The organism is Pseudoduganella lurida (genome assembly GCF_007830455.1).
GTDB classification, from domain to species: domain Bacteria; phylum Pseudomonadota; class Gammaproteobacteria; order Burkholderiales; family Burkholderiaceae_D; genus Rugamonas; species Rugamonas lurida.
In genome coordinates, this window is the sequence record NZ_VLLB01000011.1 from 1 (window position 1) to 57,346 (window position 57,346).

The following is a 57,346-nucleotide window of genomic DNA, read 5'->3' on the forward strand; positions in this document are numbered from 1 at the left end:
GTGTGGAAGTGCAGTAATGCATTAAGCTAACTGATACTAATTGCCCGTAAGGCTTGTCCCTATAACCTTGACGGTTATAGTCAACAACAAGCATTTACCTGTGTTTGAGATACCCCACTTTACTTCTTCCAGATTCAGCAGTCGCGTTGCCCTATCGGGAACGAGACTGTGTACAAGTCATGCCTGATGACCATAGCAAGTCGGTCCCACCCCTTCCCATCCCGAACAGGACCGTGAAACGACTTTGCGCCGATGATAGTGCTGCAACCAGTGTGAAAGTAGGTTATCGTCAGGCTGTTATATAGAGAAACCCCCGTCAGTGATCTGGCGGGGGTTTTTCGCATTCTACGTGGATAATTTGCACTGCAAACCGCGCTTCTTGTTTTCGATCATGCAGCCCCCGGGGTTTTTATTTATCCTTCGGCGTTGGCGAACCGCCGCGTTTCTCTCCAAATTTCTTTCCAGTCGGTTTTCTCCCGGTAACAGCAAGTTATACTGTTCGCAGTATTTCATCGTGAGACAGAATGCTTCCGATTTTGAATCCCGCCTCCAATGTCGGTGTCGCAATGACAGCCCTGTATGGCTTGCTGGGACTGACTTCATTGCTGGTGCAGCGTCTCGCAAGGCCCACCGGAACGCTCCGGTCGCAGGTCAATGCCTGGTGGCGCATCTTCCCCTTCGTCACCATCGCACTGCTGCTGTATCCGCTTGGTCCGCTCATGCTGGGCTGCCTGATTTATGCGCTGGCCGTCAGTGAACTGATGCCGCATGCCGGCATGCCCGCCTGGCGAATGACAACGCATGCGATGCTCCTTGCGGCTTCGGTTGCAGTGCTGGAGTGGCAGCTACCAGCCACGGCCACTTTCCTCGTGCCGCTCTCGATTGCAGCAGCATTCTGTTATTTCCAGCAGTTCGCAGGCCGGACTCCATTGATCCACCTGCTGCTATTGCTGACGGCCTCCGTGGGCTGGATCCTCGCCCGCTTCAGTACCCTGTCATTCGGCACCGACGGCAACCTCGCGTGGCTGTTCTACCTGTTCATCGTCACTGCGCTCAACGATATCGGCCAGTTCGTTGCGGGCAAACTGTTCGGCAACCGCAGGATCGCACCGACCATCAGTCCGAACAAGACGTGGCAGGGCCTGGCCGGTGGCCTGGTCGTCTCGCAACTGGTCACGCTCATCCTGGGCACTTATCTGCAGCTTGGCGATGCCGGAACCCTGGCTCTCTACGCCGTGCTGCTGTCGCTGGGAGGCTTTGCCGGCGACCTGCTGTTTTCCGCGGCCAAGCGCTACCTTGGCATCAAGGATTTTTCGCAGCTGATTCCCGGCCACGGCGGGATTCTGGACCGGGTCGACAGCCTGGTCGTCACCGCGCCGCTGCTGTACTGCCTGCTGCTCAACCACCACTGAGGATCGCACGATGAAGCAAGAGAATCCCGCTGCCTGGGTCATGTCCGAAGCCGGTTTCGATGCCAACGACGGCACCCGCCTGTTCTACCGCACCTGGGCGCCCAGGGCACCCCGCACCGACGCACCGCAGCGCGCCCTGGTGTTCCTGCACCGCGGTCACGAACACTCGGGCCGCATCGCGCAGCTGGTGGAACGCTTCGCCTGCCAGCAGGACTGGGCCTTTGCCTTCGATGCGCGCGGCCATGGCCATTCGCCCGGCGAGCGCGGTGCGGCACCCGGTTTCGCCACGATGGTGGACGATCTCGATGCCTTCGTGCGCCACATCGCGCAGCTGCATGGCATCGCCGTCGAAGACATGCTGGTGGTGGCGAACAGCGTTGGCGCCGTCGTTGCCGCCACGTGGGTGCACGATTACGCGCCTCGCATTCGTGGCCTCATCATGGCTGCCGCCGCGTTCAGCATCAAGCTGTACGTGCCGCTGGCAAAGCCGGGACTGCGATTCGCCCGCAAGTTCAAGCCGAACCTGTTCGTCACCAGCTACATCCGTCCCGGCATGCTCACGCATTCGCCCGAAGAGGCGCAGGCGTATGCCAGCGATCCGCTGATCGCCAAGAGCATCTCCGCGCAGATACTGCTGGAGCTGGCCGATACCGCGGAGCGCATCGTGCAGGATGCGGCCGCGATCGACGTACCCGTGCTGATGCTCGTGGCGGACAAGGATTACGTGGTCCATGAAGCGCCGCAGAAGCTGTTCTTCGAGCGGCTATCGTCGCCGCTCAAGCGCTACGTGCGACTGCGCGACTGCTACCACGCCGTGTTCTACGAGCGCGACACCTCCGTCGCCATGCAGGCCAGCCGCGAGTTCGTCGAGGCCTGCTACGCCACGCAGCCGCTGCCGGCGGCGCACTACGCCGATGCCGACCGCACCAGTGCCAGCGCGCGTGCCTATGCGGCGCTGGAGCGCAACGAATACGGCACCGCCTTCACCCGCGCGTCGCATGCCATGCAGCGTTCGATGCTGAAGGCCCTGGGCCCGCTCAGCAACGGCATGCGCATCGGCCTCACGCACGGCTTCGACTCCGGCGAATCGCTCGACTACGTGTACCGCAACCAGGCCGGTGGCCGCCTGTTCGGCGCCTTCATGGACCGCGGTTACCTGGACGCCGTCGGCTGGCGCGGCATCCGCGTGCGCAAGGTGCAGCTGCAGGCACTGCTGGCGGACTGCATTGCCGCGCATGATGGCAGGACGCCGCTGCGCATCCTTGATATCGCCGCCGGTTCCGCGCGCTACATGCTGGAGACGGTGAAGCGCTTCCAGGAGCGCGACATCGAAGTGACGCTGTGCGACTATGCGCAGCACAACGTGGACCGCGCGCGCCAGCTGGCGGCGGACCTGCAGCTGCGCGCGAAAGTCGACTGTCGCCTGCGTGATGCGTTCGATCCGGCCAGCTATGCAGGCGAAGAAGGCCGCTACGACATCGTCGTCGTCTCCGGCCTGTTCGAACTGTTCACGGAAAATGCACCGGTGCTGACGGCACTGCAGGGCGTGGTGCGGAGCCTGAAGCCGGGCGGCTGCGTGATCTACACGGCGCAGCCCTGGCACCCGCAGGTGGAAATGATCGCCGGCACGCTGACCAACCACCGCGGCGTGCCGTGGCGGATGCGCCCGCGCCCGCAGGTGGAGATGGATGCGCTGGTGCGGCTGGCCGGCGCCGCCAAGGAACGTACCCTGATCGGCGTCGACGGCATCTTCACGGTGTCGGTGGCGCGCAAAGCCGCAGCGCCTGGCGCAGCCGGTTGAACGCGGTCAGCACGCACAGCACCAGCACCACCCACAGCAGGCCGTTGCTCCACACCGGCGCGACGCCTGCGCCGACCAGCAGGGCGATCACACCGAAGGCGAACGCCCGGTCGCTCTTGCCCATCGGGCCGTCGAAGCGGCGGCCCGCGCCCACGCCCTGCGCCAGCACGCCGGCAAATTCGGCCAGCAGGGCCAGCACCACGCCGGCCACAACGAGCGGCGCGGAAATCCCCGCAGCGAACGCAAACGGCAGGTACAGCGCCGCATCGGACACCTGGTCGCACATCTCGTTGAGCAGCGCGCCCAGCACCGTCTTGTTGCCCGTGGCATTGGCCAGCATGCCGTCGATCGCGTTCAGTGCCATGCGCAGCAGCAGGAAGGCCGGCAGGCCGTACCACAGGCCACTGCGTTCCGGCGCCCAGGCCAGCGCCGCACCGTAGGCGCAGGACAGGCACATCGCCACCAGCGTCACCTGGTTGGGCGTGATGCCGGCCCGTGCGAGAGCGGACAGGGTGGGGCGCAGCAGCTGCTGGAAGCGCGGTTTCAGCTGGTAGATCGAGAACGACACGGGCGAAGGCTCCTTGCATAGAGGCGGGCGATGAAACGGCTGCGGCTGTACCCCATGGCACAGTGCAGGAAGATCTGGTGGCCCTGGCGATGCTGCGCCGCCATCAGCGCCAGGATGGCACGCAATTGCGACGGGCGGGGCGCCTGCAGGTCCAGCAGCGGGAGGTGACGATACCATCCGCGGCGCAGTGCCGGCGTTTCCGGCAGCTCCGCGCACAGGTCGATCACGTGGCAGTCGGGCGGCAGCAGGCGGGCTTCCGCGTCGGCGAGGCGCCGGCCGATGAACAGGCCTGGCCCGGCAAGTTCGAACGGTGCACGATGCCGCTCGCGCCAGCGCACCAGCAGCCAGGTGAGCCGGTAGCCGGCGAGATAAGGCCAGTACAGAAGCCAGCTCGCAATGGTGTGGCGACCGTTGCGCTTGCGCGTGAAATGCGGATCGCGGCGCGCGTAGGCCAGCGCCACCAGCGCCAGGCAGGCCGCCCCGTACACGGCCAGCCAGTACCCGAGCAGGAACCAGCCGATGTGCAGCGTCACGCCCGCCATGAGCGCGTAGTAAAACGCGACAGTCGTCTGTCGCGTCGTGCCGGGCCGTACCAGCAGCGCCGCGGCCAGGCCCAGAAGCAGGCCGCCGGCGACGTCCAGCACATGATGCTGCCACGTGGTCAGGGTGCTGAGGGCCACCAGCGCGAGCCAGCCGCCCAGCACCGCGCGCCGCCAGCCGCCTAGCAGAGGATGCAACGCCAGCCAGAACACCACGCAGTACGCCACGTGCAGCGACGGCAGCTGGTTGAACGGCCGGTCGACGGCGTCCAGCAGGCGGTACGCGGCGCCCAGGAAAACGTCATCGAGGACGGGGCGGGACCAGGTAAACCGCGCCGGATACAGCGCAAAGACCAGCGCCGCGGCCACGGTGCAGAACAGCATGCGCCGGCTGACGACGCGCAGCGCCTCGGCGTGCGGCGCCGCCAGGAACACCAGTGTGAAGAAGATGCCGGACGTGGCATAGAACACGATCGTCCACGGCCAGAACGGCAGCCCGTGATCGGCTGCCAGCGCCACGCTATGCTGCGCCGGCAGCCGCGCCGCCATGTGCGCGCTGGCCTGGTAGCACAGGCCGAACACGAGCCAGTTGAGCAGCAGGTGCCCGGCGCGCAGGCGCCAGCCGAACGGCGGCGCGCGCGACGGCAATTGTGGAAGAGGCGGCATTTGTGCATTATGCATGGCATGCAATCAGCCCATCAATATGACAGCTGCCTGGTGCTGGCCGGCGGCGGTTTCCGCTTCGGCTACTACCTGGGCGTGCATGCCGCCGCAGAGGATTCCGGCCACGCGCCGGACGTGCTGCTGGCCAGCTGTGGCGGTGCGCTGGCCGCGGCGGCAATCGCGCGCCTGCCCGATGCGGCGGCGCGCAAGGCCTGGCTGCAGTCGCCCGAACTGTTCGCCTTCCTGGCGCGGCTCGGCTCCACGGCCCGCGCGGCGCCGCTGTCGGTGCTCGCTGCCGCGGCATGGCGCTGGCTGGACCGGTCGGCCGTCCCGCGCGTGCCGGACCTGTTCGACGATTACCTGTTCGAGCTGTCGTCGCCCTTGCCACTGCCGCCGCCGGGCACCAGCGACACGGTGGCCGTGGCCATCGTCGGCGGCCGGCTGCTGTTCGAACCCGGTGACGTGGGCCGGCCGCGCGGCGATCGCGCCCTGTTTGCCGAGACGGTATTTGGCAATGAGCGCGTGGCAGCGCTGCTGGATGACATGGAAGCCCCGGCCGCCGATTCGCGCTGGAGCAGCGGCGCCGTTGCCGCGCAACTGGAAACGGACAGCACCATGCCGCTGGAAGACGCGGTGCGCATCTCGCTGGCGGACATGGTCTACTTCCGCTGCCATACGTATGACAGCCGCCATTACACGGGCGGCGTGATCGACCTGTTCCCGGTGGAGATCGCGCAGCGGCTGGCGCGGCGGGTGGCAATGGAGCGCAAGCCGCCACTCAACCCCTGGCTGATGGCGCCGGCCTGGCGCCGCGTGCTGGGCATCGACGGGCCCGCGCGCCTGCGCCACGTGCATGCGCAGCCGTTGGATGCGTGGATCGACACGAGTGACGTCGGCCAGGCGCTGCGCGAACACGGCATGCGCAAGGCCATCTTCTGGCGGGACAACCGCGTCCGCCTGGTGGCGCCGGCCAGCTACGGGGCGTACCGCGTCCAGACGGAGGCGCAATGGCAATACGGGTACCAGCGCGCGCTGGCCGCCTTTCACCAGGAGGATCGTCCATGCGCATCATGATCATCGGCGGCACGCGGGGCATCGGCCTGGCCCTGGCCGAGCATTACAGCAAACAGGGCGCCACGCTGGCCCTGTGCGGACGCGACCCCGCGCGCCTCGCCGGGCATCCGCTGGCAAACGACCCGCACGTCACGCTGCATGCGGTGGAAATCACCGACCGGGCATCGGCCGAACGGGCGATGGACAGCTTCGGTCCGCTGGACCTGCTGATCGTGACTGCCGGCGCCTACACGGATGCGGCGGCCATCGCGGCAGACAAGGAAGCGACCTTGCCGGTACTGCACACGAACGTGGTCGGCCTGTGTCACGCGTTCGACGCGGCATCGGCCCGCATGCGCCGGCAGGGCCACGGCCAGCTGGTGGTGCTGGCATCGATCGCCGGCCTGCTGAAGGACTATCCGGGCGCCTCGCTGTACAGCGCCAGCAAGCGCGCCGCGCTGGCCATCTGCGACACCTACCGCAAGGCGCTGGCACCGTTCGGCATTGCCGTCACGGCCATCGTGCCCGGCTATGTCGATACGGCGCGCCTGCGCGAACTGAACGACGGCGATGCCGGCCGCAAGCCCTTCCTGCAGACGGAGGCGCAGGCTGTGCGGCATATCGTGGGCGCGATCGCGCGGCGCGAGGCCCGTTACGTGTTCCCGTGGCAGCTGCACGTACTGGTACGGCTGTTCAACCTGCTGCCACGGCCGCTGCAGGCGTTCCGCAAAAAATAAGAGCCCGCACGCGGCGGGCCCTCGATCAGCAACGAAACAATCAGAAGCGGTAAGCCAGCTTCACGACGCCGTAATCCACGCCGCTGTTCGGCTTCTTGATGCTGCCGTTCGAGAAGTGCTGGAACTTCACCGCCACTTCCCAGTTCTTGTTGAACACATAGCCAACGCCGATGTGGTCACCGAACTGGAACGCCGTCGACAGGCCGTCGTCGTTGTTGTCGTAGTGGTGCGACATCACGTGGGCGCCGATGCCCAGTTCCGCGTAGGCGCCCAGCTTGTTGGTGTTCTCGAAGCGGAACACGGGGGTGAAGCCGATATCGACGATGTGCGACTTGTCGCCGGGGACGTTCCTGTATTGGCGCAGCTGCCAGTAGCCGATGCTGGCGTCCCAGTAACCCGTCAGGTGGGTGCCGTTCGAATCGAACCAGCTCCAGCTCGGGTCCCAGTTCTTCGTCGCGCCGGCGCGGGCCATGCGCACCTTCGATGCGGTACCGAATTCGCCGTAGACGCCTTCCACCAGCGGACCTTCGGCGGCAAAAGCGGCATTTGCCGCCATCAATGCGGCCAGGGCCGCGATCATTTTCTTCATGTGCTGTGCTCTCAAAGTGACATGCTGTATGCGTAACGATACGGCAATCCGGATATTGTACCCATCTTCGCGAAAACGGGCCGGACGCACCCGATTTGCTAGAATCGCCGCCATTTCCGCACGTTCCGGGCTCAAAACATGGCATTTTCCACGCGAATCGCATTTCTCGGTATCGGCTTGATGGGGGAGCCGATGGTGCGCCGGCTGCTCGGGGCGGGCTTTCCGGTCACGGCCTGGAACCGCACCGCCAGCAAGGCCGCGGCGCTGGTGGACGCCGGCGCGATCGCGGTGCCGCTGCTGGTCGATGCGGTGCGCGACGCGGACATCGTCCTCTCCATGCTCGAAGCGGGACCGGTGGTCGGCGCCGTCATCGCGGCGGCCTTGCCGGCCCTGCGCCCGGGCACGCTGTGGATCGACATGAGCTCCACGCGCCAGTCCGAAGCCCACGATTTTCATGCCGCGCTCGCGGAAGCGGGCTGCCGCTTCGTCGATGCGCCCGTGTCCGGCGGCGTGGGCGGTGCGGGGGCGGGCACGCTGGCCATCATGGCAGGTGGGACGCCGGAAGACATCGACGAGGCCCGTCCCGTATTTGAAGCGATGGGCAAGGTCACGCGCGTGGGGCCGGCCGGCGCGGGGCAGGTGGCCAAGCTGTGCAACCAGCTGATCGTGGGCGGCACGCTCAACATCGTGGCGGAGGCGCTGCTGCTGGCGCATGCGGCCGGTGCGGATCCGGCGTCCGTGCGGGACGCGATCCGCGGCGGCTTTGCCGAAAGCCGCATCCTCGACGTGCATGGCCAGCGCATGCTGGAGCGCAATTTCATGCCGGGAGGGCAGGTGACGACGCAGCTGAAGGACCTGCACAACATCCTTGCCGCGGCGGCGGCGGCCGGTGTCGCGCTGCCTGTCACCAGCCTGGTGACGGAGCGCTACGAGTCGATCCGCGAGGTGTATCCGCAGGCCGACCATTCGGCGGCGCTGCTGGCGCTGGAGCGCCTGAATCCCGGCCAGCGCGTGGGCGGGGCGCCCGACCAGCTGCCTGCAGAGTAACGCAGCCGATAACGCAGCAAATTAACGCAGCGGCAGCGCCGTCTCCCAAAGCCGCACCCGAAACAATCGTCCATTCTGGCGGCACCTTCGCGCCGGGCGGGCGAACCGGGCTACCGCAGCGGCAGCGCCGCCTCCAGCCGCACCTGGAAGGAATCGCTCGTTCTGGAGGCACCTTCGCGCCGGGCGGGCAAACCGGTCTATCGCAGCGGCAGCGCCGTCTCCACCAGCCGCACCCAGAAGCTGGCGCCCACCGGCAGCAGGTTGTCGTTGAAGTCGTAGCTGCCGTTGTGCAGCACGCACGGGCCCAGGCCATGGCCGCCTTCGCGGTGATCTCCTTCACCGTTGCCGATGAAGATGTAGCAGCCCGGCTTCTCCTGCAGGAAGAAGGCGAAGTCCTCGGCGCCCATCGTCGGCTCCACGTTCGTGTTCACCTTGTCTTCGCCGACGACGGCCTTCATCACCCCGGCGGCAAAGCGCGTTTCGTTCGCGTGGTTGATCAGTGGCGGGTAGTTGCGCTTGAACTGGAAGTCCACTTCGGCGTCGAAGCTGGCGGCGATGCCTTCGGCCAGCGCGCGCATGCGGCGCTCGATCAGGTCCAGCACGGGCGTTGTGAAGGTGCGCACGGTGCCCACCAGCTGCGCCGTGTCGGGAATCACGTTCGTCGCACTGCCGGCATGGATCTGCGTGATCGACAGTACGGCCGTGTCCAATGGGCTCTTGTTGCGGGTGATGATCGTCTGCCAGGCCTGGGCGATGTGCACGGCAATCATCACGGGATCGATGCCGTTGTGCGGCTGGGCCGCATGGGCGCCCTTGCCCCTGACCGTCACGTGGAATTCGTTCGACGAGGCCATCATCGGCCCCTCGCACACATTCATCGTGCCGGCCGCATAGCCGGGCCAGTTGTGCATGCCATAGATGGCTTCCATCGGGAAGCGCTCGAACAGGCCGTCCTCGATCATCTTGCGCGCGCCGGCGCCGCCTTCCTCGGCCGGCTGGAACACCAGGTAGACGGTGCCGTCGAAGTCGCGCTGCCGGGCCAGGTGGTAGGCGGCGCCCAGCAGCATGGCCGTGTGGCCGTCATGGCCGCAGGCGTGCATCTTGCCGGGGTGGCGCGAGGCGTGCGCGAAGGTATTCACTTCCTGCATCGGCAGCGCGTCCATGTCGGCGCGCAGGCCGATCGCACGGGGCGAGGTGCCATTCTTGATGATGCCCACCAGGCCCGTGATGCCGATGTTGCGGACGACGGGAATGCCCCATTCCGCCAGCTTGGCGGCCACGGCATCGGAGGTGCGCACTTCTTCGTAGGACAGTTCGGGATGCGCATGCAGGTCGCGGCGGATCTGCTGCAGCGCGGATTGAAACGCAATGATGGGTTCGACGAGTTTCATCTGGCTCTCCAGGTGAGGTCTGTCGCGCAGACGGAGCCGGCTGCGCGCTGTGTGGGCCATAGTAGCGATCGGATCATTGTAGCCCTTATAACACTCGCCCGGCCACCCCCTCGGCCCGAGCATTTGCCGGCGCGATCGTTTACCATGGTGGATTGCTTTCCACTGCCCGACCGGATTCACATGACTACCACCCAGGTGCGCGCGACCTGCCCGCACGACTGCCCCGACACCTGCGCCATCCTCGTGACCGTCGAAGACGGCGTGGCCACCGAGATCAAGGGCGACCCCGACCATCCCACCACCGCCGGCGTGCTGTGCACGAAGGTGGCCCGCTATGCCGAGCGCACCTATTCGCCGGACCGGCTGCTGTACCCGCTGCGCCGCGTCGGCAGGAAGGGCGAGGGCCGGTTCGAGCGCATCAGCTGGGACGAGGCGCTCGACGAGATCGCCGCGCGCCTGAAGCCGCTGGCCGCCACGGCGCCGGAAGCGATCCTGCCGTACAGCTACTGCGGCACGATGGGCCTGCTGCAGGGCGAATCGATGTCGCTGCGCTTCTTCCACAAGCTGGGCGCCTCGCTGCTGGACCGCACCATCTGCGCGATGGCCGGGTTCACCGGCTACAAGTACACGATCGGCGGCTCGATCGGCACGGACCTGGAACAGTTCCAGGACGCGAAAGTGATCCTGATCTGGGGCGGCAATCCGATCGCCTCCAACCTGCACTTCTGGATGCGCGCCCAGGAAGCCAAGCGGCGCGGCGCCACGCTGGTGGCCATCGACCCGTACCGCTCGCTCACGGCCGAGAAGTGCCACCTGCACGTCGCACCGATGCCGGGCACCGATGCGGCGCTGGCGCTGGGCATGATGCACGTGCTGATCGCCGAGAACCTGGTCGACGAGGACTACATCATCCAGTACACGCTGGGCTACGGGCAGCTGAAGGAGCGCGTGGCGGAATGGACGCCGGCGCGTACGGCCGCGACCTGCGGCATCCCGGAAGAGCAGGTGCTGCAGCTGGCGCGCCTGTACGGGCAGGCGGCGAAGGAGGGCGATCCGGTGGCGATCCGCGTCAACTACGGCGTGCAGCGCGTGCGCGGCGGCGGCATGGCGGTGCGCAACATCGCCTGCCTGCCGGCGCTGGTCGGCGCCTGGCGCCATGCGGCGGGCGGCATCCAGCTGTCCACCTCCGGTTCCTTCCCCACCAACAAGCCGGCGCTGCAGCGTCCCGACCTGCTGCCGGACCTGGCGAAGCTGCCGCGCACCATCAACATGACGACGATCGGCGACGATCTGCTGCGCCCCGCCTCGCCCGAATTCGGTCCGCGCGTGGATGCCGTCATCGTCTACAACTCGAACCCCGTGGCCGTGGCACCGGATTCGTCGAAGGTGCAGGCCGGCTTTGCCCGCGAGGACCTGTTCACGGTGGTGCTGGAACAGTTCCCCACCGATACGGTGGACTACGCCGACATCGTGCTGCCGGCCACCACGCAGCTGGAACACACGGATGCGCACCTGGCCTACGGCCACCTGTACATGATGGCCAACAACCCGGCCATCGCGCCGATGGGCGAGGCCAAGCCGAACACGGAGATCTTCCGCCTGCTGGCCGCGCGCATGGGCTTCACGGACGACTGCTTCCGCGAATCCGATGACGAGATGGCGGCCAGCGCCTTCCGCAAGGACGACGCCCGTGCCATCCACTTCGACTGGGATTCGCTCAGGCAGAAGGGCTGGCAGAAGCTGGCCATGCCGGATGCCCCGTTCGCGCACGGCAGATTCCCCACACCGTCCGGCAAATGCGAGTTCTTTTCGGCGAGCATGGCGGCGGACGGTCTCGATCCGCTGCCGGCCTACATCGCCAACTACGAATCGGTGGCATCGACGCCACAGCTGGCAGAAAAATACCCGCTGGCAATGATCTCCCCGCCGGCGCGCAATTTCCTCAATTCCACGTTCGTGAACGTGCAGAGCCTGCGCGCCACGGAGGGCGAACCGCGCCTCGACATCCATCCTGACGATGCGACAACACGTGCCATCAACCACGGCGATATGGTGCGGATCTTCAACGATCGGGGGGCGTTCGTGTGCAAGGCGCGGGTCACGGACAAGGCCCGCAAGGGGCTCGTGGTGGGGCTGTCGATCTGGTGGAAGAAGCTGGCCGGCGATGGCAAGAACGTCAATGAAGTCACCAGCCAGCGCCTGACCGACATGGGCCGCGCGCCAACGTTTTACGATACACTGGTGCAGGTCGAACGTGTCTCATGAGTAGGAACCATGCGGAAGATTGCCCGCACCTTCATCCCCGCCAGCAAACGTGCCAGGTACCTGCTGGCCGGGCTTTCCTGCGCGGCGATGCTGGCCGGTTGCGCGCAGGTGAAGTACTACGTGCAGGCGGCGCAGGGCCAGTATTCGCTGTGGTCCGATTCGCGTCCCGTCGATGACTGGCTGGGCGATCCGAACACCGAACCGAAGCTGCGCGCCCGCCTCGAGAAATCCGTCGTCATCCGCAAGTTCGCGGTCCAGCAACTGGGCCTGCCGGACAACGCCAGCTACAAGCAGTACGCGGCACTGAACCGTCCCTTCGTGCTGTGGAACGTGGTTGCCACGCCCGAGCTGTCGCTGCGCCCGATCCAGTGGTGCTTCCCGATCGCCGGCTGCGTGGCCTACCGCGGCTACTACAACAAGGAAGACGCCATGGCCTATGCGGCGGAGCTGCGCGCCGAGGGCGACGACGTGCAGGTGGGCGGCGTGCCGGCCTACTCCACGCTGGGCTGGTTCAGCGATCCGCTGCTGTCCACCTTCATCAACTACTCCGATGCCGAGCTGGCGCGCATGGTGTTCCACGAGCTGGCGCACCAGGTGGTGTACATCCCCGGCGATTCGCGCTTCAACGAGGCGTTTGCTTCGGCAGTCGAGGAGGCCGGTGTCGACCGCTGGCTGGACCTGTACGGCAACGAGGCGATGCGCGAGGCCTACCTGCGCTACAGCACGCGCCGCAAGGAATTCCTCAACCTGCTGGTGAAGCACAGGCAGCGGCTCAGCGACCTGTATGCGGGCAAGGCCAGCACGAAGAAGAAGCGCGAGGAAAAGGCGCGCATCTTCGCGTCGCTGCAGTCCGAATACGCCGTGCTGAAAGCCAGCTGGGGCGGCTACGCGGGCTACGACCGCTTCTTTGCCGAAAAGCTCACCAATGCCCACCTCGCCGCCGTCGCCACCTATAATGACCTGCTGCCCGGCTTCAAGGCCCTGCTGGCCCAGGAAAAGACGTTTCCGCGCTTCTATGCGGCAGTGCAGCGCATGAGCAACCTGCCTTCCGTGGAGCGCAACGAGCGCCTGGCGCAGCTGGCCCAGGCTGCCATGCCCGCCCCGGTGAGCACGGTGGCGGACAATACCCTGCAGCGGCCGGGCGAACGCGTCGGCGGCCACTGACTGCGTCCTGGCACGGCCCGGGCGAAACAAAAAGCGCTTGCATACGGTCGTGCCTGCCGATAGCATCTGGTGTCGTGGATAGCACGAGCGTTCGTTTTTTTGGGACGGCTCCGGCACTGTGCGCCGGCCACGGTATAAAAACACGGAGACAAGAGGCACAGCATGGATAAAACCTGGTTGACATCGTACCCGCCCGGCGTTCCCGCCGAGATCGATACGCACCAGTACCGCTCGCTGGTACACCTGCTGGAAGAATCCTTCCAAAAATACGCGCAGCGCAAGGCCTACGTGTGCATGGACAAGTCCATCACCTACGCGGAGCTCGATGCCTATTCGAAGCGCATCGGCGCCTGGCTGCAGAGCCGCGGCATGAAGAAGGGCGCGCGCGTGGCGCTGATGATGCCGAACGTGCTGCAGTACCCGATCGCGATCGCCGCCGTGCTGCGCGCCGGCTACACCGTCGTCAACGTCAATCCGCTGTACACGCCGCGCGAGCTGGAACACCAGCTGGTCGATTCGGGCGCGGAAGCCATCATCATCCTGGAGAACTTCGCCGCCACGCTGGAAGGGGTGCTCGGTCGCACGGCCGTGAAGCACATCATCGTGGCCAGCATGGGCGAGCTGCTGGGCGTGGCGAAGGGCCTGATCGTCAACTTCGTGGTGCGCAGCGTGAAGAAGCTGGTGCCCGCATATTCGCTGCCGAACGCGGTGCGCTTCAAGGAGGCGCTGTCGCATGCGGGCAGCATGAAGCTCGTCCCGGTCGACCTGCACCACGAGGATGTCGCCTTCCTGCAGTACACGGGCGGCACCACGGGCGTGTCGAAAGGCGCCACGCTCACGCACCGGAACGTGATCGCCAACGTGCTGCAGACCGAAGTCTGGCTGCAGCCGGGCATGGCGAAGGCGCCGCAGGTGGAGGAGGTGTCGATCGTCTGCGCGCTGCCGCTGTACCACATCTTCGCGCTGACGGCCTGCGCGATGCTGGGCATGCGCATCGGCGCGCTGAACATCCTGATCCCGAACCCGCGCGACATCGGCGGCTTCATCCGCGAGCTGGCCAAGTACAAGTTCAACATGCTGCCGGCCGTGAACACGCTGTACAACGCGCTGGTGAACCATCCGGATTTCCAGCACCTCGATTTCTCCGGCCTGAAGATCGCCAACGGCGGCGGCATGGCCGTGCAGCAGGCCGTCAACGACAAGTGGCTCAAGGCCACCGGCGTGGCCATCATCGAGGGCTACGGCCTGTCCGAGACGGCACCCGTCGCCACCTGCAACCGCGCCGACAGCACGGCGTTTTCCGGCACCATCGGCCTGCCGATTCCGTCCACCGAAGTGCGCATCCTCGATGACGAGGGCAACGAGGTGGCGCTCGGCCAGCCGGGCGAGATCGCCATCCGCGGCCCGCAGGTGATGACGGGCTACTGGAACCGGCCGGACGAAACGGCCAAGGTGATGACCCCCGATGGCTTCTTCAAGTCGGGCGACGTGGGCGTGATGGACGAGCGGGGCTACGTGAAGATCGTCGACCGCAAGAAGGACATGATCCTGGTCTCCGGCTTCAATGTGTACCCGAATGAGCTGGAGGCGGTGGTGTCGGCCCATCCGGGCGTGCTGGAAGTGGCGTGCATCGGCGTGCCGGACGCGCATTCCGGCGAGGCCGTGAAGCTGTACGTGGTGCGCAAGGATCCGGCGCTCACGGCCGACACATTGATGGCCTATTGCCGCGAAAACCTGACGGGCTACAAGCGGCCGAAGCACATCGAATTCCGCGACGAGCTGCCGAAGACGAACGTGGGCAAGATCCTGCGCCGCGTGCTGCGCGACGAGGTGACGGACACGGCGGCCGACAAGGCCGACAGCAAGGCCACGGCGGCATGATGGCCGTGCCGCAGGCCGGCGCGGCCACGAGCCGCGCCGCAGGCTGAGACAAGCAAAACAAGACAAGAAAGAAGAGGCAACGATGGAAAAAATCTGGCTGGCATCCTATCCCGACGGCGTCCCTGCGGACATCGACGTGGGGCAGTACACCTCGGTGACGCACCTGCTGGAGGAATCGTTCCGCAAGTATGCCAACGAGAAGGCCTACGTCTGCATGGACAGGTTCCTCACCTATGCGGAAGTCGACCAGATGTCGCGCAAGTTCGGCGCCTGGCTGCAGGCGAAGGGCCTGGCGCCCGGTGCGCGCGTGGCGATCATGCTGCCGAACGTGCTGCAGTATCCGGTGGCGCTGGCGGGCATCCTGCGCGCCGGCTACACGGTGGTCAACGTGAATCCGCTGTACACGCCGCGCGAACTGGAGCACCAGCTGAAGGATTCCGGCGCCGAGGCCATCATCGTGCTGGAGAATTTCGCGCACACGGTGCAGGCCGTGCTGCAGGAAACCCCGGTCAAGCACGTGATCGTGGCCACGATGGGCGACCTGATGGGCACCGTCAAGGGCGCCATCGTCAACCTGGTGGTGCGCCACGTGAAGAAGATGGTGCCGGCGTTCTCGCTGCCGCGCGCCGTGCCGTTCAGGCAGGTGCTGGCCGAAGGGGGGCGCCTCACGCTGAACCCGGTGCAGCTCGGCCATGACGACATCGCCTTCCTGCAGTACACGGGCGGCACCACGGGCGTCTCGAAAGGCGCCGTGCTGCTGCACCGGAACGTGATCGCCAACGTGCTGCAGAACGAGGCGTGGCTGAACATGGCGCCGCAGAAGGAGCAGATCGTGTTCGTCTGTGCGCTGCCGCTGTACCACATCTATTCGCTGACGGTCAGCGCGCTGATGGGCATGCGCCTGGGCGGCCTGAACCTGCTGGTGCCGAACCCGCGCGACATTCCCGGCTTCGTCAAGGAGCTGGCCAAGTACCGCGTCACGGTCGTGCCGGCCGTGAACACGCTGTACAACGCGCTGCTGAACAATCCCGATTTCGCCAAGCTCGATTTCTCCAGCTACAAGGTATGCAACGGCGGCGGCATGGCCGTGCAGCAGGCCGTGGCGGACAAGTGGCTCAAGCTGACCGGCACGCCGATCATCGAGGGCTACGGGCTGTCCGAAACGTCGCCGGTGGCCACCGCCAACCGCGTCGACATCAAGGAGTTCACCGGCACGATCGGCCTGCCGATCCCGTCGACCGAAGTGGCGATCCTGGACGACGACGGCGTCGAGGTGCCGCTGGGCCAGCCGGGCGAGATCGCCATCCGCGGCCCGCAGGTGATGGCCGGCTACTGGCAGCGTCCCGACGAGACGGCGAAGTCGATGACGCCGGACGGCTTCTTCAAGACGGGCGACATCGGCATCATGGATGCGCGCGGCTACACGAAGATCGTCGACCGCAAGAAGGACATGATCATCGTCTCCGGCTTCAATGTCTATCCGAACGAAGTGGAAGGCGTGGTGGCCGCGCATCCGGGCGTGCTGGAATGCGCCTGCATCGGCGTGCCGGACAAGAACTCCGGCGAGGCGGTCAAGCTGTTCGTGGTGCGCAAGGATCCGAACCTGACGGCGGATGAGCTGCTGGCCTTCTGCAAGCACGAACTGACGGCGTACAAGAAGCCGAAGTACATCGAGTTCCGCGACGACCTGCCGAAGACGAACGTGGGCAAGATCCTGCGGCGGCAATTAAGGGATGAAAAGCCGGCCACCGAAAAGCGGGCTGCCTGATCGGGCGGGGCTCAGGCGCCCGCCATCCCCGCCTTCCCGTCCTCCACCGCGAACCGCGCCAGCGTCTGCAGGCCGCTGTCCGGATCGCGCACATCGTCGAGCCCCTGGAACAGCACCGAGGTGCGGGCCGGCGTGAGCTCGAACAGCATGAACCCCCGCCGGTCGCTGCGGCCATATCTGATGTGCGGGTTCATCGCCACGTACTGCGCCGTGCGCTCCTGCGGCCGCGAATTCGACGTCACTGAGGTGCCGCAGAATTCCGTCGCCACCACCGGGTTGCTCGATGCAGAGGGCCGCGTCGGATCGCGCCGCAGCTCGGCCGCATAGAACGTGTGCACGTCGCCGGACAGCACCAGCGGATTGGCCGCGCCGCTGCCCCGCACCGCATCGAGCAGCCGCTGGCGCGCCGCCGGATAGCCGTCCCAGCCATCGGTCCAGAAGCGGCCGTCGCTGGCGCGGCGCAGTTCTACCTGCGACGACTGCGCCATCAGCGTCTGCTGGGCCAGCACGTTCCAGCGCGCCGGCGAACTTTTCAGGCCTTCCTTCAGCCACGCTTCCTGCGGTGCCCCCAGCATCGTGCGCCGCACGTCGGCCAGCATCGCGCAGGCATTGCGGTAGACGGAGTTCGAGCCGCCCCGGCTGGGCCGCGGGCACGCCTGCGGCGAGCGGTACTGGCGGTTGTCCAGCACGTGGAAACGGGCCAGCCGGCCCCAGTCATAGCGCTGGACCATGCGCACGTCGTCGAAGCCACGGGCCGCGAAGCGCAGCGGCTGGTGCTCGCAGTAGGCCTGGTAGGCGGCCGCGCGGCGGGCCGCGAAGTCGGGCGACAGCAGCTCGTCGCGCAGGCCGCCGTAGTCGTTGGCCACTTCGTGGTCGTCCCAGGTGAGGATCCAGGGCGCCACGAGGTGGGCGGCCTGCAGGTCCGGGTCCGTCTTGTAGTGGGCGTAGCGGGCGCGGTACTGGTCGAGCGTGAAGCTCTCGTCGCGGCGTACGGCGCGCGCAGGATGCTGCCGGCTGTAGGCGCCCCATTCGTAGATGTAGTCGCCGAGGAAAGCGACGAGGTCGGGCGCGGCCTGCGCGATATGGCGGTGCGCCGCGTAGTGGCCGAATTCCCAATGCTGGCAGGACGCCACCGCCAGCCTCAGCGACGCCGGCATCGCGTCCGGCGGCGGCGCCGTGCGGGTGCGGCCGATGGCGCTCACGGCATCGCCCAGCATGAAGCGGTACCAGTACCAGCGGTCCGGCCGCAGGCCCTTCGCATCGACATGCACGCTGTGCGCGAGGGCCGGGCTGGCGGTGGCGCTGCCGCGCGCGGCGATGCGGCGGAAGGCTTCGTCCTCCGCCACTTCCCAGCGCACGGCAAAGGCCACGGGCGGCGTGGCGGCCGCGTTCAGCGGATCGAACAGGATGCGCGTCCACAGCACCACCGAGTCGGGCAGCGGCGAGCCGGAAGCGACGCCGAGCGTGAACGGGTAGGGCTGGTTGCGCGGCGCGCCGGCCACCGGCAGGAAGGGCGCGAGCGCCGCCAGCCCGGCCACGCGGGCGCCGGTAAGCAGCAACTGCCGGCGGCCGTGCATGGTGGCTCCCGGATCAGGCGTGGATCAGGCTGTCCAGCGGCGGCACCGGGCGGGGCCGGCGGTCCGGGCCCGTCGCCACGTAGGTCAGCGTGGCCTCCGTCACCTTCACGATGTCCGCCTGCAGCCGGTTGCGCTCGGCGTACACCTCCACGTTGACGGTGATCGACGTGTTGCCCACCTTGACGATATCGGCATAGAACGACAGCAGGTCGCCCACGAAGACGGGATTCTTGAACACGAAGGAATTGACGGCGATCGTCGCCACCCGGCCGTTGGCGCGGCGCGTGGCCGGCAGCGAGCCGGCGATGTCGACCTGGGCCATGATCCAGCCGCCGAACACGTCGCCGTACACGTTCGCATCGGCCGGGGCCGGCATCACGCGCAGCTCCGGCATCTTGCCGGGCGGCAGGCAGTTCGGCACGGGGATGGCGGCGGGCGAGACAGGTGTAACAGGCGTGTTTTCGGGCGTGGTCATCGTCGAATCGGGTTGAGGGCTACAATGGGGCCGATTGTAAACCACTGCCAGCCTACCGCCCGTCATGCGTCGTTCCTCCCCTTCTGCCGAACCGTCCCCGCCACCCCGTCCCGGCCGCAGCGATCTTGCCACTTTAAAAACATTGTTACCTTATCTGTGGGTGTACAAGTGGCGCGTGGGTCTCGCGCTGCTGGCACTCGTGGGCGCCAAGCTCGCCAACGTGGGCGTGCCCGTGGTGATGAAGCACCTGGTCGATGCGCTGACCCTGCAGCCGGGCGATCCGCGTACCGTGCTCGTGCTGCCGATCGGCCTGCTGGTTGCCTATGGCGCGCTGCGGCTGGCCACCACGCTGTGCACCGAGCTGCGCGAATTCCTGTTCGCCCGCGTCACGCAGCGTGCCGTGCGCACCATCGCCCTGCAGGTGTTCCGGCACCTGCATGCGCTGTCGCTGCGCTTCCACCTGAACCGGCAGACCGGCGGCATGACGCGCGACATCGAGCGGGGCACGCGCGGCGTCGGCTCGCTGATCTCGTACACGCTGTTCAATATCCTGCCCACGCTGGTGGAGATCACGCTGGTGCTGGGCTACCTCGTCACGCATTACGACATCTGGTTCTCCATCATCACGTTCAGCGCGCTGGTGCTGTACATCGCCTTCACGGTCACCGTCACCAACTGGCGCACGCACTTCCGCCGCACGATGAACGACCTCGACTCGAAGGCGAACACGAAGGCGATCGACTCGCTGATCAACTACGAGACCGTCAAGTATTTCGGCAACGAGGACTACGAGGCGCGCCGCTACGACGAGGGCCTGCAGCATTATGAATCGGCGGCGGTGCGCTCGCAGACGTCGCTGTCCCTGCTCAACACGGGCCAGTCGGCCATCATCGCCAGCGCCGTCACGCTGATCCTGTGGCGCGCCACCGTGGGCGTGATCGACGGCACGATGACGCTGGGCGACCTGGTGCTGGTGAACTCGTTCATGATCCAGCTGTACATCCCGCTCAACTTCCTGGGCGTGATCTACCGCGAGATCAAGCAGAGCCTGGCGGACATGGAACGCCTGTTCGCGCTGCTGGACGAGAACCGCGAGGTGGCCGATGCGAAGGATGCCCGGCCGCTTGTCACGCAGGGCGCGGCGGTGCGCTTCAACCACGTGGACTTCAGCTACGAGGCCAAGCGCCAGATCCTGTTCGACGTGGACTTCACCATCCCGGCCGGCACCACGACGGCCGTGGTGGGCCATAGCGGCTCGGGCAAGTCGACCCTGTCGCGGCTGCTGTACCGCTTCTACGAAGTGAACGGCGGCGCGATCACGATCGACGGGCAGGACCTGCGCGCCGTCACGCAGGATTCGCTGCGCCATGCGATCGGCATCGTGCCGCAGGATACGGTGCTGTTCAACGACACGATCGAGTACAACATCGGCTACGGCAAGCCGGGCGCCACGCACGACGAGATCGTGGCCGCCGCGCGCGCCGCCTCGATCCACGACTTCATCGACAGCCTGCCGGATGGCTACCGCACGATGGTGGGCGAACGGGGGCTGAAGCTCTCCGGCGGCGAGAAGCAGCGCGTGGCGATCGCACGCACCCTGCTGAAGAACCCGGCGATCCTGATCTTCGACGAGGCCACCTCGGCCCTCGATTCGAAGTCCGAGCAGGCTATCCAGGCGCAACTGAAGGAGATCGCGAAGAACCGCACCACCATGGTCATCGCGCACCGCCTGTCGACGGTGGCCGATGCCCACCAGATCCTCGTGCTGGACCATGGCCGCATCGTCGAGCGCGGTACGCATGCGGCGCTGCTGGCGGCCGATGGCGTGTACGCGCAGATGTGGGCCCGCCAGCAGGCCCGCGCCGATGCGCCGGAGGAGGCCGTCGCCGGGGTGGACGCCTGATCGTACCTGTCGGCCCCGTTGACACCAGCGCCGGGGCCGCTTTTGACTGCGCAGTAAGCCACTGATCCGTAAGAATTTTTACCGATGGCGCGCAATTTGCCTTGCTGTAGCCGGGGCCGCGCTGCGGCCGGTTCGGGGAGGTTGCCGTGGGAAGCTTGCCTGCCACCGTCGTTGGCATCGGTCTCGGCATCGCCGCGCTGCTGGCCTGCCGGCCTGTATCGGCGCTGGAGGTGATCGAGCTGCCGGCGGCAGGGTGGACCGACGCTACTGCGCCCGCCGCCACGCTGCCGTGGAACGGCACGGCGGCCGCAGGTCCCTGGCCCGCGCCAGGCAGCATCCTGGCCTTGACGGACGCGCCGCTCCCCGCTGCCGAAGCACTCCTGCCCCCATCGGGCTTCGCCGGCCCGGCTTCCGCACCACCGATTCCCGTGCCGGAACCCTTGTCGGTGCTGATGCTGGCCTGCGGCCTGCTGCTGATCATGCCGGGCACCTGGATCCCGCGCTGGTACCGGCTGGGCGACCGCATCCCGCTGACGGCGCGGAGGGCCGGATGAGCAGGCTCGCCACCGCCGCGCGCGTCGTGCTGGGCGCGCCCGGCATCGTCAATGCGGACGGCGAACTGCGGCTCACCGTGCCAGTGCGGAACGTGGGCGACACGTCGCTGGCCGGCCTGGCGGTGCGGGCCGTCACGCTGGGCGGCGCCGTGCGCACCAGTCCCGCCGCGTTCCCCCTCGTGCTCGGGCTGCTGGAGGCCGGCGGGGTCGCCACCATCGCGGTGCGCTTCCGCGATCCGGCGCTGTTGCCCGGCACGCGCTGCCTGCTGTCGCTTACCGTCAGCCATTTCGTCCACGGTGCCGGCCATCGTGCCGCAGGCAGGCAGGTGCACAGCCTGGTGCTGAACCGCTGCGTGCAGATTCCGCCGCCGACCTGCGCCGCCGCGGCGACCCTGCACGCGCGCGTGCGCACGGAGCGTGCCGCCGGCAGCTGGCGCTACACGCTGTACAACGACGAAGCAGCCGATTCCGGGCTGTACCTGTCGGCGCTGGCGCTGATGGTGTCGGCACCGGTGGCGATCCTGGGCACGCCGCCCGGCTGGCGCGGTGAAACGGATGGCTACAGCTACGTGTTCTGGCGCGCGGCAGATTACCTGCCGCCCTATCCGAACCACCTGATGCCGGGCGACGTGCTGGAAGGCTTCGTGCTCGGCAGCCCGCGCACGGCGGCGCAGGCCTCGGCCGCCGCGCTGGCGAGCTGGAACCATAGCGCCGACACGGCCGGTCCCGTGCTGGCCGGCGATGTGCTGACGCCATATTGAAAACCCGGCAAGGCGGGAGGGCGAATGGATGCGCTGCGTGCAATCGGCGTCACGGTACCGCTGGCGGCACTGGCGGGGCTGCTGGCGGCCGGTGCGCTGGGCCTGCTGGCGCTGGCCTGGGCACTGTGGCAGACGCACGCAACGGGGGCGGGCCGCCGCGCCTGCGGGCGGCCGCTGCGGCGCGGCGATCCGCTGCCGTTCTTCATGGCGCTGGCGCTGGACGGCCGCCCGGTCCCTTCCGCCGCGCTGTTTGCCGAAGGGCGCGACATGCTGCTGCTGTTCGTCGGCCCGGACAGCGCACCCTGCCGCGCCTTGCTGGAAGCGCTGCTGCCGCGCCGCGGCCATCCGGACAAGCTGGTGGTGATTGCCGACGGCCGGCTCGATGCCCGCCTGGCGCAGCTGGGCCAGCTGGCCGGCCACGAAGTGCTGCTGCAGCAGGATGGGGCGGCGAGCCGGCGCTGCGGGGTGGCGGTCATGCCCTGCGCGCTGAAGGTGCGGCGCGACGGCATCGTGGTGGCGCCCCCCGTGGTCGGGCGCGATGCGATCCTGGGCCTGGCGGGGCCGCCGCACGGGCGCGGACCGCGGCGGCCGCGCGTGTCGGTGCTGCCCTAGCATCCGGAAAACGCGGGCGAAAAAAAACCGGACGAGCCGTCCGGTTTTCGATGGCAGGGGCGCCGTTCAGTTGAGCGGCGCGGTGGCCACATCCTTCTCGGCCGGCGCCGTCAGTTCGCCTTCCCACTTCGCCACCACGGCGGTGGCGATGCTGTTGCCGATCACGTTGGTGGCCGAGCGGGCCATGTCCAGGAAGTGGTCGATCGACAGCAGCAGCACCAGGCCCGCTTCCGGGATATTGAACTGCGACAGCGTGGCGGCGATCACCACCAGCGAGGCGCGCGGCACGCCGGCCATGCCTTTCGACGTGAGCATCAGCACGGCCATCATCGAGATCTGCGTGCCCATCGACAGCTCGATGCCGTAGGCCTGGGCGATGAACACGGCGGCGAACGTGCAGTACATCATGGAGCCGTCCAGGTTGAACGAGTAACCGATCGGCAGCACGAAGGCGGCGATGCGGTTGCGCACGCCGAAGCGCTCCAGGCCTTCCAGCGTTTTCGGGAACGCCGCTTCCGAGGAGGCGGTGGAGAAGGCCAGGATCGTCGGGCCGCGCACTTCCGTCAGCAGGTCGAAGATGCGCTTGCCCAGGAAGATGAAGCCGGCCGCGATGAGCAGGCCCCACAGCACGGCGATGCCGAAGTAGAACTCGGCCATGAACACGCCGTAGGTCTTCAGCACGATCAGGCCTTCCTTGGCGATGATGCCCGAGACGGCGGCAAACACGGCCACCGGCGCGAACTGCATCACGTAGCCCGTTACCTTCAGCATCACGTGGGCTACGCCGTCGACCACGTCGATCATCGGTTCGGCCTTCTTGCCCACGGCGGCCGCGGCCAGGCCGAAGAACAGCGAGAACACCACGATCTGCAGGATCTCGTTCTTGGCCATGCCGTCGATGATGGAAGCAGGTACCAGGTGAGTGATGAAATCCTTCAGCGTCAGGCTGCTCGTTGCCAGGTCGGCGTGGCCGGTGGCGGCCAGCGTGCCGGCCAGCGCATCGCCCGGGCGGAAGATATTGACCAGCACCAGGCCCAGCGCCAGCGACATCACGGAAGCGATGAAGAACCACGCCAGCGTCTTCACGCCGATGCGGCCCACGTCGCCCGCGTCGCCCATGCGGGCGATGCCCACGACGAGGGTGGAGAACACCAGGGGCGCGATGATCATCTTGATCAGGCGGAGGAACACGGTCGTGATCAGCGACATCGCGTCGCTGTACGAGGCGGGCGCCGCCATCGTCGTGTTCAGGATGTAGCCGGCCAGGATCCCCAGTGCCAGTGCCACCAGGATCCAGGTGGTCAGGCGGTTTTTCTTCTCCATGCGTCTGTCTCTCCATCTGTCGGCCGCGCCGTGGCGGATAGCGTGCGGGCCGGGGTTGCCTTTGCCGGGGTGCCGTCCCCGGTATTTCAGCGGATCGCGCTATGATGTCGCGCGGCCATGTTGAATTTTTAGGCAGTTTAATTGATAAGGTCGGCAGTATCCGTGTGCCCTCCCGCACTGTCAAGCGCGGGTTCGCGCGGCGATTGCGACGAAAATAAACCGCTTGCGCCGGCCTCTTCACCATCTGACCGTCCATGATCGACATAAACAACATCAGCAAGTGGTATGGCCCGTTCCAGGTGCTCACGGATTGCACCGCGCATGTCGCCAGGGGCGACGTGATGGTGATCTGCGGGCCGTCCGGCTCGGGCAAATCCACGCTGATCAAGACCGTCAACGGCCTGGAGCCGTTCCAGCAGGGCGAGATCCTGGTCGACGGCACGTCGGTCGGTGCGCCGGGCACGAACCTGCCGCAGCTGCGCTCGCGCATCGGCATGGTGTTCCAGAACTTCGAGCTGTTCCCGCACCTGTCCGTGCGCGACAACCTCACTCTCGCCCAGATCAGGGTGCTGGGGCGCACGCGTGAGGAGGCGAACGAGCGGGGCCTGAAGTACCTGGACCGCGTGGGCCTGCTGGCCCAGCAGGACAAATTCCCGGCCCAGCTCTCCGGCGGCCAGCAGCAGCGCGTGGCGATTGCCCGCGCGCTGGCGATGGACCCGATCGCGATGCTGTTCGACGAGCCCACGTCCGCCCTCGATCCGGAAATGATCAACGAGGTGCTGGACGTGATGGTGGGCCTGGCCGGCGAGGGCATGACGATGCTGGTCGTGACGCACGAGATGGGCTTTGCCCGCAAGGTGGCCAACCGCGTGCTGTTCATGGATGGCGGGCGCATCGTCGAGGACAGCCCGAAGGACGCATTCTTTGCCGCGCCCCGTTCGGAACGGGCACGCGAGTTCCTCGCCAGGATCATCCATTAAGTCCGGGGCACTGCGCACCGAGCCGCCCAGCGCGTAAAATATCGCATCCCCCGCATTCCATCCGTATTCCACCCATCCTTAGAGCCGTCATGTCCACCACCTTCGAAGCGCCATCCTCCCTGACGATCATCCGCCCCGACGACTGGCACCTGCACCTGCGCGACGGCGCCACGATGGCCAGCGTGCTGCCGCACAGCGCGCGCCAGTTCGGCCGCGCCATCGTGATGCCGAACCTGCGCCCGCCCGTCACCACCGTCGCCCAGGCCGCGGCCTACCGCGACCGCATCCTGGCCGCGCTGCCGGCCGGCGTGGCGTTCGAGCCCCTGATGACGCTGTACCTGACCAACAACACGTCGCCGGACGAGATCCGCCGCGCCGCCGATTCCGACTTCGTGCATGCCGTGAAGCTGTACCCGGCCGGCGCCACCACCAATTCCGATGCGGGCGTGACCGACCTGGTCAACTGCTTCCCGGTCCTGGAAGTGATGCAGGAAGTGGGCTTGCCCTTCCTCGTGCACGGCGAAGTGACGGATCCCGAGATCGACCTGTTCGACCGCGAAGCCGTGTTCATCGAGCGCGTGATGCGCCCCCTGCGCAAGAACTTCCCGGCCCTGAACGTGGTCTTCGAACACATCACCACCAAGGATGCGGCGCAGTACGTGGCCGAGGCGGAAGGCCCGATCGCGGCCACCATCACGGCGCACCACCTGCTGTACAACCGCAACGAGATCTTCAAGGGCGGCATCCGTCCCCATTACTACTGCCTGCCCGTGCTCAAGCGCGAGGAGCACCGCCTGGCGCTCGTGACGGCCGCCACCAGCGGTGACGAGCGCTTCTTCCTCGGCACCGACTCGGCGCCGCACGCGCAGGGCGCCAAGGAAGCGGCCTGCGGCTGCGCCGGCTGCTACACGGCCCTGCATGCGATGGAGCTGTACACGGAAGCGTTCGAACGGGCCGGCGCGCTCGACAAGCTGGAAGCGTTCGCCAGCCTGAACGGCCCGGCGTTCTACGGCCTGCCGCCGAACGAAGGCACCATCACCCTGCAGCGCGAACAGTGGACGCTGCCGCAAACGCTGCCGTTCGCGGACCAGCAGATCGTGCCGCTCAATGCCGGCGAAACGATCAACTGGAAGATGGTCTAAGCGTTGGCGGGCGCCGCGGTGCTGCCGCCGGTCGACTGGTCCCGCCCGTGGTTCGCCGCCGTGCGGCCGGCCGCGGCCGCGGTCGATCCGGCAGACATGACCGGCACGTTCACGGCGCGCGCCCGGGCGCTGGGGCTGGCGAACTTCGCCGGCCTGCCCGTGTCGTTCGTGCCGCAGTCGGCGCTGCCGGAGGGTACGGCGTACGAGGAACACATCGGCGCCACCGGCTGCGTCCCCACGCGCGACAACCTGCATGATTTCTTCAATGGCCTGGTGTGGTTGTCGTATCCGCTATTGAAGCGCGAGATCAATGCGCTGCAGGCGGCGCAGATCGCCCGCGACGGCATCCGCAACGAGCGCGGGCCGGCGCGCGATGCCGCCACGCTGCTCGACGAGAACGCCGCGCTGCTGGTGGTGGCGGACGATGCGGACGGCCGGGCGCTGGCCGATGCGCTGCGCCACCACCGCTGGCGCGAGGCGTTCGTCGACCGCGCTGCCTCGTTCGGTCCGCCCGGTTCGGCGGCGCCGGCCCAGGTCTGGCTGTTCGGCCACGCGCTGATGGAAAAGCTGATGGCGCCGTACAAGGCGATCACGGCGCACACGCGCGTGATCGCCGCGCCACCGGATTACTTCACCCTGCCGCGCGACGGGCAGCAGGCCTGGATCGATGCGCACCTGGCGCAGTCGCTGCGCAGCGAAGGCCTGCACAAGTCCGCCTTCACGCCGCTGCCCGTGCTGGGCATTCCCGGCTGGTGGCCGGTGCAGGACGATGCGTTCTATGATGACGCAGCCGTGTTCCGGCCGAAGCGCACCTTTAGTCCAGTACCCGCAGTTAGTCCAGTACCTGCACTTAGTCCAGTACCTGCACTTAGTCCAGTACCTGCACTTAGTCCATTACCCGCACAGGAGACACTATGACCGACCGTACCATCCGCTGGGGCATCCTCGGCACCGGCAAGATCGCCAGGGCCTTCGCCACCGCGCTGAAGGACACGCCGGACGCCGTGCTGGCCGCCGTGGCCTCGCGCAGCGTCGGCAATGCCACGCAGTTCGCCAGCGACCACGGCTCGCATGAGCTGACGAAAAGCCACGGCAGCTACGAGGCGCTGGCCAGCGATCCGGACGTGGATGCGATCTACATCGCCACGCCGCACCCGATGCATCACGAGAATGCGCTGCTGTGCCTGAATGGCGGCAAGCATGTGCTGGTCGAAAAGGCGTTCACGGTGAACCGCCGCGAGGCCGAAGAGGTGGTGGCGCTGGCGCGCGCCAGAGGGCTGTTCGCGATGGAGGCGATGTGGACGCGCTTCCATCCTGCAGTGCTGGAAGCAAAGCGGCTGATCGCCGGCGGCGAGATCGGCACCGTCACTTCCGCGCTGGGGGATTTCGGCTTCCATTCGGATGCCGGCCCGGAGCACCGCCTGTTCAATCCGGCGCTGGGCGGCGGCGCGCTGCTGGACCTGGGCATCTATCCGCTGTCGACGGCCGCGTATTTCCTGGGCCCCGTGCAGACCGTGCAGGCCGCCGGCCGGCTGGGCGCGACGGGCGTCGATGTGCAGGCCGCGTTCACGCTGATGCACGAGGGAGGCGCGATGTCGGTGGGCTCGTGCAGCCTGCTGGCGCGCACGCCGGTGGAATTCACGATCTGCGGCAGCAAGGGCTTCATCAAGCTGCACGGCCGCTTCCACAACACGGAAGACCTGACGATCGAGCTGAACGACGGCACCCGCCGCGTCGTGCACGTGCCGCGCATCGGCAACGGCTATGCGCATGAAATCATCGAAGTGAACCGCTGCCTGCGGGAAGGGCTGCTCGAAAGTCCGGTGATGCCGCTGGACGAATCGGTGGCGCTGATGGGCGTGCTGGACGAGATCCGTCGGCAGATCGGCGTCACGTACGACGCCGATCGCTGATGCCGGTCCGGCCGCCGATGCAGTGATCGGCCGGCCGGGATTGCTCGACGGGGGGCGGCTTAACGAACGGCGTTGTCGACGCGGCGGCGGCGCGACAGCAGCAGCACGACGGCACCGGCGCCCAGCAGCATCGGTGCGGAGATTTCGGCGGCGCGCGGCGGCTTCGTGCCGGCCAGTGCAGCGGTGCCGGTACGTGCCTCGGCATTGCCCGCCCACGCCGGCGTGGCGGCGGCGGTGGCGAAAACTTGGTGCGGCGCAGCGGTCAGGCGCGTTCCGGCATCGAACTGGCCCATGGCGACGTTTGCGGAAAACGCGACGGCCAGCGCGCTGGCGGGCATGGCAAAGGTGGGAACATTGCGGGCAAAGACTGGTGCCGCGTGCAATGCCAGAGCGGCGGTAACCGTGATCAGGACTCGTTTCATCAGGGGCTGGGATGACTTATCAACAACGGGATGTCATTGTAGTATTGCTTGCGTATCAACACAAGTAATTTTTCTGTTAATGCTTATATGACTGCTGCATAGCAGCATCCGATGCCGGTTAAACTGGCCTTTTTACCAGGAGTCGCCATGCACGCCGCCCCGCCGTCGCTCGATCTCAAGAAAGTCCTGGTCGCCACGGGCGTCATCCTGACGCTGGCGATGGGTGTACGCCATGGCTTCGGCTTCTGGATGCAGCCGATTTCGCTGGCCAATGGCTGGAGCCGCGAAACGTATTCGCTGGCGATGGCGCTGCAGAACCTGCTGTGGGGAGCGTTCGGCCCGTTTGCCGGCATGGTGGCGGACCGCTGGGGCACCCTGCGCGTGGTGCTGGTAGGAGCCGTGGCGTATGCGGCGGGCCTGGTATGGATGGCCACCGTCACGCAGCCGGCGCTGTTCGTCGTGGGCTCGGGCATCTTCATCGGGCTGGGGCTGGCCTGCACGGCGTTCGGGGCCGTGAGCGGCATCGTCGGCCGCGCCGCGCCGCCGGAAAAGCGCTCGTGGGCGTTCGGCATTTCCGGCGCCGCCAGCTCCTTCGGCCAGTTCCTGCTGATGCCGGTCGAGCAGACGCTGATCACCCACGTGGGGTGGCAGCAGGCGCTGTTCCTGCTGGCCGCCGTCGTCGTGTTCCTGATGGTGCCCATGGCGTTCCGGCTGCGCGAACCGGCCGTGCAGAAGACTGGCGGCCAGCACCAGAGCATCCGCGCCGCGCTGGGCGAGGCGGTCGGCAACCGCTCGTTCCTGCTGCTCGTGGCCGGCTATTTCGTGTGCGGCTTCCAGCTGGTGTTCATCGGCGTGCACATGCCGGCCTACCTGAAGGACAAGGGCATCGCCGATCCGCAGGTGGCCGTGATCGCGCTGGCGCTCATCGGCCTGTTCAACATCTTCGGCTCGTACTGGGCCGGCAAGCTGGGCGGCCGCCTGCCGAAGCGCTACCTGCTGTCGTTCATCTATTTTTCACGCGCGGCCGTGATCGGCCTGTTCCTGCTGGCGCCGCTGTCGCCGCTCTCGGTGTACGTGTTCGCCGCCGCGATGGGCGTGCTGTGGCTGTCCACCGTGCCGCTCACGAACGGCATCATCGCCGGCGTGTTCGGGCTGTCGCACATGTCGATGCTGGCCGGCGTGGTGTTCCTGTCGCACCAGGTGGGCAGCTTCATCGGCGTCTGGCTGGGTGGCTACGTGTTCGACCTGCGCGGCAGCTACGACCTGGTCTGGTCCATCGCCATCGCGCTGAGCGTGTTCGCCGGCCTGGCCAACCTGCCGATCGACGAGCAGGCGCTGGTGCGGCGCGACCTGCAGGCCGCGTGAGGATCGCCATGAAGCCGGCCTGGTGGTGGATCGCAACGGCGCTGGTGCTGGCGCTGGTCTTCGCCGCCTACCTGCGCCCCGACTTCATGTTCGACATGGCGACGCGCATCGTCCTGTGCTTCCAATGATGTGCTTCTGACTACGGCTCGGCCCGTGTCAACATCGGGGTCAGTCACGAAAAGTGACACGAGCTCTACAGTTACCGGCCTTTTCAATGACCGCTACAGCTCAGCCCGTGTCAACTTTGGTGACTGACCCCGATGTTGACACGAGCTCGGCTGTAGTTAGACCTTGAGAAACTCCTCGCGCCCGCCCAGCCAGCGTTCCAGGTGGGCTTCGACGACGGGCTCGCCGGCCGGGTCGTGCAGCAGGGCGTGGGCCACGTCGCGCGCCTGGTCGACCAGCCAGCCATCCGTTTCCAGGTCGGCGAAGCGCAGCATGGCCTGGCCGGACTGGCGGGCGCCGAGGAATTCGCCGGGGCCGCGGATTTCCAGGTCGCGGCGGGCGATCTCGAAGCCGTCCGTCGTTTCGCGCATCGTCATCAGGCGCTGTTTCGCCACATGGCCCAGCGGCGCCTGGTACAGCAGCAGGCAGACGCTGGCCGCCGAGCCACGACCCACGCGCCCGCGCAGCTGGTGCAGCTGCGACAGTCCGAAACGCTCGGCATGTTCGATCACCATCAGCGATGCATTCGGCACGTCGACGCCCACCTCGATGACGGTCGTCGCCACCAGCACGTGCACCTCGCCGGCGATGAAGGCATCCATGATCACCTGTTTTTCCGCCGGCTTCAGGCGCCCGTGTACCAGGCCCACCTGCAGCTCGGGCAGCGCGGCAGCCAGCGTTTCGTAGGTTTCGGTGGCGGTCTGCAGTTGCAGCGCCTCCGATTCCTCGATCAGCGGGCACACCCAGTACACCTGCCGGCCTTCCAGCGCGGCGGCATACACGCGTTCGATCACTTCGTCGCGGCGGTTCTGGTCGATCACGCGCGTGACGATCGGCGTGCGGCCCGGCGGCAGCTCGTCGATCACGGACACTTCCAGGTCCGCGTAATACGTCATCGCCAGCGTGCGCGGGATGGGCGTGGCGGACATCATCAGCTGGTGCGGCACCAGCCCGTCCGCGCCCTTGTTGCGCAAGGTGAGGCGCTGGCCGACGCCGAAGCGGTGCTGCTCGTCGACGATGACGAGGCCCAGCCTGGCGAACTGCACCGAGTCCTGGATCAGCGCGTGCGTGCCGATGACGAGCTTTGCCTCGCCCGATTCGGCCTGCGCGCAGGCGATCGCCTTCTCCTTCTTTTTCAGGCTGCCCGTCAGCCATGCGACCTTCACGCCCAGCGGCTCCATCCACGCGGCGATCTTGCGGAAGTGCTGCTCGGCGAGGATCTCGGTGGGTGCCATCAGCGCGGCCTGGAAGCCGCTGTCGATGGCCTGCGTGGCGGCCAGCGCGGCCACGACCGTCTTGCCGCTGCCGACATCGCCCTGCAGCAGGCGCTGCATCGGGAACGGCTGGCGCAGGTCTGCGCGGATTTCCGTCAGCACGCGTGCCTGGGCATTGGTCAGCTTGAACGGCAGCCCGGCCTGGAACGCGGTGGTCAGCGCGCCGACGGCCTCCAGAGGCGCCGCGCCTTTCTGGCGGCGCGCATCCTGGGCGCGCTTCAAGGACAGCTGCTGGGCCAGCAGCTCGTCGAACTTCATGCGGATCCAGGCGGGATGCGAGCGGTCCAGCAGCGCGTGCTCGTCGATCTGCTGCGGCGGATAGTGCAGCAGGCGCACGGCCGGCTCGAACGGATGCAGCTGCATGCGCTCGCGCAGCGCTGGCGGCAGCGTGTCCGTCCAGTCCACGCGGCCCATCGCATCGGCGATCGCGCGGCGCAGGATTGGCTGCGACAGGCCTTCGCCCGAGTGGTACACGGGCGTGAGCGAGGTGGGCAGCGGTGCCCCCTCGTTGACGACCTTGTAGGTGGGATGGACCATCTCGGCGCCGAAGAAGCCGTGTTTCAGCTCGCCCCGCACGCGCAGGCGCACGCCTTCGGACAGCTGCTTGACCTGGCTGCCGTAGAAGTTCATGAAGCGCAGCATCAGCTCGCCGGAGTCGTCGGCGATGTAGACGATCAGCTGGCGCCGCGGCTTATACGTGATCTCGTTCTTCAGGACGACGCCTTCCACCTGCGACGTCTGCCCGCCGCGCAGGCAGGCCTCGCGGATGGGAATGACCTCGGTTTCGTCCTCGTAGCGCATCGGCAGGTGCAGCACCAGGTCCATGTCCGTGCGCAGGCCCAGCTTGGCGAGCTTCAATTCGGCCGCGGCCGCTTTCGACAGGGGGGCTTTTTTTACCGGGGGCTTGCTTTGCTTCGTTTCAGCCATTTTTCGCGTGGAGTAGGTACGTTAGCGTAAAATAGAGGGTTGCCCAACGTATTTCCAGCGGAATTTCCGTGTTCCAGACCATGTATTCGCTTTCCGACTTCGATTTTAACTTGCCGCCCGAGCGCATAGCGCAATTTCCGCTACCGGATCGCAGTGCCTCGCGCCTGCTGCACGTGGATGAGAGCCGCCTGGTCGACCGCAAGTTCACCGACATCCTCGACCTGCTAGTGGGCGGCGACCTGCTGGTGATGAACGACACCCGCGTGCTGAAGGCGCGCTTCTTCGGCATCAAGGACAGCGGCGGCAAGGTGGAGGTGCTGGTCGAGCGCGTGCTCGATACGCGCACCGTGCTGGCCCAGGTGCGCGCGTCGAAGTCGCCCGGCCCCGGCGTGAAGATCCGCCTGGCCGACGCGTTCGACGTCACCGTCGGCGAACGGGCCGGCGAGTTCTTCACGCTGAAGTTCGACGCCGACGTGTTCGACCTGATCGAGCAGTACGGCCGCCTGCCGCTGCCGCCCTACATCGAACACGCGCCCGGCGAAGTGGATGAAACGCGCTACCAGACGGTGTTCAACAAGGTGCCCGGCGCCGTCGCGGCACCGACCGCCGGCCTGCACTTCGACGAGGCGCTGCTGCAGAAGCTGAAGGACAAGGGTGTGCAGTTCGCCTACGTGACGCTGCACGTGGGTGCCGGCACGTTCCAGCCGGTGCGCACGGAGAACCTGGCCGAGCACAAGATGCACACCGAGTGGTACACCATGCCGCAGGCGACCGCCGATGCGGTAAAGGCCACCCGCGCGGCGGGCCGTGACGTGATCGCCGTCGGGACGACGAGCCTGCGCGCGCTGGAATCGGCATCGCAATCCGGCACCATCGAGGCGGGCAGCGGCGACACGAACCTGTTCATCACGCCCGGCTATTGCTTTAAAGCTGTCACGCGCCTGATCACCAACTTCCACCTGCCGAAGTCGACCTTGCTGATGCTGGTGTCGGCGTTTGCCGGCTACGACGAGATCCGCGCCGCCTACGCGCATGCGATCGCCCACGAATACCGCTTCTTCAGCTATGGCGATGCCATGCTGCTGACTACCCCTAACCGGGCATAACGGACTAACTACATGCTGGAATTCAAACTGCTCAAGACCGACACGACCGGTCTGACGAAGGCGCGCCGCGGCACGCTGCAACTCAATCACGGCACCGTGCAGACGCCGATCTTCATGCCCGTCGGGACGTATGGTTCCGTGAAGGCGATGTCGCCGGTGGAGCTGAAGGAGATCGGCGCCCAGATCATCCTGGGTAACACCTTCCACCTGTGGCTGCGTCCCGGGAACACGGTGATGGAAAAATTCGGCGGCCTGCACAAGTTCATGGGCTGGGACAAGCCGATCCTGACCGACTCCGGCGGCTTCCAGGTGTTCTCGCTGGGCGAGATGCGCAAGATCACGGAAGAGGGCGTGCACTTCAACTCGCCCATCAATGGCGACAAGCTGTTCCTCTCGCCGGAGATCTCGATGCAGATCCAGCGCGTGCTGAACTCCGACATCGTGATGCAGTTCGACGAATGCACGCCGTACGAGATCGACGGCCGTCCCGCCACGGTCGAGGAAGCGGCCAAGTCGATGCGCATGTCGCTGCGCTGGGCCCAGCGGTCGATGGATGAGTTCAAGCGCGGCGAGAACCCGAACGCGCTGTTCGGCATCGTCCAGGGCGGCATGTTCGAATCGCTGCGCGACGAATCGCTGGAAGGCCTCGAGAAGATCGACTTCCCCGGCCTGGCGATCGGCGGGCTGTCCGTCGGCGAGCCGAAGGAAGACATGATGCGCGTGCTGGAACACATCGGCCCGCGCCTGCCGGCCAACAAGCCGCACTACCTGATGGGCGTGGGCACGCCGGAAGACCTGGTGGCCGGCGTCTCGAACGGTGTCGACATGTTCGACTGCGTGATGCCCACCCGGAATGCGCGCAACGGCTGGATCTTCACCCGCTTTGGCGACGTGAAGATCAAGAACGCCCGCTACAAGGAAGACGTGGAACCGCTGGACGCCACCTGCACGTGCTACGCCTGCCGCAACTTCTCGCGCGCCTACCTGCACCACCTGCACCGCGCCCAGGAGATCCTCGGCGCCCGGCTGAACACGATCCACAACCTGCACTACTACCTGGACATCATGCGCCAGATGCGCGAAGCCCTCGACGAAGACCGCTTCCCCGACTGGGTGAAGCAGTTCCACGCCGACCGCGCCCGCGGCGTCTAATGCTACAGCCGAGCCCGTGTCCACCAAGGGGTCAGCCCCCGACATGGACACAAGCTCGGCGTTAGGGCCGGTGCAATCAACTGCCGAGTCCGTGTCTATGTCGGGGTCTGACCCCAAGGTGGACACAAGCTCGGCAGTACCGGTGAAGCTGTGAAATTGTTCTTGCAATAATGTAAAACCGCATAATCTGCGGGTCTTTGGGCAGTGCTAGAATACAGCGCTGTTTTTTTTAATATCTACTGGAGTCACCCGTGTTCATTTCCAACGCATATGCTCAAACCGCCGGCGCTGCCGATCCGGGCCTGATGGGCAACCTGTCGACGTTCGTTCCGCTGATCCTGATGTTCGTGGTCATGTACTTCCTGATGATCCGCCCGCAGCAGAAACGCGCGAAGGAACAGCGCGCGATGATGGATGCGCTGGCCAAGGGCGACGAAGTCGTCACCGTCGGCGGCATGCTGGGCCGCGTGGTCAAGGTTGCCGATGTGTACGTGACGATCGAGATCGCGCCGAACACGGAAGTCGTCGTGCAGAAGCCGTCGATCACGACGCTGCTGCCGAAGGGCACGCTGAAGGGCCTGTAAGACTCGCACGCGGGCGGCTTCGGCCGCCCGCGGTCCGTCAGTCCGCTTTGCATTTTGTCGTTACTTCATCGACGCAGAAGAATATGAACCGCTATCCTGTCTGGAAATACATCGTCATCGCCGTGGTCGTGCTGCTGGGCGCACTCTACACGGCGCCGAACTTCTTCGGCGAATCGCCGGCGCTGCAGATCACCAGCGCCAAGTCCACCGTCAAGGTCACCAGCGATGTCGCCACCCGCGTCGAGCAGCTGCTGCGCGATGCCAAGCTGGCCACCACCGGCGTCACCTTCGACGCGGGCACCAGCCATTCGGTGCGCGCGCGCTTCACCGAGATCGACACCCAGTTCAAGGCCCGCCAGGTGCTGGAACGGGGCCTGAACGCCGATCCGAGCGACCCCACCTACGTCGTCACCAACAACCTGATGGCGAACACGCCGCAGTGGATGCAGAAGGTTGGCGCACTGCCGATGTACCTGGGCCTCGACCTGCGGGGCGGCGTGCACTTCCTGATGCAGGTCGATACCAAGGCCGCGCTGGACAAGCGCATCCAGGGCTTCCAGGCGTCGATCCGCAGCCAGCTGCGCGACAAGAACGTGCGCCACGCCGGCATCGAACGGGCGGGCGACAGCATCGTCGTGAAGTTCCGCGACGACGCCACCCGCGATGCGGCCCGCAATGCGCTGGTCGAAATGAACGAGCTGCAGCTGACCAATGGCGGCAGCGGTTCCGACCTGACCCTGACGGCGGCCATGAAGCCGGCCGCGCTGAAGGCCACCCTCGACAACGGCGTGAAGCAGAACATCGCCACGCTGTCCAAGCGCGTCAATGAACTGGGCGTGTCCGAACCGATCATCCAGCAGCAGGGTCCGGACCGCATCGTCGTCCAGCTGGCCGGCTTCCAGGACGTGGCGCGCGCCAAGGCCATCATCGGCCGCACCGCCACGCTGGAAGTGCGCCTGGTCGATCCGACCGTGCCGCGCGGGACCGAGCTGTCCGCCGCCATCCCGTTCAACTCCGAGCTGTTCACGGTCGGCAAGAACGTGCCGGTCGTGCTGTCGAAGGACGTGATCCTGTCCGGCGACTACATCTCGTCGGCCACCGCCAGCTTCGATGAAAACCAGCAGCCGGCCGTGTCGATCGACCTGAACGGCGACGGCGGCCGCAAGATGCGCGAAGCCACCCGCGACAACGTGGGCAAGCTGATGGCCATCGTGCTGAAGGAAAAGGGCAAGCCGGAAGTGCTGTCGGTCGCCACCATCCAGCAGGAACTGGGCAGCCGCTTCCGCATCACGGGCATGGGCAGCATCGAGAACTCCACCGAACTGGCGCTGCTGCTCAAGTCCGGCGCGCTGTATGCGCCGATGGACGTGATCGAGGAACGCCTGATCGGCCCGCAGCTGGGTGTCGAGAACATCTCGAAGGGCTTCCACTCCACGCTGTACGGCTTCACGGCCATCGCGATCTTCATGATCCTCTACTACATGATGTTCGGCTTCTTCTCCGTGATCGCGCTGGCCGTCAACCTGCTGCTGCTGGTGGCGATCCTGTCCGTGATGGGCGTGACGCTGACCCTGCCCGGCATGGCCGCCATCGCGCTGGCACTGGGCATGGCGATCGACGCCAACGTGCTGATCAACGAACGCGTCCGCGAGGAGCTGCGCGCCGGCGCCTCGCCGCAGGCCGCCATCTCGGCCGGCTTCGACCGCGCCTGGGCCACGATCCTGGACTCGAACGTGACCACGCTGATCGTCGGCCTGGCGCTGCTGGTGTTCGGTTCCGGCGCCATCCGCGGCTTCGCCGTCGTGCACTGCCTGGGCATCCTGACCTCGATGTTCTCCGCCGTGGTGGTCTCGCGTGGCGTGGTGAACCTGTGGTACGGCCGCAAGAAGAAACTGCAGTCGCTGTCGATCGGTACCGTCTGGGTACCCGGCCAGGCCAAGTAAACCACAGCTCAGTTAGAGGATTTCATGGAATTTTTCCGCATTCGTAAAGACATCCCGTTCATGCGCCACGCGTTGATCTTCAACGTGGTGTCGGCGCTGACGTTCGTGGCCGCCGTGTTCTTCCTGGTCACCAAGGGACTGCACTTCTCCGTCGAGTTCAAGGGCGGCACCGTGATGGAGGTGAGGTACTCCCACGGCGCCAACCTGGAAGGCGTGCGCAGCGCGCTGCAGGCCGGCGGCTTCGACCATCCGGAAGCAAGCACGTTCGGCAATGCCAGCAACGTGATGATCCGCCTGCCGATCACGCCGGGTTCGAGCTCGGACACCACGTCCGCGCGCGCCTTCGAGATCCTGTGCCGCGCCGAGAAGGGCACGGCCAAGCACTTCGAGGAAACCACCGAGAAGGGCGAACGCCATGCCCGCACCGCCTGCCTGGACACGGCCGGCAAGGAACTGGTCTCGCTGCAGAGCGTGGAATTCGTCGGCCCGCAGGTGGGCGACGAGCTGGCGCAGAACGGCCTGAACGCGCTGGTGATGGTGATCATCGGCGTGATGATCTACCTGGCCATCCGCTTCGAGTGGAAGTACGCCGTGGCGGCCATCATCGCCAACCTGCACGACGTGGTGATCATCCTGGGCTTCTTCGCGTTCTTCCAGTGGGAGTTCTCGCTGACGGTGCTGGCCGGCGTGCTGGCCGTGCTGGGTTACTCGGTCAACGAATCGGTCGTCATCTTCGACCGGATCCGCGAGAACTTCCGCAAGCAGCGCCGCATGAGCGTGCATGAAGTGATCGACAATGCGATCACCAGCACCATCTCGCGCACGATCATCACCCACGGCTGTACCGAGATGATGGTGCTGTCGATGCTGTTCCTGGGCGGCCCCACGCTGCACTACTTCGCGATGGCGCTGACGATCGGCATCCTGTTCGGCGTCTACTCTTCCGTGTTCGTGGCCGCCGCCGTTGCCATGTGGCTGGGCGTGAAGCGGGAAGACCTGATCAAGCCCGTCAAGGAAAAGGACGAGACGGACGGCGCGGTGGTGTAAGCAGGCCCCGCCGGGTCGTATTGCTGCCGAGTGCAAGCAAGCCCTTTCAAGCCGCCCCGGTCCGCCGGGGCGGCTTTTTTCTTGGGTGCCCCTGCCGCGGCACTATCCGGTTTATGTGAAATGGCGCACAGAGCCCGGCCGGCCCGGGACGTACTATGAAGCTGTCTCTTTCAGGACATCCCTAGTTTTGGACTTAACCCGCTTTCGAGCGGGTCTTTTTTTGGGCGGCGTGTTGGTGCGCCGTCAGCCGAGCAGGAAGCCGGGCGGCTGTTGCTGCAGGCCCGGCGTGGCGGTGGTCGTCTCGTCCTTCAGGGCGACACCGCTGATGCCGCGCCGGCGTGCCTCGCCCAGCAGGTAGTGCAGCTTGTGTGCCGCCTGCGCAAACGACATGCCGGTAGGCCGCACGTTCGACACGCAGTTGCGCTCCGCATCGCGGGTGCCGATCCGCGGCGCCCAGGTCAGGTACAGCCCCATGCTGTCCGGCGAACTCAGGCCGGGCCGCTCGCCGATGAGTACCAGCACGGCGCGCGCGCCGAGCAGCTGCGCCACCTCGTCGCCCACGGCCACCCGGCCCTGCAGCACCAGCGTCACCGGCGCCAGTGCCCAGCTTTCGCGTACCAGCAGAGGCGTCAACTCGGCCAGGAACGGCAGCGCGTTCTGGTCGATGGCGCGCGCCGACAGCCCGTCCGCCAGCACCACCGCCAGGTCGTGGCCATCGCCGCGCGCGGCCTCCCGTAACAGAGCGCGCGAGGGCGCATCGAGCTGCCGGCCCAGGTCCGGCCGCTGCAGGTAGGTGGCGCGGTCGGCGGCGGCACTGTGCAGCAGCAGCGTGGCATGGCCCTGGTCTGCCAGGCCTTCCAGCAGGGCCGGTGCATCCAGCCCGGTGTGCACGGCGTCGCGCGCCTGCGCATGGGCCAGCTGGAACGCCAGCTGCGCCGCGGTGGGCTGGCTTGCGCCGCTGCGGCCCAGCGCGATGCGCGCCGCCGTGAACCGTTTCAGCTCGGCCCAGGGGTTGTCGATGACGGGCGGGCTATCGCTCATGATGCCAGCCGGGGCAGGATTTGCCGGAAAGCCGGGGGCAGCTCGCCTGCCAGGCAGATGGCGCCTGCCCCGTCCACGATGCCCATGCGCTGCAGCCAGGTCTCGAACTCCGGCGCGGCGCGCAGGCCCAGTACGCGCCGCACGTACAGCGCGTCGTGGAAGGAGGTGCTTTGGTAGTTGAGCATGATGTCGTCGGAACCGGGCACGCCCATCACGAACGTGCAGCCGGCCGTGCCCAGCAAGGTCAGCAGCACATCCATATCGTCCTGGTCCGCTTCCGCATGGTTGGTATAGCAGACGTCGCAGCCCATCGGCAGGCCCAGCAGCTTGGCGCAGAAGTGGTCCTCCAGGCCGGCCCGGATGATCTGCTTGCCGTCGTACAGGTACTCGGGGCCGATGAAGCCGACCACGGAATTGACCAGGAAGGGCTGGAAGTGCCGCGCCACCGCATACGCGCGGGCCTCGCAGGTCTGCTGGTCCACGCCGTGGTGGGCGCCGGCCGACAGGGCGCTGCCTTGCCCCGTCTCGAAGTACATCACGTTGCTGCCCGCCGTGCCACGCCCCAGCGCCAGGGCCGCGGCGCGGGCTTCTGCCAGCAGCGCCAGGTCGATGCCGAAACCCCGGTTGGCGGCCTCGGTGCCGGCGATCGACTGGAACACCAGGTCCACCGGTGCGCCCCGTTCGATCGCTGCCAGCGTGTTGGTGACATGCGTGAGCACGCAGGACTGGGTGGGAATGGCATAACGCTCGATTACCGCGTCGAGCATGTGCAGCAGGCCGGTGACCTGCTGCACGTTGTCGGTGGCGGGGTTAATGCCGATCATGGCATCGCCGCTGCCGTACAGCAGGCCATCCAGGATGCTGGCGGCGATGCCGCTGGCATCATCGGTCGGATGGTTCGGCTGCAGGCGCGTGGCCAGGCAGCGTGGCAGGCCCATGGTATTGCGGAAGGAGGTGGTCACGCGGCATTTGGCGGCCACCAGGATCAGGTCCTGCACGCGCATGATCTTCGACACCGCCGCCGCCATTTCGGGCGTGATGCCGGCGCTGATGGCGGCCAGCACGGTGCTGTCAGCCGCGTCGCCCAGCAGCCAGTCGCGAAAGTCGCCCACGGTCAGGTGGGCGATGGCGGCAAAGGCGGCCCGGTCGTGGCTGTCCACGATCAGGCGCGTGACTTCGTCCGTTTCGTAGGGGATGAGTGCCTCGGCCAGGAACCGCGCCAGCGGCTGCGCGGCCAGCGTCATCTGGGCCGCCACGCGCTCGGCGGCGCTGCCGGCCGCCAGCCCGGCCAGCACGTCGCCGGAGCGGGCCGGCGTGGCCTTCGCCATCAGGTCCTTCAGGTCGGCGAACTGGTAGGTATTGGCGCCGACGACGTGCTTGAACTGGAACGGTTGCATGCGATCCCCCTGGCGTCTTCCGACACCCGACAGGGTACACCAGGCCGGCCCGCGCCGTCAGCGCACGTGCAGTGAACGTCAGCGGGGCTCTTCGCTGCCCGGCACGGCCCAGCGCAGGCCGCGCGTGATGATGGCCGGCGCCACGGTCAGGTGGTCCTCGTCGCGGATCACGTCCATGCCCAGCTTCAGGCCCGGATAATTGCGCGACTTAAGCGCGGCGGCGAACGCCTTCAGGTCGCGCACCATGTCGTCGTCCTTGTTGAAGCGGGGGCCCGGCTTCACGGCCTCGTAGCCGCCCACGGCGAAGTAGACATTGGCCGGCAGGTCCTTGTTGCCGGTGGCGTAGGCCTTCTCCCGTTCGAACATCATGCGCCGGCCGAACCACAGCGAGGGGCTGCCCAGCACGTAGTTCTCGAACATGCCCGGCTCCGAGAACAGCACCTCGAGGCCCAGCAGCGCGCCATAGGAATGGCCGATGAATGTCTTCTGGCGCATGTCGGCGCGATAGCGCTTCGCCACGGCGGGGAATACGTCCTGGCTGATGAAGCGGGCATAGGCCGCCGCCTCGCCGAACTTCGGCCGGCGGCCCGGCATGTCGGATGCGTAGTCCTCGTCGCCCGGCGCACCCGGCGTGTAGTCGCGGCGGCGGCTGTATTCGGCCGTGTCGCCGCGCGCATAGGACAGGCCGACGAGGATGAATTCGCCGATCGAGCGGCCGCCGCGGCCGGCGCGCAGCGCGATGGCGCGCGCCACCGGGAAGGCATACGGCGCGTCCGTCACGAACACCACGGGATAGCTGCGGCCCGACTTCGCATACGAAGGGGGCAGGCTCACGTAGATCTCGTAATCGCGCCCCAGCTCGCGGGCACGCACGCTGCGCACTTCGGTGTTGTCGAGCACATAGGGGGCGCCTTCGAGGGCGATGGTGCCCTGGGCTTGCGCCTGCGCCGGGGCGATGGCGAACGCCAGCATCGCGCTGCAGGTCGCGCCGGCGGCGGCGCGCAGGAATCTCGTCATGAATTCGTCACGTACTCGGCTGGGCAAAACGCCGATTATCGCCGAAATAACTTTCCCGTGACGACTGTGTGACGACCGGGCGCCGCCGCGGGATTACAGCATCAGCACCGAATACAGCGATTCGACTTCGTCGCGCGACTCGTCGAGGATGGCCTGCAGCGTGCCGTCGCCCACGGCGAAGTCGATCGTGCGGGCCGCCTGCGCCGTGGTGGCGCCCGGGCGTACATGCATGGGGGAAGGAATGGGGGCCAGGTCGTCCGCCAGCAGCAGCGTGTCGCCCAGCGTTTCCGGCGGCAGCGCGCGCAGGCCGTGCCACATCGCCGCGACGGCCGTCACCACGGGCTCGGGCACCATCAGTTCGCGGAACACGCCGGCGCTGATGATGGCTTCGCCGTGCTCGATCCAGTCTTCCGGTTCGCCCTCCATCACGCCGGGGAAGTCGGCGGCGCGGGACAGCATGTAGAAGGCGCCCACCTCATGCACCACGCCGGCAAACAGCGCGGTATCGGGATCGACATTGGTGACTCGGCGCGCGATCACCTGGGCCAGCGACGCCACGTGGGCCGTGTGCTCCCACAGCTGCGCCGTCTTGGCACGCAGGACCGGATCCTCCAGCGTGCTGCCCAGCTGGCGCACGATCACGGCCGCCACGAGGGTCTGCAGCGTGCGCACGCCGAGGCGCTGGACGGCCGGACGCACGCCGGAGATGGGCGTGCCGGAACGGTTGTAGGCCACGGAATTGGCGATGGCCACGGTGCGCGCGGCCAGCAGGGGATCGGCCTGGATCAGGCGCGTGGCCAGGTCCACATGGCAGTCGGGATCGGCCAGCGCGCGCTGCAGGCGGATCGAGGCCTCCACGCTGGCGGGAAACGCGAGCTCGCCGCAGCGGGCCTGCGCGGCGATGGTCTTGAAGGCATGCAGTCTGTCCATCGAAAAATTATACCCACTATATTGCCCTGTGGAATCATTTTTCAGGGAGGTGTTGCAGCGGGGTCGCATGGGCGCCGCCGCCGCGGGGGCTTACTCGTCGCGGAAGATGGCGTCGCAGCCTTCCTGCGTGCCTTCGATGTCGGCCAGTTCGTCGACCAGTTCCAGGTCTTCCAGCTCTTCCACCGCATTGGTGAAGCTGTTGTGCTTGGTGGCGCCGATCAGGCGGTAGATGTCGCCATCCTCGTTGCGCACGCCGATCAGGAATTTCTGGGCGCGCACATCGTCGTCGTCGGCGTGCTCGAGCAGCAGGTTGCCGGTGATTTCCTTGTCAAAGGAGGCCGGCGTGACGCCGTCGATCAGGGTAGTTTTCAGCATGGTTGTCGTTTGCAGTGGATTGGTCAGTGGTGGAGGCACCCTTGGCCAGATTATAGCGGGCGGCCGTGCCGGCCGGGGCCCTGCCGCCAGCGGCGCTACCTGTTACCATTGCAGGCTGTCGCCATTGTCCACCATCGTCATCGAACTGCCCGGCCATGTGCTTGTCCGATGTTCTTCGTTAATGTCCTTCGCTGAGGTCCTTCGCTGATGTCCTTCGCCGATCTCGCGCGGCTCTCCCGCGGCCAGCCACTGCGCATGCTGCTCGTGAACGCGGGCGATGTGGAGAGCCTCGCCTGGGCCGGGCTGGTCCAGCCGCTGCGGCTGGCGCAGCGCATGCTCGGCAGCGGCTTCGCGCTGGAAGTGCGGACACTGGCCACGACCCCTGCGGTCGGCTGCAGCGAGGACTGGCACATCGCGCTGCTGGTCGCGGACGAGCAGCAGCCGGCACCCGCCGACGGCCCCCTGCAGGCCGCCATCGCCTGCTGCCGTGGCGCCGACTACTGGGGCGGCGTGGGCGCGGCCGTGCTGTGGCTGGCCGCGGCGGGCCTGGCTGCCGGCGTGCGCATCGCGCTGCCGTGGGCGCTGTATGCCGATACCGAAGAGATCACGCAGCGGGCCATCCTCACGCCGCACCTGTTCGAGCTCGATGGCCGGCACCTGAGCTGCTGCGGCGGCGCGGCCAGCATCGATTTTTCGCTGACCCTGGTCGAGTCCCTGTTCGGCAACGTCGTCCAGGCGGCCATCAAGGAAGCCCTGTGCATCGACCGTGTACGCGGCGCCGACGAGCGGCAGCGCGTGGCCCTGCAGGCCCGCTTCGGCGCGCTGCAGCCGAAGCTGTCGGAGGCCGTCACGCTGATGGAAGCGAACCTGGAGGAGCCCCTGTCGACGGACGATATCGCCAACCTGGTGGGCCTGTCGCGCCGCCAGCTCGAGCGCCTGTTCAAGCAGTACCTGGGCAGCCTGCCGTCGCGCTACTACCTGGAACTGCGCCTGCAGCGCGCCCGCCAGCTGCTGCTCGACACCAACCACTCGATCGTGCAGGTGGGGCTGATGTGCGGATTCTCGTCGGGTTCGCATTTTTCCACCGCCTTCGGCGCGCTGTTCGGGAATACACCAAGGGAAGAGCGGCAGCGGAAGCTGGCGGGGGCTTGATCGGCCGCGGTGCTGCTCCCGGTGTCGGAAACGCGATAAAGAAAATTCTTGTCGCACATTCAAAAGAGTTTTAGCATCCCGGCTCTTACAATTTCGTACCACTCACCACGATGGGGAATGCCCAATGAACGCCAAGCTTGACTCGACTGCAACCTCCCGCCCTGTCACCCGGCAGACTTATGACGAAGTGCTCGTGCCGACCTACGCACCGGCGGCGATGGTACCGGTGCGAGCTTCGGGCCTGGACCTGTGGGACCAGAGCGGCAAGCACTACCTGGACTTCACTTCCGGCATCGCCGTCGCGGCGCTCGGCCATTGCAACCCTATCGTGGTCGAGGCGCTGACCCGCCAGGCCAACACCGTCTGGCACCTGGGCAACGGCTACACCAACGAGCCCGTGCTGCGTCTGGGCATCGCCATCACGGAAGCCACGTTCGCCGACCGCGCCTTCTTCTGCAACTCCGGCGCGGAAGCCAACGAGGCGGCCCTGAAGCTGGCCCGCAAGCATGCGCACAACAAGTTCGGCGCGCACAAGTCGCGCATCGTGTCGTGCCTGAACTCGTTCCACGGCCGCACCCTGTTCACCGTGTCCGCCGGCGGCCAGCCGAAGTACACCGAAGGCTTCGAACCGCTGCCGCCGATGATCGACCACATTCCGTACAACGACATCGAAGCGGCCCGCGCGGCCATCGGCGACGATGTGTGCGCCGTGATCGTCGAGCCGGTGCAGGGCGAGGGCGGCGTCATGCCGGGCAACCCGGACTACCTGCAGGCGCTGCGCGACCTGTGCGACAAGACCGGCGCGCTGCTGATCTTCGACGAAGTCCAGTGCGGCATGGGCCGTACCGGCTCGCTGTTCGCCTACATGGGCTATGGCATCGTGCCGGACGTGCTGACCTCCGCCAAGGCGCTCGGCAACGGCTTCCCCGTCGCGGCGATGCTGACGACGGAAGAACTGGCGCACACGCTGTCCGTCGGCACGCACGGCACCACCTACGGCGGCAATCCGCTGGCCGCCACGGTGGCGCTGACGGTGCTGGAAACGATCAACCAGCCGGCCTTCCTGGCACGCGTCAAGGAAGCCAGCCTGTACCTCATCGACAAGCTCGAAGAGCTGATCCGCGACTACCCGCAGGTGTACGCCAGCGTGCGCGGCGCCGGCCTGCTGCTGGGCCTCGTCGTCACGGACGCATTCAAGGGCCGCTCGAAGGACATCCAGCGCGCCGTCGAGAACGAAGGCCTGATGGTGCTGATCGCCGGTCCGGACGTGGTGCGCCTGGCGCCCGCGCTGGTCGTCACGGACGCGCAGATCGACGAAGCGCTGCGCCTGATGCGCAAGGGCCTCGACACGCTGCTGGCCGCGAAGTAAGCGCTTCGACGGCAGGCGCGGCAGGCGTGCCGCCCTGCCGCGCTGCGAATTCAGATTCCCCCATCCCGACCACATCAGACAGGAGTGCCCATGTACGTCGTCCGTCCGGTGGAAACCGCGGATATTCCCGCACTCGAGTCCCTGGCCGCGGTGACGATGCCGGGCGTGCACACGCTGCCGCGCAGCCGCGACAGGATCGAGATGGCCGTCGAACGCTCGCTGGCCTCGTTCGCCGCGCAGGTCGATATCCCCAGCGAGGAATCCTATCTGTTCGTGCTCGAGTCGATCGACGAGGGCACGGGCGCGCGCCGCATCAGCGGCACCGCCGCCATCTTTGCCTCCGCCGGGTCGAACGGCACCTACTTCTCGTTCCGCAACGACGTGATCCAGCAGGTCTCGCGGGACCTGAACATCAGCCACAGCGTGCATGCGCTGACGTTGTGCTCCGAGCTGACGGCCTATTCGCAGCTGTCGTCGTTCTATGTCGAGGAAGGCGTGCTGCAGCGGCCGGAAGCGGCACTGCTGTCGCGGTCCCGCCTGCTGTACGCGGCGCAGCAGCCGCAGCGCTTCGGCGACCGCTTCTTCGTGCCGCTGGCCGGCGTCACCGATGCCGAAGGCCAGTCGCCGTTCTGGAACGCGCTGGGCCGCAAGTTCTTCCAGATGGATTTCCTCGATGCGGAACGGGTGATCGGCGGTGCGCGCAACCGCACGCTGATCGTCGAACTGATGCCGCACTATCCCGTCTACGTGCCGCTGCTGCCCGGTGACGCGCAGGCCGTCATGGGCCAGATCCATCCGTCCGGCGAGCTGGCGTTCAACCTGCTCACGGCCGAGGGTTTCGAGGCGGACGAGTACATCGATATCTTCGACGGCGGCCCGATCCTGCAGGCGCACAAGCACGGCCTGCGCACGTTCACGCGTTCGCAGCGGCTGCGCGTGCGCATGGCGCCGGCGGCGGCCAACCGCGGCCCCCGCGTCGACTACGCGATCTGCAACGACGGCAGCGATGCCTTCCGCGCCGTGACCCTCTCCAGCCCCGACCTGGCCGACTGCGAAGCGGTGGCGCTGACGCCGGAACTGTGCGAGATCCTGCGCGTTGCCGAAGGCGACAGCGTGACCTGCGTCCGCATTTAACGGAGATTTCCCCATGCTCGTCGTACGCGCCATCAATGAGAACGACCTGGACGGCCTGTTCGCGCTGGCCAGCCAGGTCGGCACCGGCATGACCACGCTGAAGGCGGACATGAAGATGCTGGGCGACCGCCTGGCCACCGCCTGCGCCTCGTTTGCCGAAACCATCCCGCCCGAAGAACGCGACTACCTGTTCGTGATGGAAGATACCGCCAGCGGACGCCTGGCCGGCGTCTGCGCGATCAAGGGCGCAGTGGGCCTGACGGAACCGTTCTACAACTACCGCATCGGCACCCTCGTGCACTCCAGCCGCGAGCTGGACGTGTTTACGAAGATGGAAACGCTGTACCTGTCGAACGACCTGACGGGATCGTCCGAACTGTGCTCGCTGTTCCTGCACCCGGACTACCGCCAGGGCCACAACGGCAAGCTGCTGTCGAAGAGCCGGTTCCTGTTCATCGCCCAGTTCCCGCACCTGTTCACGGAAAAGATCATCGCCGAGATGCGCGGCTACCAGGCCGACGACGGCAGCTCGCCGTTCTACGAAGGCCTGGGCCGGCATTTCTTCAAGATGGATTTCCACCACGTGGACGACCTGACGGCGCTGGGCAAGAAGTCCTTCATCGCCGAGCTGATGCCGCGCCAGCCGCTGTACATCGCCTACCTGCCGCAGGAAGCGCAGGACGTGGTCGGCCAGGTGCACAACTCCACCGCGCCGGCACGCCGCCTGCTGGAACAGGAAGGCATGCACTACGAGGGCTATGTCGACATCTTCGATGCCGGCCCCGTGCTGCAGGCGCGCGTGTCGGAACTGCGCGCGATGCGCGACAGCGAACTGGCCACGATCGCGCCGGACGAGGACAGCGTGCACGCCTGCGCACCGGCGTCAAAAGAGCCGACGCTCGTCTCGAACACCACGCTGCGCGACTTCCGCATGATCGTCACGGACTCCAGCAACGCCAACGGCCACATCGACCTGACGTCCGCCGAGCAGCAGCGGCTGCACCTGCGCGCCGGCGACACGGTGCGCACGCTGCCGCTCGGTGCCCGCAAGGTCCCGTAACGCCGCCGCTGATACGCCACGCAGCACAGCCCCCATTGCAGCAAGCCCAAACTCCAGGAGTCCCCATGTCCGACCCGACCCTCTCCAATTTCATCGCCGGCCAATGGCAGGCCGGCAGCGGCGCGCCCTTCGCCACGACCGATCCGGCCAGCGGCCGTGAAACCTGGCGCGGCAACGCGGCCTCGCCGGACGATGTGGCGGCTGCCTGCCGCGCCGCGCGCAACGCATTCGACGCGTGGGCCGAACGTGCTCTGGAAGAACGCATCGCCATCGCCGCGCGCTTTCGCGACCTGCTCAAGGAAAACAACGAGGCGCTGGCGCTCCTGATCGCCGAGGAAGTGGGCAAGCCGATGTGGGAAGCCCGCACCGAGGTGACGACGATGGCGAACAAGGTCGATATCTCCGTGCAGGCCTACGGCGCGCGCACGGGCGAAGTGCAGAACCAGGTGGCCGATGGCGCGGCCGTGCTGCGGCACCGCCCGCACGGCGTGTTCGGCGTGTTCGGTCCGTACAATTTCCCCGGCCACCTGCCGAACGGCCATATCGTGCCGGCCCTGATCGCGGGGAACACGGTGGTGTTCAAGCCCAGCGAATATGCGCCGCGCACGGCCATGAAGACGGTCGAGCTGTGGCAGCAGGCCGGCGTGCCGGATGGCGTGATCAACCTCGTCAACGGCGGCCGCGATACTGGCGTGGCGCTGGGGCAGAACGAAGATATCGACGGCGTGCTGTTCACCGGCAGCAGCCAGACCGGTGCCGCGCTGCACCGCCAGTTCGGCGGCCAGCCCGGCAAGCTGCTGGCGCTGGAAATGGGCGGCAACAACCCGCTCGTGGTGTGGAACGTGCAGGACATCGATGCGGCCGTGTTCATGGCCATCCAGTCGGCATTCATCTCGGCCGGCCAGCGCTGCACCTGCGCGCGCCGCCTCGTCGTGCAGACGGGCGAGCAGGGTGACGCGTTCCTGCGCCGCCTGGTCGACGTGGCATCGAAGATCCTGGTGGGCGAAGCGCACGCCGAACCGCAGCCGTTCATGGGCCCCGTGGTCTCGGCCGCCGTGGCCGAAAAGCTGGTCGCCGCGCAGCAGGACATGGTCGCGCATGGCGGCAAGCTGCTGCTGGAGATGCGGCAGCTGCAGCCCGGCACGGGCTTCGTCTCGGCCGGCATCGTCGACGTGACGGACGCGCAGGGCATTCCGGACGAAGAGTGGTTCGGCCCCCTGCTGCAGGTCTACCGCACGGACGATTTCGACAGCGCGCTGCGCATCGCCAATGCCACGCAGTTCGGCCTGGCCGCCGGCCTGCTGTCGAACGAACCGGCGCTGTGGCAGGCCTTCCAGCGCAAGGCGCGCGCCGGCATCGTCAACTGGAACCGGCCCACGACGGGGGCGGCCAGCACGGCGCCGTTCGGCGGCGTGGGCAAGTCCGGGAACCACCGCCCGAGCGCCTATTACGCGGCGGATTACTGCGCCTACCCGGTGGCCTCGATCGAGAACGAGGCGCTGGAAATGCCGGCCAAGCTGTCGCCGGGGCTGACGTTCTAAGCAATCAAATTCAATATGACGACACGTGAATTCAATTTCGATGGTCTGGTCGGGCCATCGCACAACTATGCCGGCCTGTCGTTCGGCAATGTGGCCTCCTTCAGCAATGTGAAGAGCGCGGCGAACCCGAAGCAGGCGGCCCTGCAGGGCCTGGCGAAGATGCGGGCACTGGCCGCGCGCGGTTTCGCGCAGGCCGTGCTGCCGCCGCAGGCGCGGCCCAATTTCGCGCTGCTGCGCAGCCTCGGTTTCTCGGGCAGCAATGGCGACGTGCTGGCGCGGGCGTACAAGGAAGCGCCGGTGATCCTGGCCTGCGCCTATTCGGCTTCGCCCATGTGGACGGCCAATGCTGCCACCGTCAGCCCGTCGCGCGACACGTTCGATGCGAACGTCCACTTCACGCCGGCGAACCTGAACAACAAGCTGCACCGCTCGCACGAGCATGAACAGGCGGCCCGCACGCTGCGCGCGATCTTCCACGACCCGCGCCACTTCACCGTGCACGATGCGCTGCCCGCCACGCCGGCGTTCGGCGACGAAGGCGCGGCCAACCACACGCGGCTGGCGCAGGACCACGGTGCCGATGGCGTGGAGCTGTTCGTCTACGGCCGCGTGGAATTCGATCCTTCCGCGCCCGCGCCGCAGCGCTATCCGGCGCGGCAGACGCTGGAAGCTTCGCAGGCCGTCGCGCGCCTGCACGGCCTGCAGGCAGCGCGCACCGTCTTCGTGCAGCAGAATCCCGAGGTCATCGACCAGGGCGTGTTCCACAACGACGTGATCGCGGTCGGCAGCGGCAACGTGCTGTTCTATCACGAGCAGGCGTTCGCGGACGAGGCGGGCGCGCTGCTGCAGTTGCGCCAGGCATTGGACGGCGTGGAGACGGAGCTGGAGGCGATCCGCGTCGACACGGCCCAGGTATCGGTGTCGGACGCGGTGCACAGCTACCTGTTCAACAGCCAGCTGCTGCGCAAGGACAGTGGCAAATTCGCGCTGGTGATCCCGCAGGAATGCGGCGAGAACGCCGCCGTGGCACGCTACCTGGAAGGCCTGCTGGCCAGCGGTGGCGCGGTGGACGAGCTGGTGCACTTCGACCTGCGCCAGAGCATGCGCAATGGCGGCGGCCCGGCCTGCCTGCGGCTGCGCGTGGCGCTGACCGATGAGGAAGCGGCCGCGATGCACCAGGGCGTGGTGATGACGGAGGCGCTGTACCACCGCCTCGTGGCGTGGGTGGAGCAGCACTACCGCGACCGGCTGGAACCGCAGGACCTGGCCGATCCGGCGCTGGCGATCGAGATCGCCACGGCGCTGGAGGAACTGGAACGCATTCTTGCGCTGCCCGGCCTGTATGACCTATAGAATGCAGCACTGACCGGAATGACGCAGTGGGGCCGGGCGATCCCCGGCCCCACTGCACATGGCGCAGCCACAAGCACGCGCCAGGCACTGTACCAAGCATGTTATGAACAACTGGAGAAGCAGATGACGAAAATGCCGCAAGACCTGCGTAACGAAACCCTGGAACTCGTGAATGCCCGCCCGGCCGACGGCCCGCCGCTGCAGGCCCTCATCGGCGCGTGGCTGAAGTCCCTCGACGACGAGGACCTGGCCGACACGTCGCCCGCCAGCCTGGCCCCGGTGCTCGTCGAAGGTTTCGCGCAGGCGGCCACGCGCACCACGCACGATGCGCAGATCGCCACGCTGCATTACGCCGATGGCCGCGGCGGCACCGCCACGGCCCTGCTGATCCTGAACGACGACATGCCCTACCTGGTCGATTCGATCGTGATGGCGCTGCGCAAGCAGAAGGTCGCCGTCAACGGCGTGCTCAATGCCGTGCTGCCCGTCACGCGCGATGCCGGCGGCACCGTCACTGCCGTGGGCGAACATGGCGCGAAGCTGGAATCGTACGTGCTGTGCCTGCTGACCGAGGAGCTGGACGGCGCCGCGCTGGAAGAGCTGAAGGGCCGCATCGGCCAGGTCACCCGCGCCGCCACCGTCGTGCGCCGCGACCTGCCGGCCATGAAGGACCGCTTCACGACGGTTGCGACCTCCGTGCAGGGCCAGGGCGAAGAGGGCGCCGAAGCGGCCGCCTTCCTGCAATGGGCGCGCGACGAAGGCTTCGAAGTGCATGGCTATGCCTACTATCACGTGCAGGCCGGCGAGCGCGAACTGGTGCGCGACGTGGCCAGCCGCATCGGCGTGCTGCAGGACACCAGCGACCCTGTGTATGGCACCTGCCTGGCCAATATCCCCGGCGATCCGGACCTGCTGTCGCGCCGCGGCGGCATCCTGTCGATCGTCAAGGCCGACGTGGGCGGCGTGCTGCACCGCGACCAGCAGCTGGACTTCCTGGGCGTGCGCGCCAGCGATGCCGCCGGCAATGTGCTGGGCGAGCACTGCTTCATCGGCCTGTTCACGCGCGCCGCGGCCCTCACGCCGCTGGCCCGCCTGCCGTTCGCGCGCGGCCGCATCGCGCAGGTGCTGAAGATCGCCAACCTGCGTGCGGAAGGCTTCCGCGCCGAGAAATTCATCGAGATCCTGGAGTCCCTGCCGCGCACCGAAACGCTGGAGGCGGAGCCGCAATGGCTGACGGAGGTGTGCAGCACCGTCGTCTCGCTGTACAAGCAGCCGCGCACCAAGGTGTTCGCGCGGCGCGACGTGTACGCGCGTCACCTGAACGTGCTGGTCTACCTGCCGCGCGAACGCTACAGCGCCAGCGTGGCCAATGCGCTGTCGCGCGCTCTGCAGGAAAGCTCCGGCGCCACGCATGTGAGCTCGCAGACGCTGGTGGCCGACGGCCCGCTGGCGCGCCTGTACCTGATCGCCCACGCGGCCCGCTATCCGCTCGACCTGGAAGGCGATATCCAGCGTCCGCTGCTGGCCATCCTCGATGGCTGGCACGAGAGCTTCTCGGAACTGGCCGATGCCGTGCCGGACGAGCCGCTGCGCAACAGCCTGCGCCGCCTGTGCGCCACGCTGCCGGTGGACTACGTGGCGACCACCTCGCCGGCCGTGGCCTTCCACGACCTGGACAAGATCCTGCGCAACGGCGCCGGTGACCGCGCCGCGGTGCGCATCGAGCTGGCATCGGACACGGTGCCGGCCACCACCATCCGCATCTACACGGTGGACAAGGTGCCGGCGCTGTCGTCGATGCTGCCGGCGCTGCATAACGCGGGCGTACTGATCGACCGCGAACAGGCGCACACCATCAGGACGGGCGACGGGCGCCGCCATTACGTGACGAGCCTTGCCGTCGATACGGCAACGGCCGAGAAACTGGCGCAGCCGGGCGTCGCGCCCGTTGCCGGCGAACTGTTCGAAGCGCTGTTCAACAACGATGTGGAAGACGGCCGCCTGAACGGCCTGATCGTCGAAGGCGGCCTGTCGACCCGCCAGGTGCAGCTGGTGCGTGCCTACATGAGCTACTGGCGCCAGACCGGCACGCAGTTCTCGGTGCGCTACATGGCCGAAAGCGTGCGCCGCCAGCCGCAGTTCATGAAGGAGATCGTGGACGCGTTCGAACAGCGCTTCGATCCGCGCCGCAGCGAAGCGGACCGCGCCGCCGCGCGCGAACAGCTGGTGGCGCTGAAAGGCCGCCTGCCGCAGCTGAACCACGCCGACCTGGAAGTGATCCTGGGCGCGCTGCTGGACCTGATCCTGGCCACCGTGCGCACCAACTACTTCAAGGCCTACCAGGGCGACCAGATCATCTTCAAGTTCGACACCACGGGCCTGACCTGGCTGCCGGAACCGAAGCCGTACCGCGAGATCTACGTGTTCTCGCGCCGCTTCGAGGGCGTGCACCTGCGCGGCGGCCCGGTCGCCCGCGGCGGCCTGCGCTGGTCGGACCGCATGGAGGATTACCGCACGGAGGTGCTGGGCCTGGTGAAGGCGCAGATGGTGAAGAATGCCGTGATCGTGCCGGCCGGTGCGAAGGGCGGCTTCGTGTGCAAGCAGATGCCGGCCGGCGCGCCGCGCGAAGTGATCGCGGCCGAAGGCGAGGCCGTGTACCGCCTGTTCATCGGCGGCCTGCTGGAGCTGACGGACAACCGCGTGCTGGGCAGGATCGAAGCGCCGCAGGACACGGTGCGTTATGACGGCGAGGATCCTTACCTGGTCGTCGCGGCGGACAAGGGCACGGCCACGTTCTCCGACATCGCCAACGGCATCGCCGTGCAGCGCGGCTTCTGGCTGGGCGACGCGTTCGCCTCCGGCGGCTCGAACGGCTACGACCACAAGAAGCTGGGCATCACGGCCAAGGGCGCGTTCGAAGCCGTCAAGCGCCACTTCTACGAACTGGGCCACGACATGAACACCACGCCGTTCACCGTGGTGGGCGTGGGCGACATGTCCGGCGACGTGTTCGGCAATGGCATGCTGCTGTCGAAGCAGATCAAGCTGCTGGCGGCCTTCGACCACCGCCACATCTTCCTCGACCCGAACCCGGACACGGCGAAGTCGTTCGCCGAACGCGAGCGCATGTTCGCGCTGCCCCGTTCGTCGTGGGAGGACTATGACAAGTCGCTGATCTCCGAGGGCGGCGGCGTGTTCGCGCGCAACCTGCGCACCATCGAACTGTCGCCGCAAATCCGCGAGGCGCTCGATATCGACGCCACGTCACTGACGCCGGAAGAGCTGATGCACCGCATCCTGCTGGCTCCGGCGGACCTGTTCTACAACGGCGGCATCGGCACCTATATCAAGGCCTCCACCGAAACGCATGCGCAGGTGAAGGACCGCGCCAACGACCATATCCGCGTCAACGGCAACGAGCTGCGCGTGAAGGTGGTGAGCGAAGGCGGCAACCTGGGCGTCACGCAGGCCGGCCGCATCGAGTTCGCGCTGGCCGGTGGCCGCATCTTCACCGATGCGATCGACAACTCGGCCGGCGTGGACTGCTCGGACCATGAAGTGAACGCGAAGATCTGGCTGGACGTGGAAGTGAACGCCAACCAGCTGACCGAAGCGGACCGCAACCACACGCTCAACGACATGACGGACGATATCGAACGCCTCGTCCTGCGCGACAACACGCAGCAGACCCGCCTGCTGGTGCGCGAGCTGCAGGCGCAGGCCGAACCGGCGGCGCAGAAGGGCTACGCGGCGCTGATCGCCAGCCTGGAAGAAGAGGGCGCCCTGTCGCGCGAGCTGGAGATGCTGCCGTCGGTGGCCGAACTGGCGCGCCGCAAGACGGACAGCCGCGGCCTGACGACGCCGGAGCTGGCCGTCGTCATCGCCAACGTGAAGAACCGCTACAAGCGCATCCTCGGCGTGCTGCCCCTGACGGAGGAAAGCTGGGCCGAATCCGTGCTGCGGCCGTACTTCCCGGGCCTGCTGGTGGCCACCCGTTCGCCGCTGGCGCACCCGCTGGCCAATGCCATCCTGGCCACCGTGCTGGCCAACGAAGTCGTCAACCGCTGCGGCCCGCTGATGATCCGCGAACTGGCGGCCGAACACGGCGTGGAAGAGTCGGACGTGATCCTGGCCTGGGGACAGGCCTGGTCCGCGCTGCAGCTCGAACCCGTGTTCGACACGCTCGACGCGGATGCGCTGAACGTGCCGCGCGATGTGTCGGTTGCCGTTGATGCGCGCAGCCGTGCCGCGCTGCGCGCCGTGATGGAAGGCGTGCTGGCCGTGCCGAAGGCGCAGCTCGAGAGCAGCGGCGGTATCGAAGAGCTGACGGCGCTGTTCCGCGATCCGGCCATGCTGGGCCGCCTAGCGCCGGCCGGCGCCGCGTCGGAGGCCGATGCCTATACGGCGCTGCGTCCCGAGTTCGTGGCGGCGTGGCGTGCGCTGGAGGCGATCGAAGGCGTCGCAGCGTTCCTGTTCGCGGCGCTGTCCGTGCAGCGTCCGGCGGGCCTGGACCTGCCGGGCTTCCTGGCGCTGGGCACCACGCTGCGCGCCCGCGCCGGCATCGATGCGCTGGAGCGGGGCCTGAAGCTGCCGGCCACCAGCCGCGGCCAGGAACCGCTGCGCAGCTACGCGCAGCAGGCCCTGCGCCGCACGCAGCAGCGCTTGCTGGCCAAGGTCCTGGCACACGTGCTCGCGAAGCCCAATGCGGGTGCGGATGCCGTCGATACCGTCATCGCCGCCCTGCACCTGCCGCCGGTCACGCCGCCGCAGGACCTGGAACACGCGATGCTCGATGCGTGGACGCTGTCGGAAGCCGTCAACAATGGCGGCTACGCCAAGGCTGCCTGACATGGTGGACGCAGTGATGGCAGACCCGGGGCAGCCGTCCTTGCCGCCGGCCGTGCAGGCGCTGGCCGGGGCCGATTTCTCGGCCGTCGCCCGTGCCTTCAGCGATGCCGGCTTCGAGGTCAAGGAACCGGCGGACGGCATCCTGACCATCCGCCGTCCCGCGGCGGTGCGGCCGGCGGTGGTGCTGTCGGTCGGCGTGCATGGCGACGAGACGGGGCCGATCGAACTGACGGCGTATCTCCTCGATGCGCTGTCGCGCGACCCGGCAGCGCTGGCGGTGGACCTGATGGTCTGCGTCGGCAATATCGCCGCCATCCGCGCCGGCAAGCGCTTCATCGATGCGGACCTGAACCGCATGTTCCGTCCGGTGCGGGGCGACCTGGCCGGGACGGCGGAGGCGGCGCGTGCCGATGCGATGATCGATGCGACCGCGGCGTTCTTTGACCAGGCGGGACCGGAGCGCTGGCACCTGGACCTGCACACGGCGATTCGTCCGTCTGCCTATCCCACGTTTGCGATCGTGCCGGAGCTGATCGACGAGGAGGGCAAGAACAAGCTGATCGCCTGGCTGGGCGAGGCCGCCATCGGCGCGATCATCCTGAACCGGGAATCGGCCGGTACGTACAGTTACTACAGCGCCGAGCATCACCGCGCCGCCGGCAGCACGGTGGAGCTGGGGCGCATCGGCGTGCTGGGGCAGAACGACCTGGCGCAGTTCGCCGCCGCCTCGGCCGCGCTGGACCGGCTGCTGCGCGGCCAGCCGCCGCAAGCCGCCGCGACCGCACCCCATGTGTTCCGCGCCGCACGCAACATCATCAAGCTGTCCGATGCGTTCACGATGGCCTTCGGCCGCGAGACGCAGAACTTCACGCCGCTGCCGCAGGGCGCCGAAATCGCCCGCGACGGCGACACCGTCTACACCGTCGAGCAGCCGGAGGAATTCGTCGTCTTCCCCAACCCCGACGTCCGCATCGGCCTGCGCGCCGGGCTGATGGTCATCCGCATCGGCTGATCACACATCAGCCCGTGTCAACTTCGGGGTCAGTCACCAAACGAGACACGAGCTCAGCATTATTATTGACGAGCTCGTGTCAACTTTCGTGACTGACCCCGACGTGGACACGGGCTCGGCTGTGGCGCGGCCAATAAAAAAGCCACCCGCGGGTGGCTCGATCTGATCACACGAAAATTTACGCTTCGGCGGACTGCGCCGGTGCGTCCAGCGCCAGGGTGGGGGAGGAGGCGGCGCGGGCGGCGCCGCCCGGGATCGGGGAAGGCAGCTGGCGACCGGCATCCGGCAGCCAGCCGATGATGGCGATGGTGGCCGCGAGCGAGAGCAGGATCACGCCACCGACGGCAACCACGGTCAACGGGTCGATGCGTGCGGTCGTCGTCGGGATCTTCTGATACAACGTCATGGTGCGTCTCCTTCGCGTAGCGTTTGGTTTTGTGAAAGATTAATCGGATACGTAGACGCAAACCATCCAATCTCTGTATCAAAAGTAAGCACTTGTAACCGCCAAAGACATCCAATATGAGCCAACTGTTCACGCCCTTTTCGCTGGGCCCGCTGCAATTGAAAAACCGCATCGCCATCGCGCCGATGTGCCAGTATTCCGCCGTCGATGGCCATGCCTCCGAGTGGCACATGATCCACCTGGGCCACCTGGCCCTGTCCGGCGCGGCGCTGCTGACGCTGGAGGCGACGGCCGTGTCGCCGGAAGGCCGCATCTCCGATGGCGACCTCGGTCTGTGGTCGGATGCCCACCAGGCCTCGCTGCAGCCGGTGATCGCGGCGATCCGCAAGCATTCGCCGATCCGCCTGGCCGTGCAGCTGGGGCACGCCGGACGCAAGGCTTCGTCCGCCGTGCCATGGAAGGGCGGCGCCAGCGTGCCGCCGGCCGAGGGTGGCTGGCAGACGGTGGCGCCGTCGGCCGTGCCGCATGCGGAAGGCGAGACGACGCCGCTGGCACTGGACGAAGCCGGCCTGCAGAAAGTGAAGGACGACTTCGTGGCGGCGGCGCGC

Annotated in this window: 47 protein-coding genes and 1 rRNA gene (1 of these 48 cut by a window edge); 33 read left to right on the plus strand and 15 right to left on the minus strand. The window is 67.1% G+C overall.

Annotated elements, in window-relative coordinates; translation table 11 throughout:
• The first annotated feature begins 182 nt into the window (after window positions 1-182).
• From rrf to IP91_RS22665, 3 genes are all read left to right on the plus strand, one after another.
• Window positions 183-295 (plus strand): 5S ribosomal RNA (rrf, locus tag IP91_RS22655).
• 271 nt (window positions 296-566) lie between these two features.
• Window positions 567-1,412: a phosphatidate cytidylyltransferase gene (locus tag IP91_RS22660; protein WP_158643190.1), complete on the plus strand. Its 846-nt coding sequence runs from the start codon at window positions 567-569 to the stop codon at window positions 1,410-1,412.
• Window positions 1,413-1,422: 10 nt separating this feature from the next.
• Window positions 1,423-3,213, plus strand: a complete 1,791-nt coding sequence (locus tag IP91_RS22665; protein WP_145652260.1) for a bifunctional alpha/beta hydrolase/class I SAM-dependent methyltransferase — start codon at window positions 1,423-1,425, stop codon at window positions 3,211-3,213.
• Here IP91_RS22665 and IP91_RS22670 read toward each other — a convergent pair.
• Together IP91_RS22670 and IP91_RS26550 are read right to left on the minus strand one after the other, a co-directional pair.
• Window positions 3,164-3,781 carry a CDP-alcohol phosphatidyltransferase family protein gene (locus IP91_RS22670; RefSeq protein ID WP_229474855.1) on the minus strand — a complete coding sequence of 206 codons (618 nt, stop codon included), beginning with the start codon at window positions 3,779-3,781 and terminating at the stop codon, window positions 3,164-3,166. The genes IP91_RS22665 and IP91_RS22670 overlap by 50 nt on opposite strands.
• On the minus strand, window positions 3,757-4,986 hold the full coding sequence (locus IP91_RS26550) for a phosphatase PAP2 family protein (RefSeq protein ID WP_158643191.1): 1,230 nt from the start codon (window positions 4,984-4,986) through the stop codon (window positions 3,757-3,759). The genes IP91_RS22670 and IP91_RS26550 overlap by 25 nt, the downstream gene beginning before the upstream one ends.
• An 18-nt stretch (window positions 4,987-5,004) precedes the next feature.
• On the opposite strand from IP91_RS26550, the gene IP91_RS22680 reads away from it, so the two are divergent.
• Entirely contained in the window at window positions 5,005-6,057 is a 1,053-nt protein-coding gene (locus tag IP91_RS22680; protein WP_158643192.1) for a patatin-like phospholipase family protein, read from the plus strand.
• The gene (locus tag IP91_RS22685) at window positions 6,045-6,773 is read left to right on the plus strand and encodes an SDR family NAD(P)-dependent oxidoreductase (RefSeq protein ID WP_158643193.1); all 729 of its coding nucleotides are present in this window, start codon (window positions 6,045-6,047) and stop codon (window positions 6,771-6,773) included. The genes IP91_RS22680 and IP91_RS22685 overlap by 13 nt, the downstream gene beginning before the upstream one ends.
• 40 nt (window positions 6,774-6,813) lie before the next feature.
• Here IP91_RS22685 and IP91_RS22690 read toward each other — a convergent pair whose 3' ends face one another.
• The gene (locus tag IP91_RS22690) at window positions 6,814-7,362 is read right to left on the minus strand and encodes an acyloxyacyl hydrolase (RefSeq protein ID WP_229474857.1); all 549 of its coding nucleotides are present in this window, start codon (window positions 7,360-7,362) and stop codon (window positions 6,814-6,816) included.
• 138 nt (window positions 7,363-7,500) lie between these two features.
• Between IP91_RS22690 and IP91_RS22695 the strand changes: the two genes are divergently transcribed.
• Window positions 7,501-8,409, plus strand: coding sequence for an NAD(P)-dependent oxidoreductase (locus IP91_RS22695; RefSeq protein ID WP_145652269.1), 909 nt, complete (start codon window positions 7,501-7,503; stop codon window positions 8,407-8,409).
• 197 nt (window positions 8,410-8,606) lie between these two features.
• Here IP91_RS22695 and IP91_RS22700 read toward each other — a convergent pair whose 3' ends face one another.
• Window positions 8,607-9,800, minus strand: coding sequence for a M20 aminoacylase family protein (locus IP91_RS22700; RefSeq protein ID WP_145652271.1), 1,194 nt, complete (start codon window positions 9,798-9,800; stop codon window positions 8,607-8,609).
• A 180-nt stretch (window positions 9,801-9,980) separates the two neighbouring features.
• On the opposite strand from IP91_RS22700, the gene IP91_RS22705 reads away from it, so the two are divergent.
• The 4 genes from IP91_RS22705 to IP91_RS22720 all read left to right on the plus strand — a co-directional run bounded on the left by IP91_RS22705 (window position 9,981) and on the right by IP91_RS22720 (window position 16,878).
• Window positions 9,981-12,065, plus strand: a complete 2,085-nt coding sequence (locus tag IP91_RS22705) for a molybdopterin-containing oxidoreductase family protein (protein ID WP_145652272.1) — start codon at window positions 9,981-9,983, stop codon at window positions 12,063-12,065.
• Between the two features lie 9 nt (window positions 12,066-12,074).
• Entirely contained in the window at window positions 12,075-13,229 is a 1,155-nt protein-coding gene (locus IP91_RS22710; protein ID WP_229474861.1) for an aminopeptidase, read from the plus strand.
• Between the two features lie 162 nt (window positions 13,230-13,391).
• Window positions 13,392-15,110 (plus strand): long-chain-fatty-acid--CoA ligase, encoded by a 1,719-nt coding sequence (locus tag IP91_RS22715; RefSeq protein ID WP_145652274.1) that lies wholly within the window; start codon window positions 13,392-13,394, stop codon window positions 15,108-15,110.
• 82 nt (window positions 15,111-15,192) lie between these two features.
• A complete protein-coding gene (locus IP91_RS22720) occupies window positions 15,193-16,878 on the plus strand; it encodes a long-chain fatty acid--CoA ligase (protein WP_145652276.1) in 1,686 nt (561 codons plus the stop codon).
• 11 nt (window positions 16,879-16,889) lie between these two features.
• Here the strand turns inward: IP91_RS22720 and IP91_RS22725 are convergent, their stop codons facing one another.
• Window positions 16,890-18,455: an alkaline phosphatase D family protein gene (locus IP91_RS22725; protein ID WP_145652278.1), complete on the minus strand. Its 1,566-nt coding sequence runs from the start codon at window positions 18,453-18,455 to the stop codon at window positions 16,890-16,892.
• A gap of 13 nt (window positions 18,456-18,468) precedes the next feature.
• Window positions 18,469-18,930: an acyl-CoA thioesterase gene (locus IP91_RS22730; protein WP_145652279.1), complete on the minus strand. Its 462-nt coding sequence runs from the start codon at window positions 18,928-18,930 to the stop codon at window positions 18,469-18,471.
• A 64-nt stretch (window positions 18,931-18,994) separates the two neighbouring features.
• On the opposite strand from IP91_RS22730, the gene IP91_RS22735 reads away from it, so the two are divergent.
• The 4 genes from IP91_RS22735 to IP91_RS22750 all read left to right on the plus strand — a co-directional run bounded on the left by IP91_RS22735 (window position 18,995) and on the right by IP91_RS22750 (window position 22,760).
• Window positions 18,995-20,833, plus strand: a complete 1,839-nt coding sequence (locus tag IP91_RS22735) for an ABCB family ABC transporter ATP-binding protein/permease (protein WP_145652281.1) — start codon at window positions 18,995-18,997, stop codon at window positions 20,831-20,833.
• A 146-nt stretch (window positions 20,834-20,979) separates the two neighbouring features.
• Entirely contained in the window at window positions 20,980-21,387 is a 408-nt protein-coding gene (locus tag IP91_RS22740) for a hypothetical protein (protein ID WP_145652283.1), read from the plus strand.
• Window positions 21,384-22,148, plus strand: a complete 765-nt coding sequence (locus IP91_RS22745; RefSeq protein ID WP_145652285.1) for a hypothetical protein — start codon at window positions 21,384-21,386, stop codon at window positions 22,146-22,148. Before IP91_RS22740 ends, IP91_RS22745 begins: the two co-directional genes overlap by 4 nt.
• 24 nt (window positions 22,149-22,172) lie before the next feature.
• On the plus strand, window positions 22,173-22,760 hold the full coding sequence (locus IP91_RS22750; protein ID WP_145652287.1) for a TlpA family protein disulfide reductase: 588 nt from the start codon (window positions 22,173-22,175) through the stop codon (window positions 22,758-22,760).
• A 66-nt stretch (window positions 22,761-22,826) separates the two neighbouring features.
• On the opposite strand, the gene IP91_RS22755 is transcribed toward IP91_RS22750, so the two are convergent.
• On the minus strand, window positions 22,827-24,083 hold the full coding sequence (locus tag IP91_RS22755; RefSeq protein ID WP_145652289.1) for a dicarboxylate/amino acid:cation symporter: 1,257 nt from the start codon (window positions 24,081-24,083) through the stop codon (window positions 22,827-22,829).
• A 254-nt stretch (window positions 24,084-24,337) separates the two neighbouring features.
• Between IP91_RS22755 and IP91_RS22760 the strand changes: the two genes are divergently transcribed.
• The 4 genes from IP91_RS22760 (at window position 24,338) to IP91_RS22775 (ending at window position 28,118) form a co-directional block, all read left to right on the plus strand.
• Window positions 24,338-25,063, plus strand: coding sequence for an amino acid ABC transporter ATP-binding protein (locus tag IP91_RS22760; protein WP_145652291.1), 726 nt, complete (start codon window positions 24,338-24,340; stop codon window positions 25,061-25,063).
• An 89-nt stretch (window positions 25,064-25,152) separates the two neighbouring features.
• Window positions 25,153-26,205 carry a dihydroorotase gene (pyrC, locus tag IP91_RS22765; protein ID WP_145652293.1) on the plus strand — a complete coding sequence of 351 codons (1,053 nt, stop codon included), beginning with the start codon at window positions 25,153-25,155 and terminating at the stop codon, window positions 26,203-26,205.
• Between the two features lie 18 nt (window positions 26,206-26,223).
• A complete protein-coding gene (locus IP91_RS22770; protein ID WP_145652562.1) occupies window positions 26,224-27,123 on the plus strand; it encodes a DUF3025 domain-containing protein in 900 nt (299 codons plus the stop codon).
• Complete coding sequence (locus tag IP91_RS22775) at window positions 27,120-28,118, plus strand: Gfo/Idh/MocA family protein (RefSeq protein WP_145652295.1); 999 nt, start codon at window positions 27,120-27,122, stop codon at window positions 28,116-28,118. Before IP91_RS22770 ends, IP91_RS22775 begins: the two co-directional genes overlap by 4 nt.
• A 59-nt stretch (window positions 28,119-28,177) precedes the next feature.
• On the opposite strand, the gene IP91_RS22780 is transcribed toward IP91_RS22775, so the two are convergent.
• The gene (locus IP91_RS22780; protein WP_145652297.1) at window positions 28,178-28,540 is read right to left on the minus strand and encodes a hypothetical protein; all 363 of its coding nucleotides are present in this window, start codon (window positions 28,538-28,540) and stop codon (window positions 28,178-28,180) included.
• 147 nt (window positions 28,541-28,687) lie between these two features.
• On the opposite strand from IP91_RS22780, the gene IP91_RS22785 reads away from it, so the two are divergent.
• Window positions 28,688-29,905: an MFS transporter gene (locus IP91_RS22785; protein WP_145652299.1), complete on the plus strand. Its 1,218-nt coding sequence runs from the start codon at window positions 28,688-28,690 to the stop codon at window positions 29,903-29,905.
• A gap of 284 nt (window positions 29,906-30,189) precedes the next feature.
• On the opposite strand, the gene recG is transcribed toward IP91_RS22785, so the two are convergent.
• Window positions 30,190-32,271 (minus strand): ATP-dependent DNA helicase RecG, encoded by a 2,082-nt coding sequence (gene recG, locus IP91_RS22790; protein ID WP_145652301.1) that lies wholly within the window; start codon window positions 32,269-32,271, stop codon window positions 30,190-30,192.
• A gap of 80 nt (window positions 32,272-32,351) precedes the next feature.
• On the opposite strand from recG, the gene queA reads away from it, so the two are divergent.
• The 5 genes from queA to secF all read left to right on the plus strand — a co-directional run bounded on the left by queA (window position 32,352) and on the right by secF (window position 38,103).
• Window positions 32,352-33,377, plus strand: coding sequence for a tRNA preQ1(34) S-adenosylmethionine ribosyltransferase-isomerase QueA (gene queA, locus IP91_RS22795; protein ID WP_145652564.1), 1,026 nt, complete (start codon window positions 32,352-32,354; stop codon window positions 33,375-33,377).
• A 12-nt stretch (window positions 33,378-33,389) separates the two neighbouring features.
• The gene (gene tgt, locus IP91_RS22800) at window positions 33,390-34,529 is read left to right on the plus strand and encodes a tRNA guanosine(34) transglycosylase Tgt (protein WP_145652303.1); all 1,140 of its coding nucleotides are present in this window, start codon (window positions 33,390-33,392) and stop codon (window positions 34,527-34,529) included.
• 251 nt (window positions 34,530-34,780) lie between these two features.
• Window positions 34,781-35,113 carry a preprotein translocase subunit YajC gene (yajC, locus tag IP91_RS22805; RefSeq protein WP_145652305.1) on the plus strand — a complete coding sequence of 111 codons (333 nt, stop codon included), beginning with the start codon at window positions 34,781-34,783 and terminating at the stop codon, window positions 35,111-35,113.
• Between the two features lie 83 nt (window positions 35,114-35,196).
• On the plus strand, window positions 35,197-37,056 hold the full coding sequence (gene secD, locus IP91_RS22810) for a protein translocase subunit SecD (RefSeq protein ID WP_145652307.1): 1,860 nt from the start codon (window positions 35,197-35,199) through the stop codon (window positions 37,054-37,056).
• A 24-nt stretch (window positions 37,057-37,080) separates the two neighbouring features.
• Window positions 37,081-38,103 carry a protein translocase subunit SecF gene (secF, locus tag IP91_RS22815; RefSeq protein WP_145652309.1) on the plus strand — a complete coding sequence of 341 codons (1,023 nt, stop codon included), beginning with the start codon at window positions 37,081-37,083 and terminating at the stop codon, window positions 38,101-38,103.
• Window positions 38,104-38,346: 243 nt separating this feature from the next.
• Here the strand turns inward: secF and eutC are convergent, their stop codons facing one another.
• The 5 genes from eutC to IP91_RS22840 all read right to left on the minus strand — a co-directional run bounded on the left by eutC (window position 38,347) and on the right by IP91_RS22840 (window position 42,863).
• Window positions 38,347-39,144, minus strand: coding sequence for an ethanolamine ammonia-lyase subunit EutC (eutC, locus tag IP91_RS22820; RefSeq protein WP_145652311.1), 798 nt, complete (start codon window positions 39,142-39,144; stop codon window positions 38,347-38,349).
• Window positions 39,141-40,541 carry an ethanolamine ammonia-lyase subunit EutB gene (locus IP91_RS22825; RefSeq protein WP_145652313.1) on the minus strand — a complete coding sequence of 467 codons (1,401 nt, stop codon included), beginning with the start codon at window positions 40,539-40,541 and terminating at the stop codon, window positions 39,141-39,143. The genes eutC and IP91_RS22825 overlap by 4 nt, the downstream gene beginning before the upstream one ends.
• A 78-nt stretch (window positions 40,542-40,619) precedes the next feature.
• Window positions 40,620-41,558: an alpha/beta hydrolase gene (locus IP91_RS22830; protein WP_145652315.1), complete on the minus strand. Its 939-nt coding sequence runs from the start codon at window positions 41,556-41,558 to the stop codon at window positions 40,620-40,622.
• Between the two features lie 93 nt (window positions 41,559-41,651).
• Window positions 41,652-42,488: an HDOD domain-containing protein gene (locus IP91_RS22835; RefSeq protein ID WP_145652317.1), complete on the minus strand. Its 837-nt coding sequence runs from the start codon at window positions 42,486-42,488 to the stop codon at window positions 41,652-41,654.
• A 90-nt stretch (window positions 42,489-42,578) separates the two neighbouring features.
• Complete coding sequence (locus IP91_RS22840) at window positions 42,579-42,863, minus strand: hypothetical protein (protein WP_307724434.1); 285 nt, start codon at window positions 42,861-42,863, stop codon at window positions 42,579-42,581.
• A 207-nt stretch (window positions 42,864-43,070) separates the two neighbouring features.
• Here IP91_RS22840 and IP91_RS22845 point away from each other — a divergent pair, with 207 nt between their 5' ends.
• The 8 genes from IP91_RS22845 to IP91_RS22880 all read left to right on the plus strand — a co-directional run bounded on the left by IP91_RS22845 (window position 43,071) and on the right by IP91_RS22880 (window position 56,332).
• Window positions 43,071-44,015, plus strand: a complete 945-nt coding sequence (locus IP91_RS22845; protein WP_145652319.1) for a GlxA family transcriptional regulator — start codon at window positions 43,071-43,073, stop codon at window positions 44,013-44,015.
• Window positions 44,016-44,139: 124 nt separating this feature from the next.
• A complete protein-coding gene (gene astC, locus IP91_RS22850) occupies window positions 44,140-45,384 on the plus strand; it encodes an acetylornithine/succinylornithine family transaminase (RefSeq protein ID WP_145652321.1) in 1,245 nt (414 codons plus the stop codon).
• Between the two features lie 90 nt (window positions 45,385-45,474).
• Complete coding sequence (locus IP91_RS22855) at window positions 45,475-46,518, plus strand: arginine N-succinyltransferase (protein ID WP_145652323.1); 1,044 nt, start codon at window positions 45,475-45,477, stop codon at window positions 46,516-46,518.
• A 13-nt stretch (window positions 46,519-46,531) separates the two neighbouring features.
• The gene (gene astA, locus IP91_RS22860; protein WP_145652325.1) at window positions 46,532-47,578 is read left to right on the plus strand and encodes an arginine N-succinyltransferase; all 1,047 of its coding nucleotides are present in this window, start codon (window positions 46,532-46,534) and stop codon (window positions 47,576-47,578) included.
• Window positions 47,579-47,643: 65 nt separating this feature from the next.
• Window positions 47,644-49,119 (plus strand): succinylglutamate-semialdehyde dehydrogenase, encoded by a 1,476-nt coding sequence (gene astD / locus IP91_RS22865; protein WP_145652327.1) that lies wholly within the window; start codon window positions 47,644-47,646, stop codon window positions 49,117-49,119.
• A 15-nt stretch (window positions 49,120-49,134) separates the two neighbouring features.
• A complete protein-coding gene (gene astB / locus IP91_RS22870) occupies window positions 49,135-50,472 on the plus strand; it encodes an N-succinylarginine dihydrolase (protein WP_145652329.1) in 1,338 nt (445 codons plus the stop codon).
• A gap of 123 nt (window positions 50,473-50,595) precedes the next feature.
• Window positions 50,596-55,320: an NAD-glutamate dehydrogenase domain-containing protein gene (locus IP91_RS22875; protein ID WP_145652331.1), complete on the plus strand. Its 4,725-nt coding sequence runs from the start codon at window positions 50,596-50,598 to the stop codon at window positions 55,318-55,320.
• Between the two features lie 16 nt (window positions 55,321-55,336).
• Window positions 55,337-56,332 carry a succinylglutamate desuccinylase gene (locus IP91_RS22880; protein ID WP_145652333.1) on the plus strand — a complete coding sequence of 332 codons (996 nt, stop codon included), beginning with the start codon at window positions 55,337-55,339 and terminating at the stop codon, window positions 56,330-56,332.
• Window positions 56,333-56,510: 178 nt separating this feature from the next.
• Here IP91_RS22880 and IP91_RS22885 read toward each other — a convergent pair whose 3' ends face one another.
• Window positions 56,511-56,738, minus strand: a complete 228-nt coding sequence (locus IP91_RS22885; RefSeq protein ID WP_145652335.1) for a hypothetical protein — start codon at window positions 56,736-56,738, stop codon at window positions 56,511-56,513.
• A 116-nt stretch (window positions 56,739-56,854) separates the two neighbouring features.
• Here IP91_RS22885 and IP91_RS22890 point away from each other — a divergent pair, with 116 nt between their 5' ends.
• Window positions 56,855-57,346 carry the beginning of an NADH:flavin oxidoreductase/NADH oxidase gene (locus IP91_RS22890; protein ID WP_145652337.1) on the plus strand. Its footprint extends 621 nt past the window's final position, so 492 of the gene's 1,113 nt are visible here — the first part of the coding sequence; it begins with the start codon at window positions 56,855-56,857; its stop codon lies off the right edge, out of view.

What these genes read in the sequence shown, in the direction of transcription:
- IP91_RS22710 (WP_229474861.1), top strand. Translation starts at nt 12,075, where the DNA reads ATGCGGAAGATTGCCCGCACCTTCATCCCCGCCAGCAAACGTGCCAGG.
- IP91_RS22780 (WP_145652297.1), bottom strand. Translation starts at nt 28,540, where the DNA reads ATGAAACGAGTCCTGATCACGGTTACCGCCGCTCTGGCATTGCACGCG.
- eutC (WP_145652311.1), bottom strand. Translation starts at nt 39,144, where the DNA reads ATGAGCGATAGCCCGCCCGTCATCGACAACCCCTGGGCCGAGCTGAAA.
- pyrC (WP_145652293.1), top strand. Translation starts at nt 25,153, where the DNA reads ATGTCCACCACCTTCGAAGCGCCATCCTCCCTGACGATCATCCGCCCC.
- IP91_RS22755 (WP_145652289.1), bottom strand. Translation starts at nt 24,083, where the DNA reads ATGGAGAAGAAAAACCGCCTGACCACCTGGATCCTGGTGGCACTGGCA.
- IP91_RS22705 (WP_145652272.1), top strand. Translation starts at nt 9,981, where the DNA reads ATGACTACCACCCAGGTGCGCGCGACCTGCCCGCACGACTGCCCCGAC.
- queA (WP_145652564.1), top strand. Translation starts at nt 32,352, where the DNA reads ATGTATTCGCTTTCCGACTTCGATTTTAACTTGCCGCCCGAGCGCATA.
- tgt (WP_145652303.1), top strand. Translation starts at nt 33,390, where the DNA reads ATGCTGGAATTCAAACTGCTCAAGACCGACACGACCGGTCTGACGAAG.
- IP91_RS22760 (WP_145652291.1), top strand. Translation starts at nt 24,338, where the DNA reads ATGATCGACATAAACAACATCAGCAAGTGGTATGGCCCGTTCCAGGTG.
- IP91_RS22840 (WP_307724434.1), bottom strand. Translation starts at nt 42,863, where the DNA reads ATGCTGAAAACTACCCTGATCGACGGCGTCACGCCGGCCTCCTTTGAC.
- IP91_RS22845 (WP_145652319.1), top strand. Translation starts at nt 43,071, where the DNA reads ATGTCCTTCGCCGATCTCGCGCGGCTCTCCCGCGGCCAGCCACTGCGC.
- IP91_RS22785 (WP_145652299.1), top strand. Translation starts at nt 28,688, where the DNA reads ATGCACGCCGCCCCGCCGTCGCTCGATCTCAAGAAAGTCCTGGTCGCC.
- astA (WP_145652325.1), top strand. Translation starts at nt 46,532, where the DNA reads ATGCTCGTCGTACGCGCCATCAATGAGAACGACCTGGACGGCCTGTTC.
- IP91_RS22665 (WP_145652260.1), top strand. Translation starts at nt 1,423, where the DNA reads ATGAAGCAAGAGAATCCCGCTGCCTGGGTCATGTCCGAAGCCGGTTTC.
- IP91_RS22825 (WP_145652313.1), bottom strand. Translation starts at nt 40,541, where the DNA reads ATGCAACCGTTCCAGTTCAAGCACGTCGTCGGCGCCAATACCTACCAG.
- IP91_RS22875 (WP_145652331.1), top strand. Translation starts at nt 50,596, where the DNA reads ATGACGAAAATGCCGCAAGACCTGCGTAACGAAACCCTGGAACTCGTG.
- IP91_RS22855 (WP_145652323.1), top strand. Translation starts at nt 45,475, where the DNA reads ATGTACGTCGTCCGTCCGGTGGAAACCGCGGATATTCCCGCACTCGAG.
- IP91_RS22725 (WP_145652278.1), bottom strand. Translation starts at nt 18,455, where the DNA reads ATGCACGGCCGCCGGCAGTTGCTGCTTACCGGCGCCCGCGTGGCCGGG.
- IP91_RS22690 (WP_229474857.1), bottom strand. Translation starts at nt 7,362, where the DNA reads ATGAAGAAAATGATCGCGGCCCTGGCCGCATTGATGGCGGCAAATGCC.
- IP91_RS22750 (WP_145652287.1), top strand. Translation starts at nt 22,173, where the DNA reads ATGGATGCGCTGCGTGCAATCGGCGTCACGGTACCGCTGGCGGCACTG.
- IP91_RS22685 (WP_158643193.1), top strand. Translation starts at nt 6,045, where the DNA reads ATGCGCATCATGATCATCGGCGGCACGCGGGGCATCGGCCTGGCCCTG.
- IP91_RS22830 (WP_145652315.1), bottom strand. Translation starts at nt 41,558, where the DNA reads ATGACGAGATTCCTGCGCGCCGCCGCCGGCGCGACCTGCAGCGCGATG.
- IP91_RS22695 (WP_145652269.1), top strand. Translation starts at nt 7,501, where the DNA reads ATGGCATTTTCCACGCGAATCGCATTTCTCGGTATCGGCTTGATGGGG.
- IP91_RS26550 (WP_158643191.1), bottom strand. Translation starts at nt 4,986, where the DNA reads ATGCCGCCTCTTCCACAATTGCCGTCGCGCGCGCCGCCGTTCGGCTGG.
- recG (WP_145652301.1), bottom strand. Translation starts at nt 32,271, where the DNA reads ATGGCTGAAACGAAGCAAAGCAAGCCCCCGGTAAAAAAAGCCCCCCTG.
- IP91_RS22660 (WP_158643190.1), top strand. Translation starts at nt 567, where the DNA reads ATGACAGCCCTGTATGGCTTGCTGGGACTGACTTCATTGCTGGTGCAG.
- IP91_RS22775 (WP_145652295.1), top strand. Translation starts at nt 27,120, where the DNA reads ATGACCGACCGTACCATCCGCTGGGGCATCCTCGGCACCGGCAAGATC.
- IP91_RS22880 (WP_145652333.1), top strand. Translation starts at nt 55,337, where the DNA reads ATGGCAGACCCGGGGCAGCCGTCCTTGCCGCCGGCCGTGCAGGCGCTG.
- IP91_RS22715 (WP_145652274.1), top strand. Translation starts at nt 13,392, where the DNA reads ATGGATAAAACCTGGTTGACATCGTACCCGCCCGGCGTTCCCGCCGAG.
- secD (WP_145652307.1), top strand. Translation starts at nt 35,197, where the DNA reads ATGAACCGCTATCCTGTCTGGAAATACATCGTCATCGCCGTGGTCGTG.
- astC (WP_145652321.1), top strand. Translation starts at nt 44,140, where the DNA reads ATGAACGCCAAGCTTGACTCGACTGCAACCTCCCGCCCTGTCACCCGG.
- IP91_RS22885 (WP_145652335.1), bottom strand. Translation starts at nt 56,738, where the DNA reads ATGACGTTGTATCAGAAGATCCCGACGACGACCGCACGCATCGACCCG.
- IP91_RS22735 (WP_145652281.1), top strand. Translation starts at nt 18,995, where the DNA reads ATGCGTCGTTCCTCCCCTTCTGCCGAACCGTCCCCGCCACCCCGTCCC.
- IP91_RS22680 (WP_158643192.1), top strand. Translation starts at nt 5,005, where the DNA reads ATGCAATCAGCCCATCAATATGACAGCTGCCTGGTGCTGGCCGGCGGC.
- astB (WP_145652329.1), top strand. Translation starts at nt 49,135, where the DNA reads ATGACGACACGTGAATTCAATTTCGATGGTCTGGTCGGGCCATCGCAC.
- IP91_RS22745 (WP_145652285.1), top strand. Translation starts at nt 21,384, where the DNA reads ATGAGCAGGCTCGCCACCGCCGCGCGCGTCGTGCTGGGCGCGCCCGGC.
- secF (WP_145652309.1), top strand. Translation starts at nt 37,081, where the DNA reads ATGGAATTTTTCCGCATTCGTAAAGACATCCCGTTCATGCGCCACGCG.
- IP91_RS22720 (WP_145652276.1), top strand. Translation starts at nt 15,193, where the DNA reads ATGGAAAAAATCTGGCTGGCATCCTATCCCGACGGCGTCCCTGCGGAC.
- IP91_RS22730 (WP_145652279.1), bottom strand. Translation starts at nt 18,930, where the DNA reads ATGACCACGCCCGAAAACACGCCTGTTACACCTGTCTCGCCCGCCGCC.
- IP91_RS22700 (WP_145652271.1), bottom strand. Translation starts at nt 9,800, where the DNA reads ATGAAACTCGTCGAACCCATCATTGCGTTTCAATCCGCGCTGCAGCAG.
- IP91_RS22835 (WP_145652317.1), bottom strand. Translation starts at nt 42,488, where the DNA reads ATGGACAGACTGCATGCCTTCAAGACCATCGCCGCGCAGGCCCGCTGC.
- astD (WP_145652327.1), top strand. Translation starts at nt 47,644, where the DNA reads ATGTCCGACCCGACCCTCTCCAATTTCATCGCCGGCCAATGGCAGGCC.